46 protein-coding genes and 1 pseudogene (2 of these 47 cut by a window edge) are annotated in these 57,671 nt (G+C 69.6%); 20 read left to right on the forward strand and 27 right to left on the reverse strand.

The window, feature by feature from the left end; all coding sequences use genetic code 11:
- The 3 genes in view from DSC45_RS12450 to DSC45_RS12460 are tightly spaced (each overlapping or abutting the next) and all read right to left on the reverse strand, a layout consistent with a single transcriptional unit that may run on beyond the window.
- Nucleotides 1-59, reverse strand: partial view of a DUF6262 family protein gene (locus DSC45_RS12450; RefSeq protein WP_240434598.1) — the 5' end (the start) only. Its footprint begins 586 nt before the window's first position; 59 of the gene's 645 nt are visible here — the first part of the coding sequence; it begins with the start codon at nucleotides 57-59; its stop codon lies off the left edge, out of view.
- Entirely contained in the window at nucleotides 56-2,509 is a 2,454-nt protein-coding gene (locus DSC45_RS12455; protein ID WP_119290165.1) for a tyrosine-type recombinase/integrase, read from the reverse strand. Before DSC45_RS12455 ends, DSC45_RS12450 begins: the two co-directional genes overlap by 4 nt.
- Nucleotides 2,506-3,633 (reverse strand): tyrosine-type recombinase/integrase, encoded by a 1,128-nt coding sequence (locus tag DSC45_RS12460; protein ID WP_119290167.1) that lies wholly within the window; start codon nucleotides 3,631-3,633, stop codon nucleotides 2,506-2,508. Before DSC45_RS12460 ends, DSC45_RS12455 begins: the two co-directional genes overlap by 4 nt.
- A 162-nt stretch (nucleotides 3,634-3,795) precedes the next feature.
- Here DSC45_RS12460 and DSC45_RS12465 point away from each other — a divergent pair.
- Nucleotides 3,796-3,978 (forward strand): annotated as a pseudogene (locus DSC45_RS12465) (DUF4440 domain-containing protein); the annotation flags it as partial.
- A gap of 392 nt (nucleotides 3,979-4,370) precedes the next feature.
- Here DSC45_RS12465 and DSC45_RS12475 read toward each other — a convergent pair.
- From DSC45_RS12475 to DSC45_RS12500, 6 genes are all read right to left on the reverse strand, one after another.
- Entirely contained in the window at nucleotides 4,371-4,598 is a 228-nt protein-coding gene (locus DSC45_RS12475) for a peptide-methionine (R)-S-oxide reductase (protein ID WP_205571313.1), read from the reverse strand.
- Between the two features lie 81 nt (nucleotides 4,599-4,679).
- A complete protein-coding gene (locus tag DSC45_RS12480; protein ID WP_162929201.1) occupies nucleotides 4,680-8,102 on the reverse strand; it encodes a DEAD/DEAH box helicase in 3,423 nt (1,140 codons plus the stop codon).
- A gap of 661 nt (nucleotides 8,103-8,763) precedes the next feature.
- Nucleotides 8,764-9,171, reverse strand: a complete 408-nt coding sequence (gene msrB / locus DSC45_RS12485) for a peptide-methionine (R)-S-oxide reductase MsrB (protein WP_119290176.1) — start codon at nucleotides 9,169-9,171, stop codon at nucleotides 8,764-8,766.
- 49 nt (nucleotides 9,172-9,220) lie between these two features.
- Complete coding sequence (murC, locus tag DSC45_RS12490; RefSeq protein ID WP_119290178.1) at nucleotides 9,221-10,615, reverse strand: UDP-N-acetylmuramate--L-alanine ligase; 1,395 nt, start codon at nucleotides 10,613-10,615, stop codon at nucleotides 9,221-9,223.
- A gap of 138 nt (nucleotides 10,616-10,753) precedes the next feature.
- Nucleotides 10,754-11,221 carry an indole-3-glycerol phosphate synthase gene (locus DSC45_RS12495; RefSeq protein WP_119290180.1) on the reverse strand — a complete coding sequence of 156 codons (468 nt, stop codon included), beginning with the start codon at nucleotides 11,219-11,221 and terminating at the stop codon, nucleotides 10,754-10,756.
- 129 nt (nucleotides 11,222-11,350) lie between these two features.
- Nucleotides 11,351-12,289 carry a dihydrofolate reductase family protein gene (locus tag DSC45_RS12500; protein WP_119290547.1) on the reverse strand — a complete coding sequence of 313 codons (939 nt, stop codon included), beginning with the start codon at nucleotides 12,287-12,289 and terminating at the stop codon, nucleotides 11,351-11,353.
- A 55-nt stretch (nucleotides 12,290-12,344) separates the two neighbouring features.
- Between DSC45_RS12500 and zapE the strand changes: the two genes are divergently transcribed.
- Complete coding sequence (gene zapE, locus DSC45_RS12505; RefSeq protein WP_240434600.1) at nucleotides 12,345-13,445, forward strand: cell division protein ZapE; 1,101 nt, start codon at nucleotides 12,345-12,347, stop codon at nucleotides 13,443-13,445.
- A gap of 17 nt (nucleotides 13,446-13,462) precedes the next feature.
- Here zapE and DSC45_RS12510 read toward each other — a convergent pair whose 3' ends face one another.
- Nucleotides 13,463-14,749 carry an MFS transporter gene (locus DSC45_RS12510; protein ID WP_119290549.1) on the reverse strand — a complete coding sequence of 429 codons (1,287 nt, stop codon included), beginning with the start codon at nucleotides 14,747-14,749 and terminating at the stop codon, nucleotides 13,463-13,465.
- A gap of 117 nt (nucleotides 14,750-14,866) precedes the next feature.
- Nucleotides 14,867-15,463: a TetR/AcrR family transcriptional regulator gene (locus tag DSC45_RS12515; protein ID WP_119290184.1), complete on the reverse strand. Its 597-nt coding sequence runs from the start codon at nucleotides 15,461-15,463 to the stop codon at nucleotides 14,867-14,869.
- A gap of 193 nt (nucleotides 15,464-15,656) precedes the next feature.
- Here DSC45_RS12515 and DSC45_RS12520 point away from each other — a divergent pair, with 193 nt between their 5' ends.
- The 4 genes from DSC45_RS12520 (at nucleotide 15,657) to DSC45_RS12535 (ending at nucleotide 19,957) form a co-directional block, all read left to right on the forward strand.
- Complete coding sequence (locus DSC45_RS12520) at nucleotides 15,657-17,036, forward strand: alkaline phosphatase PhoX (protein ID WP_119290186.1); 1,380 nt, start codon at nucleotides 15,657-15,659, stop codon at nucleotides 17,034-17,036.
- A 161-nt stretch (nucleotides 17,037-17,197) separates the two neighbouring features.
- Nucleotides 17,198-17,998 carry a DeoR/GlpR family DNA-binding transcription regulator gene (locus DSC45_RS12525; protein ID WP_119290188.1) on the forward strand — a complete coding sequence of 267 codons (801 nt, stop codon included), beginning with the start codon at nucleotides 17,198-17,200 and terminating at the stop codon, nucleotides 17,996-17,998.
- 186 nt (nucleotides 17,999-18,184) lie between these two features.
- Nucleotides 18,185-19,018, forward strand: coding sequence for a PPK2 family polyphosphate kinase (locus DSC45_RS12530; RefSeq protein ID WP_240434621.1), 834 nt, complete (start codon nucleotides 18,185-18,187; stop codon nucleotides 19,016-19,018).
- A gap of 66 nt (nucleotides 19,019-19,084) precedes the next feature.
- Nucleotides 19,085-19,957: a polysaccharide deacetylase family protein gene (locus tag DSC45_RS12535; protein WP_119290192.1), complete on the forward strand. Its 873-nt coding sequence runs from the start codon at nucleotides 19,085-19,087 to the stop codon at nucleotides 19,955-19,957.
- A 23-nt stretch (nucleotides 19,958-19,980) separates the two neighbouring features.
- On the opposite strand, the gene DSC45_RS12540 is transcribed toward DSC45_RS12535, so the two are convergent.
- A complete protein-coding gene (locus DSC45_RS12540) occupies nucleotides 19,981-20,658 on the reverse strand; it encodes an AIM24 family protein (protein WP_119290194.1) in 678 nt (225 codons plus the stop codon).
- 91 nt (nucleotides 20,659-20,749) lie between these two features.
- Between DSC45_RS12540 and DSC45_RS12545 the strand changes: the two genes are divergently transcribed.
- The 5 genes from DSC45_RS12545 (at nucleotide 20,750) to DSC45_RS12565 (ending at nucleotide 26,683) form a co-directional block, all read left to right on the forward strand.
- A complete protein-coding gene (locus DSC45_RS12545; protein WP_240434601.1) occupies nucleotides 20,750-21,496 on the forward strand; it encodes a peptidyl-tRNA hydrolase in 747 nt (248 codons plus the stop codon).
- A gap of 149 nt (nucleotides 21,497-21,645) precedes the next feature.
- Nucleotides 21,646-22,422, forward strand: a complete 777-nt coding sequence (locus DSC45_RS12550) for a DUF4142 domain-containing protein (protein WP_205571324.1) — start codon at nucleotides 21,646-21,648, stop codon at nucleotides 22,420-22,422.
- Nucleotides 22,423-22,581: 159 nt separating this feature from the next.
- Nucleotides 22,582-24,009, forward strand: coding sequence for an MbnB/TglH/ChrH family RiPP precursor modification enzyme (locus DSC45_RS12555; protein WP_119290200.1), 1,428 nt, complete (start codon nucleotides 22,582-22,584; stop codon nucleotides 24,007-24,009).
- A 135-nt stretch (nucleotides 24,010-24,144) separates the two neighbouring features.
- Nucleotides 24,145-24,912 (forward strand): TIGR04222 domain-containing membrane protein, encoded by a 768-nt coding sequence (locus tag DSC45_RS12560; protein WP_119290201.1) that lies wholly within the window; start codon nucleotides 24,145-24,147, stop codon nucleotides 24,910-24,912.
- A gap of 181 nt (nucleotides 24,913-25,093) precedes the next feature.
- Nucleotides 25,094-26,683 carry an alpha/beta hydrolase gene (locus DSC45_RS12565; RefSeq protein ID WP_119290203.1) on the forward strand — a complete coding sequence of 530 codons (1,590 nt, stop codon included), beginning with the start codon at nucleotides 25,094-25,096 and terminating at the stop codon, nucleotides 26,681-26,683.
- Nucleotides 26,684-26,739: 56 nt separating this feature from the next.
- Here the strand turns inward: DSC45_RS12565 and hemQ are convergent, their stop codons facing one another.
- Together hemQ and hemG are read right to left on the reverse strand one after the other, a co-directional pair.
- Complete coding sequence (gene hemQ, locus DSC45_RS12570; RefSeq protein WP_119290205.1) at nucleotides 26,740-27,459, reverse strand: hydrogen peroxide-dependent heme synthase; 720 nt, start codon at nucleotides 27,457-27,459, stop codon at nucleotides 26,740-26,742.
- Between the two features lie 4 nt (nucleotides 27,460-27,463).
- On the reverse strand, nucleotides 27,464-28,921 hold the full coding sequence (gene hemG / locus DSC45_RS12575) for a protoporphyrinogen oxidase (RefSeq protein WP_119290207.1): 1,458 nt from the start codon (nucleotides 28,919-28,921) through the stop codon (nucleotides 27,464-27,466).
- Nucleotides 28,922-29,197: 276 nt separating this feature from the next.
- Here hemG and DSC45_RS12580 point away from each other — a divergent pair, with 276 nt between their 5' ends.
- Nucleotides 29,198-30,214 carry a DUF4349 domain-containing protein gene (locus DSC45_RS12580; RefSeq protein WP_119290208.1) on the forward strand — a complete coding sequence of 339 codons (1,017 nt, stop codon included), beginning with the start codon at nucleotides 29,198-29,200 and terminating at the stop codon, nucleotides 30,212-30,214.
- 69 nt (nucleotides 30,215-30,283) lie between these two features.
- Nucleotides 30,284-31,657 carry an FAD-dependent oxidoreductase gene (locus DSC45_RS12585; protein ID WP_119290210.1) on the forward strand — a complete coding sequence of 458 codons (1,374 nt, stop codon included), beginning with the start codon at nucleotides 30,284-30,286 and terminating at the stop codon, nucleotides 31,655-31,657.
- Between the two features lie 109 nt (nucleotides 31,658-31,766).
- On the opposite strand, the gene hemE is transcribed toward DSC45_RS12585, so the two are convergent.
- On the reverse strand, nucleotides 31,767-32,843 hold the full coding sequence (hemE, locus tag DSC45_RS12590) for a uroporphyrinogen decarboxylase (RefSeq protein WP_119290212.1): 1,077 nt from the start codon (nucleotides 32,841-32,843) through the stop codon (nucleotides 31,767-31,769).
- A gap of 90 nt (nucleotides 32,844-32,933) precedes the next feature.
- Here hemE and DSC45_RS12595 point away from each other — a divergent pair, with 90 nt between their 5' ends.
- The 6 genes from DSC45_RS12595 to DSC45_RS12620 all read left to right on the forward strand — a co-directional run bounded on the left by DSC45_RS12595 (nucleotide 32,934) and on the right by DSC45_RS12620 (nucleotide 40,321).
- On the forward strand, nucleotides 32,934-33,593 hold the full coding sequence (locus DSC45_RS12595; protein ID WP_119290214.1) for a DUF3000 domain-containing protein: 660 nt from the start codon (nucleotides 32,934-32,936) through the stop codon (nucleotides 33,591-33,593).
- Between the two features lie 547 nt (nucleotides 33,594-34,140).
- Nucleotides 34,141-34,803 carry a response regulator transcription factor gene (locus tag DSC45_RS12600; protein WP_119290216.1) on the forward strand — a complete coding sequence of 221 codons (663 nt, stop codon included), beginning with the start codon at nucleotides 34,141-34,143 and terminating at the stop codon, nucleotides 34,801-34,803.
- A gap of 78 nt (nucleotides 34,804-34,881) precedes the next feature.
- Nucleotides 34,882-36,162 (forward strand): HRDC domain-containing protein, encoded by a 1,281-nt coding sequence (locus DSC45_RS12605; protein WP_119290218.1) that lies wholly within the window; start codon nucleotides 34,882-34,884, stop codon nucleotides 36,160-36,162.
- Nucleotides 36,163-36,452: 290 nt separating this feature from the next.
- On the forward strand, nucleotides 36,453-37,667 hold the full coding sequence (locus tag DSC45_RS12610; protein ID WP_119290220.1) for a thiolase family protein: 1,215 nt from the start codon (nucleotides 36,453-36,455) through the stop codon (nucleotides 37,665-37,667).
- Complete coding sequence (locus tag DSC45_RS12615) at nucleotides 37,664-39,793, forward strand: 3-hydroxyacyl-CoA dehydrogenase NAD-binding domain-containing protein (protein WP_119290222.1); 2,130 nt, start codon at nucleotides 37,664-37,666, stop codon at nucleotides 39,791-39,793. The genes DSC45_RS12610 and DSC45_RS12615 overlap by 4 nt, the downstream gene beginning before the upstream one ends.
- A gap of 144 nt (nucleotides 39,794-39,937) precedes the next feature.
- A complete protein-coding gene (locus DSC45_RS12620) occupies nucleotides 39,938-40,321 on the forward strand; it encodes a PIN domain-containing protein (RefSeq protein ID WP_119290223.1) in 384 nt (127 codons plus the stop codon).
- A 46-nt stretch (nucleotides 40,322-40,367) separates the two neighbouring features.
- On the opposite strand, the gene DSC45_RS12625 is transcribed toward DSC45_RS12620, so the two are convergent.
- From DSC45_RS12625 to ngcE, 12 genes are all read right to left on the reverse strand, one after another.
- Nucleotides 40,368-41,867: an amino acid permease gene (locus tag DSC45_RS12625; RefSeq protein ID WP_119290225.1), complete on the reverse strand. Its 1,500-nt coding sequence runs from the start codon at nucleotides 41,865-41,867 to the stop codon at nucleotides 40,368-40,370.
- A gap of 158 nt (nucleotides 41,868-42,025) precedes the next feature.
- Nucleotides 42,026-43,942 (reverse strand): 1-deoxy-D-xylulose-5-phosphate synthase, encoded by a 1,917-nt coding sequence (gene dxs, locus DSC45_RS12630; protein WP_119290227.1) that lies wholly within the window; start codon nucleotides 43,940-43,942, stop codon nucleotides 42,026-42,028.
- A 273-nt stretch (nucleotides 43,943-44,215) separates the two neighbouring features.
- Complete coding sequence (locus DSC45_RS12635; RefSeq protein WP_119290229.1) at nucleotides 44,216-45,523, reverse strand: sugar ABC transporter permease; 1,308 nt, start codon at nucleotides 45,521-45,523, stop codon at nucleotides 44,216-44,218.
- Nucleotides 45,520-46,335: an ATP-binding cassette domain-containing protein gene (locus DSC45_RS12640; RefSeq protein WP_119290231.1), complete on the reverse strand. Its 816-nt coding sequence runs from the start codon at nucleotides 46,333-46,335 to the stop codon at nucleotides 45,520-45,522. Before DSC45_RS12640 ends, DSC45_RS12635 begins: the two co-directional genes overlap by 4 nt.
- Nucleotides 46,336-46,550: 215 nt before the next feature.
- Complete coding sequence (locus DSC45_RS12645) at nucleotides 46,551-47,645, reverse strand: substrate-binding domain-containing protein (protein WP_240434602.1); 1,095 nt, start codon at nucleotides 47,643-47,645, stop codon at nucleotides 46,551-46,553.
- Between the two features lie 120 nt (nucleotides 47,646-47,765).
- The gene (locus DSC45_RS12650) at nucleotides 47,766-48,965 is read right to left on the reverse strand and encodes an ROK family transcriptional regulator (protein WP_119290233.1); all 1,200 of its coding nucleotides are present in this window, start codon (nucleotides 48,963-48,965) and stop codon (nucleotides 47,766-47,768) included.
- Nucleotides 48,966-49,129: 164 nt separating this feature from the next.
- On the reverse strand, nucleotides 49,130-50,014 hold the full coding sequence (locus tag DSC45_RS12655; RefSeq protein ID WP_119290235.1) for a carbohydrate ABC transporter permease: 885 nt from the start codon (nucleotides 50,012-50,014) through the stop codon (nucleotides 49,130-49,132).
- Nucleotides 50,014-50,961, reverse strand: a complete 948-nt coding sequence (locus DSC45_RS12660) for a carbohydrate ABC transporter permease (protein WP_205571314.1) — start codon at nucleotides 50,959-50,961, stop codon at nucleotides 50,014-50,016. The genes DSC45_RS12655 and DSC45_RS12660 overlap by 1 nt, the downstream gene beginning before the upstream one ends.
- A gap of 42 nt (nucleotides 50,962-51,003) precedes the next feature.
- Complete coding sequence (locus DSC45_RS12665; protein WP_240434603.1) at nucleotides 51,004-52,269, reverse strand: extracellular solute-binding protein; 1,266 nt, start codon at nucleotides 52,267-52,269, stop codon at nucleotides 51,004-51,006.
- Between the two features lie 165 nt (nucleotides 52,270-52,434).
- Nucleotides 52,435-53,337, reverse strand: coding sequence for a carbohydrate ABC transporter permease (locus tag DSC45_RS12670; protein WP_119290237.1), 903 nt, complete (start codon nucleotides 53,335-53,337; stop codon nucleotides 52,435-52,437).
- A gap of 22 nt (nucleotides 53,338-53,359) precedes the next feature.
- Nucleotides 53,360-54,301: a carbohydrate ABC transporter permease gene (locus DSC45_RS12675; protein WP_240434622.1), complete on the reverse strand. Its 942-nt coding sequence runs from the start codon at nucleotides 54,299-54,301 to the stop codon at nucleotides 53,360-53,362.
- A gap of 112 nt (nucleotides 54,302-54,413) precedes the next feature.
- A complete protein-coding gene (gene ngcE / locus DSC45_RS12680) occupies nucleotides 54,414-55,844 on the reverse strand; it encodes an N-acetylglucosamine/diacetylchitobiose ABC transporter substrate-binding protein (protein WP_119290239.1) in 1,431 nt (476 codons plus the stop codon).
- A gap of 411 nt (nucleotides 55,845-56,255) precedes the next feature.
- Between ngcE and DSC45_RS12685 the strand changes: the two genes are divergently transcribed.
- A protein-coding gene (locus tag DSC45_RS12685) for a GH92 family glycosyl hydrolase (RefSeq protein WP_119290241.1) crosses the window boundary here: on the forward strand, nucleotides 56,256-57,671 show its start. It continues 2,400 nt past the right edge of the window; only the first 1,416 of its 3,816 coding nucleotides appear in the window; the start codon lies at nucleotides 56,256-56,258; its stop codon lies beyond the right edge, outside the window.

Raw genomic sequence — 57,671 nt, forward strand, 5'->3', positions numbered from 1 at the left:
CGACGGCGTTCGGAGTCCGCAGCCCGCGCCTTGGCCAGCTGGTCCGGTGATGTGGTCATGCGTCGCGCTCCAGCCGCAGGTTCGGCTCAGGTGCCCGGACTCCGGGCATGCCGAGGGAGACCGTGCGGGTCTTGCGCAGGGTCCGGGTGGCTTCCTTGATCTGTTCGCGTTCGTCGTCGGTGAGTTCTTCGAGGTCGGTCTCGACGCGGCGGATCAGGGTGCGGATGCGCTTGATCTCCTCCTCGGACGGGGTCGATTCGGTGCGGGCCCAACCGTCCAGTTCGGTCGCTGCGGCGAGGCGTTCGCGGTCCCGCAGGAGCATGTCGAGGTAGGCCTTGAGCTCCGGCAAATACGAAGGGTCGGTGCGGAAGTGATCGCAACCGACGCAGCGGAACCGGAACGGGCAACCATGGCCGCCAGCCTTGACGTTGCTCGGCTCGACGCAGATCCCGTAAGGGACGGAGACCTGACCGATCCGCAGGCGGGCGTGCTCGTGCTCCAGGAGCTGGCGAGCTTCGGTCCAGATCCGGTTGCCATGCCGGTCGAACTGGTGCGAGACGAGCTTGTCGACTGCGGACCGGGTCCGCTTCTCGGTCACCCGATAGTAGGTTTGTGTAGTTTGCAACGATCTGTGACCCATGAGCTCACGGAGCACGTCGGGCAGGGTTCCGGCGTCGGCGTGACGTTGCGCGTAGGAGTGCCGGTAGGAGTAGGGAACAACTTCCAGCTTGGGGAACTCGGTGCCATCGGCCAGCAGCAAGGGTGGCATGGCGTTGACCCAACGGCGGTGGACGTTGCCGATGTGCTGCATCCGGAACGGCTGGGTGCCCTCGGAGTTCTGCCGGGGACGGGGGAAGAGGACCAGCTTGGACAGTTCGGTGTCCGGGAAGCGAGCGCGGATGGCCTTCTTCTGCCGGACGATGATCTCTGCGGTGGAGTCCGGGATCGGCAGGCGGCAGCCGACGCGGTTGTTCTTGAAGTCGGTGTAGACGAGCACGGACTTGCCGTGCTCGTCGGTCTCCAGGCAGTCCCAGGGCAGGCACCCGATCTCGTCGGGGCGCCGACCGGTGTCGACGAGGACCTCGATTGCGGTGCGTGCGTCGTCGCTGCCGTCACGGATCTGGTCGAGGGTGGGCAGCCGTTCGCAGAGCTGGCTGAGGATCTCCTTCGGCAGGGCTCTGCCCGGTCCTTCCTCAGTGATGACCGGCGGCATGTCATGCCTGCGCAGCGCGAAGTCGTCCGGCAGGTCGGCGAGGATCTCGCCGGGCCGGGTCAGTCCCATGTCACGGATTTCGCGCAGGAACCGGCCGGTGAAGCGGGAGACCGTCGTGCGGCGGAAGGCGCTGATCTCGCCGGTGTGTTCCAGATGAGCCACGTACTGCGTGAACGCCTCGATGTCGCGTCGGCCGAGCGCGGCCATGTCCTGTCCGCCGTCCTCGCGCGAGCGGATCAGGCTCTGCGAGAGGTAGCGGACGCAGAGGATCATCTCGGAGAGGCCGTTGGGGATGTTCTTGCCGTAGCGGCGGGGGATCTCGTCCAGCACCCACGTCTTGCAGGCACGCCGCATCCACTCCTGCTGCAACGGCGTGAAGTCCATCTTCCGCCACTGGCCCAGTCCGAAGGCGCCCATGTTCCAGACGTCCTTGATCTGCTCCAGCTCCGGGGTGGAGACGGCGGCCGCAAGTGTGCGGCGCATGCGGTTGGCCATACCCGCGAGATGGGTGTTGCGGGAGACCACGACGTCGTCGAACTGCTCGACGCGTTGCTCGCGCAGGTGCCGGACGACGCCGCGCAGCAGGACGGGCGGAGTCTTGACCTCGGCGTCCGTGCGGGCCTGGAGGACGTAGAGGATCTCGGCGGTCACCAGGGCTGGCAGACCGCGCAGGCTCAGCGCGGTGGACTCGGCCGTGCCGGGCTCGGTGCGGCACCACGTCTCGAAGTCAGCGTCGGGGACCTGTGCCTCCTGCCACCTCACCCAGTGGGGAGGGCAGAACGCGTTCGAGCTGTTCGCCTGGTGCCGGTGGCAGGCGTCCACCGAGCACAGGCCGAAGCCCGGCAGCGGGCGAACGCGCGGGTCGGCGAAGAACTCTTCCAGCGGCGGACGTCCCAGCTTCGTGAACAACTCGCGGTGCCGCATGCACATCTGCGTGCGGGACGACGTCCAGGGGCGCCGGCACTTCGGGACCGCGCACCCGCCCGAGATGTTGCTGATCTGTTTTGGCTCGGTGGCCAGGAAGTCCTCCGGCGTTTTGCCGCTCCTCTTCCAGACGCTGCGGCAGGCCGAGCACAACCCCAGTTCCGTCTTCCGGGCTGCTGCCCAGCAGCCGGAACGGGCGCAGACATGCATGCCGAGGAAAGGGTGGTCCGGTGAGGGCCGAAGGATCCGGGACTTCTCGTCCCAGTTCAGAACGTCCAGCGTCTCCGGTCGGATCAGAGCGCGCAGCCGTTTGGCGCGGGCAGGCAGCAGGTCCGATGCAGGAGCGGGCACCAGTTTCAGGGCCGTGGTCATCCGTTCCTCCTGGGAGCGAGAGCGCCGACCCGTTCGACAGCGGACCGCAGGCGTTGCGGATCGGGGTGCAGGTAGACCTCGGAGCTGGAGGCGTTCGCGTGGCCGAGCAGATCGGCGATCTCGTCCAGGACGGCGCCGGCGTCGGCGGCGTTGCTGGCGAATCCGTGCCGCAGGGCGTGGGGGTGGACGCCGTCGGCCAGCCCGGCCCTGCGCGAGAGCCGGCTGAACAGGTCGTTCAGGGCGCCGGGCGGCATGGGTGCCCCCAGCGGCGCTCGGAACAGATTCACCAGCACGAAGTCGCTCTTGCGGGCTTCGCGGCAGGCGTCTCGTTCGACGACGTACTGGTCGTAAGCCTGCACCAGCAGGAAGTCGACCGGGACGGCGCGCGAGCGCTTCGACTTTGCCCAGGCTCCGTTGTCGTTGTCCCGGCGCACGATGTGCAGGTGAGAGCCGGGAATCCGGCAGCCAAGCATGCTGGCGTCCAGGACGAAGTGGATGTCCTCGCGCCGAAGGCCCACGGCCTCGCTCCGACGCAACCCGGCCCTGGCCAGCAGAAGGACGATGAACCGGTCACGGGCCGAGCGGCAGACCCGCAGCAGGGCAAGGACGTCCTCGTCGCTTGCGCGGCCGACCGGTTCGTCCGGCTCGGCGGCCCGGTGCCGGGCTTTGGCGTAGTAGCGCAGCCCGCTGCCCTCGCCGCGGGCCTGCATCGGCAGGTCGCGGTCGTCGGCGACCTCGTAGAGCTGGGACAGCACGAACGTTGGCACCGTGCCCAGCGTCGTGGCGTGCGCGAGGAATTCGCGGACGCCGGCGAGCACGGTGTTGATCCGGCGTGGTCCGCGGACCGATTCGCTCCCAGGCCCGGCCACCACCGGAGTACCGTCGCCGGGCGAGTACCGCAGCCAGAACATGAAGCTGCCCAGGCGACCCGCCGCCGTCGTCCAGTCCCTCCCGGTGCACCCGCACCACGTCAGGTAGAGCGCGACCGCCCCGGCGTATGTACGCGTCGTCGACTCGGCCTGATCACGACCAAAGCGCACATGCCGCAAGAACTCGTCCGCCGCCGGTACGGGCGCCAGCCGGTTCTCATCCAGCACGGTCCAGTACCGCTGCCCCGACGGCATGCGTACAGGGAAAGCGCGGAGTCTTCCGGAGACCGTCTGATGAGCCACGAGCCTTCAACGACAACTCCGACGTGCACGACACGGCGACGCGAACCGTCGTACACAGCAACCCTCTTGCGGGTGACGCGACAGTGCACGACGCACCTACAAACCAGAGAGAACGACGACACCTACATCGCCGACGGCGAGCGCGTCGTGGTCCTCGCCCGCTACAGCGCGACCCACAAGGGCACGGGCAAGGCGATGGAGGCGCGCGTCGCGCACAGCTTCGTCGTCCGCCTCGGTCGCATCGTCCGCATGGAACAGATCGTGGACTCCACCACCGTCCGTGCCGCCATGCAGTAGTCCCACAAGCTCCGCTCGGAGCTCCCGAGCAGGCCGGTCGGCCCCTCGCCGACCGGCCTGCGCACCGCCTCGCCACTTCAGGCTCAGAAAGATCATGCGTATCGACTTCTGGGCGGACCTCGCATGCCCCTGGTGCCACCTCGGGCACAACCGCCTACGCCCCGCACTCGGGCGCTTCCCGCACCAGGACCAAGTGACGCTCGCCCACCGCGCCTTCGAGCTGGATCCACTGCGGGAGAAGGGCTTCACCTGTTCACAAACGGGCACGACGAGACTCCTTCGAAGAGGACCGGAACGGGAGATCCTCACGCCGGCAGCCAGCACATCGGCGACTCAGCGGCAAGCGCGGCCAATGGCCTCCTGGTCGTTCAGGGGCCGTGGAGGCCGTAAGCTCACCCCTCGCTGGACCGCAGGGTCAGCGAGATCGAGTTGATGCAGTACCACTCATCCGTCGGCGTTGCATAACCCTCTCCCTCGAAGACATGCCCCAAGTGCGAGCCGCACCTCGGTCCGCACTGTCCCGTGTGACGTGTCGGACACAAGTTCCACGGCATCCGATTGCGTGCATAGTCGAAGTTCGGCCAGCCGCAGCGGCGCCACACCAGCTGCCGTTCGAGCACCTCACAGCTCTGTTGGACACAGGACGCGAATCTGCCAGCTGCCCTCGTGACCGCGCCGTCCGCGGGCAACCCACGGGCACATCACCAGCTGTAGTACGGCAGTTGACGGGCGAGGGCGGAGAAGTGACGTTGCCCCTGCCATGCATCGCGATTCCCGATCACGATCAGGCGCCTCTTGGCGCGGCTCACCGCCACGTTCAGGAGATTGGGCTTGGCGGCGGCCCACCGGCGCGAACCTGCTGCATCAGGATGCGTCCCCAGGACGAGTATCACCACGTCGGCTTCCTTGCCCTGCGCAGTGTGAACCGTACCCACACGGTCGTGTGGCACCAGCCCGCGCAGGCGCTCCCCGGCGCGACGTGCAACGTCTCGAAAAGGGCTGATGACGTACAGCTCGTTCGATGGCAGTTCCTTGTCGAGGAGTCTGTTCACAGCATCGACCAGAGCTTGGCCTTCGGTCGGCACCCACTTCCCGGTGGCCTCCTGTGACCGGACATCCCACCAGAAACTTCCTTCCGGCGGACCGAAGGGAGCGCGGTCGCCGACACCGTGCACCATCAAGCCGTCGTACGCGATCGTGTTGCTGATCGTGAACATGGGGTCGTCACAGCGCCGGTGCACCCGCAGCGGTGAGCCGACCCACACCTCGGTGGAACCGTCCGGCAAATCCGCAGGCAGGGTCGTGCCCCACTGCCCAAGTCGGTCCGCCACCTGTTGAGCAGATGTCCAGGCTGGTGCCCATTCCTGCGCGACCTCATGATGCGTGCGAAGCTTCTGCTGGGCCGTCCACGGCAGCACGACCACAGGTTCGAGCTGCAATGGATCGCCGACGAGTACCGCACGGCGACTTCGCCACAACGCTCCCACCGGCATCTGCGGTGCGGCCTGCCCCGCCTCGTCGACGAACAGCCAGCCGAGATCTTCCTTGCCCAGGCCGGCGAACAGCCGGTCGTAGGAGGCGAACGTGGTCGAGACGACGGGCACGGCCAAGAAGAGGTTCTGCCAGGCGGCGCGTACAGCGTCCTGCTTCAGGTCCCTCGGGGCGTTCCCACCTACTACTTCCATGGTGGCCTGGAGGTTCTTCAACATCACGTCGCCTGACGCACTGAGGAAGGCGCGGTGGAGTCGGAGCGCCTCGATGAACAGCCGTGTTCGAGCGGCAGCAAACTCCTCGTCGGCCCACGGAGCTGACCGCTCTCGACGCTCCAAGGTCGCACGGTCGGAGAACGGATCGAAGTCCGCAGGATCCGGAACATGGTCGCCCCATTTCCGACGGGCGGTTGCCACTGTCCGTTCCAATGACTCTAGGCGACCACGCACGGCCCGCGCGTTCGCTGCTGTCTGCTCGGCCGCGGCCAGGTCTCCGCGGAGCGCTTCGAGCTTGGTGCGGGACTCTGTCACGTCATCGATGGCCCGGTCTACACGGCGGGTGAGGCGTTCGTACTCGTCCTGCCACGTACGGTTCGCTCGGCCGAAGGTGAACAGGCTCTGGAGCAAGCCTGGTTGGGCCGACTGATGGTCGCGGCGGCGCTCCCTGCATCCCCTCTCGACATCTTCAAGTCGTGTCAGCTCCTGCGCAGCTTCCGCGGCCCGTTGCCGGAAGTCCGGCAGGTCTCCGGCGATCGTCGCGGCCTCCCGATCGGCAGCGACCGCCTCGCTTTTGGCCGAAGCCAAGCCGTCCAGAGCCTGTGCCGCCTTGCGCCGTTCGTCTCGCAGTCGCTCGACCAGCGCTCGTGCGGCCTTGAAGTCACGTACCGCAGCGCTCCAGTCGACGGGCTCTACGGACGGATCACTCTTCCCACTGAGCACATCCCGCAGCCCCTGATGCGTGCGCGTTCGTCTCACGCCCCCGTGCACGCCTCGCTCGCGCACATTGCCCCACCAGAAGCTGTCCGTGAATTCACCACGATTCTTCCGATTGCCGAGACGGGCAGCTACGGCGCCCCATGCGTCAGCACCGTTCAGCATCAGGCTCGCCTGCTCCGGGAGATACCGGGCCTCGTCACGCCACTGCTCGGCGACGGCGGCCAGGGTCGGAATCTCGTCGCTGATGTTCTGCACCGCACCGTTGTTGGCGGAAGCCACCACCATCTCGTAGCCCTGCAGATGCGGCTTCAGCTCTCGTACCGTCCTGGCGTAACCCTCGGTGCGCCAGGTGTAGGCCTTACCGAACGCTTGCTGTGGGCTGCGTAGTTCGGCCAGTGCACAGGCTCTCTGGGTGACCAGTGCGGCGATCACATCACGCAGCATCGTGGTCTTGCCCGTCCCCGGAGGTCCATTCACGGAGAACACTCCGTGATGCCCGTCCAGCTCGGCCAGTAGGCGGTTCACGGCGAACTGCTGGCTCAGCACCAGCGAACGGTCGGTAGCAGACGGCCATCTGCCCAGTGGGACGAATTCGGGAGAGAGGCCCGCCAGCACCAGCAGCGGCTCCTCACGGACATCGTGCCGGCGTCCCACATCGATGCGGTCGGCCCCAGTCAGGTAGTCCTCCAACGCGCGCCCGGTACGCCCGGCCGCGAGCTCGTCAGACACCTTGTCGAGGTCATCGGCGATGAAACTGTTGAGGAAGCCCTGGTCGCCCGACTCGCCCTCTCGGCTCTGGTACACCTGGACGCTCTTGACCCGGGCGGCATCGGGCGTCAGGTCCGCCTCCACCCCAAAGCGGGCTGCCAGCCAGGCGGTGAAGGCCGCAATGTCGTCGAAGGCCAGCGGCCGGCTACCGAGAGCGTCCGGAGGCAGCTGCCCCGAGCCCTCCTCGCCGTCCGTTCCCGCAGTATCGTCCGTGCCGTATGGACGCGCTGTGTCCGCCACTCCCTGCGCCAGGGACTCAGTTGCCTTTCCCGCCGCAGCCTGCGCTGCTTTGCCCACGACTCCGTCCAGGACCTCACCCACCACACCCCGCGCAAGCTCGCCCAGACCGGAGACCACTCCACCGGTCGCCGCGTCGGCCACGAGCCTTCCCGCGACGGCGAGAAGCCCTCCGGGACCCGCGCGGCCGCCCTGCACCCGGAGCTTTCCATCGCCCAGGGCGAGCATCTGCCGCTCACAGGCATCGGCCTCGTCCGAGAAGCCGTCCAGCCACGCGGCCGCGTCCGGTCCTGGTGTCCGTGTGCGCCCGACGGCCCAGGCGCACGCCGAGAAGCACACCGAGTCCTTGAGGAGAAGGCCGTCCTGGTTCACCGTGAAGGACATGAGCGCGCTGTCACCACCGACGCGCCCGTCACGGTCATCGTCCTCGCCTTGAGGGAACACCTCACCCAGCACATCCCGCACCCGCTCAATGGCGAACACCCCGCAGTAAACCGTGTGCTGCCAGGCGTATTTCGGCCTCGGCTGCGGCAATCCAGAGCTGTCCTCCCAGGGCAGCGGCCATCCGGAACTCACGGCGTAGACCTGTTCGGACGGTTTCACCGGCGGGACCCGCTGAGGGCTGAACAGCTCGACCGCCCGCCAGTACCGCACCACATCCGCGCGCAGTCGGCCACCGGTGACCGCCGCCATATTCACCATCTCCCCCGTAGCCAAGCTGAGTTGATCAGCCTAGCTACGACCGGCGACCCGCGAAACCGACAGTTTCCAGACGGTCACGTCACGTGTGCGAAAGTCGAGGTCCCCTGACAGGTGCCGGGCGGATCGCCTCTGTCGGCCCGGGGTGCCCGGCCTGAGCGCCGATTGCGGCTTGAGCAGCCGCTACGCGGGCGTCCGGCCCGCTAAGGCCGGGGCGACGTCGGGGGTGGCGGTGCGCGGTGCGCCCATTCCCCGACCTTCACATGAAAACCCACGCACCAGCAGCCACCACACACACCGTCATTCGCCTCGACCACCGTGGCGAACGCGGGCCAGGTCTGCGTACCCAGCGGCCGGATGACGGGCGGTCCAGAGGATGCGATACCAGTCGCATCTCTACTCACGACACTTCTCTGGCACCCCGACGCTCTGGGCAGAACACGCCGAAACGCCGAACTCAGTGATTCGTGGCCTACTCGTTCTCCTGCTGACAGTCGAGTTGATCACCATCTGCAGCGACGGGGGACATGCGAGCGCAAAAAGCGACGCGGCCCCTCATTTGAGCCGGGTTACCGATCACCATCAGGCCTCTCATGGCGCGATCAGCGCCACACTCAGAAGATCGGCGTCGGCCGCGGAACCGGCTTCGTCGGCGTCAGTCCTCCACCGGATTGAGCGTCAGCGAGATCGAGTTGATGCAGTACCGCTGATCCGTAGGCGTCGCATAGCCCTCGCCCTCGAAGACGTGGCCCAGGTGGGAGCCACAGCGAGCGCAGCGCACCTCCGTTCGCACCATGCCGTGCGACGTGTCGGAGATCAGCTCCACCGCGTCCGAGTCACGCGGGTCGTAGAAGCTCGGCCAGCCGCAGTGGGACTCGAACTTCGTGGTGGAGGTGAAGAGTTCGGCGCCGCAGGCGCGGCAGGCGTAGGTGCCCTCGGTCTTGGTGTCGGTGTACTCCCCGGTGAAGGCGGGTTCCGTGCCGGCCTGGCGCAGGACGGCGTACTCGGCCGGGGAAAGTTCGGCGCGCCACTGCTCGTCGGGCTTGTCGACGTCGTACGACATATGCGTTCTCCTCGGCGTGCGGAAGCTCTGGGTCCGGGCTGCGGACCGGTCAGCGGGACAGGCGGGCGAGGATCTCGGGACCGAGGTCCGTGACGTCGCCCGCGCCCATGGTGAGAACGAGATCACCGGGCTTCGACATTCCCGCGACCACCTCGGGCACCGCTTCCTTGGAGGGTTCGGCCACCACGTCGGCGCCGGCCGCGCGGGCCGCGTCGACGATCAGGGCGCTGGTGATGCCGGGAATAGGGTCCTCGCGGGCCGGATAGATGTCGAGGACCACGGAGGCGTCTGCGAGGGCGAGGGCGTCGCCCATCTCCTTGCCGAGCTCCTGGGTGCGGGAGAAGAGGTGCGGCTGGAAGACGACGAGGAGGCGGGAGTCGCCGGCCGCCGCCCGCATGGCCTCCAGGTCCGCGGTCATCTCGGTCGGGTGGTGGGCGTAGGAGTCGATGACCTGGACGCCGGCGGCCTCGCCCTTGAGCTGCAGGCGGCGCTTGACGCCGGTGTACTTGCCGAGGGCGGAGGCCAGGTTGTGCGCGGGGATGCCGAGGGCGACGCCGGCGGCGAGCGCGGCGACCGCGTTGAGCGCGTAGTGGCGGCCGGGCACGGAGACCGCGAAGGTGAGCAGCTTGCCGTCGAGCAGGACGGTGACCTCGCTGCTCAGGCCGCGCGGGGTGATCTTGTGGACGCGTACGTCGGCGGATTCGGACTCGCCGTAGGTGACGACCTTCAGGGACGACTGGTCGCGCAGCCGGCGGGTCAGTTCGATCGCGCCGGACTGGTCGGCCGAGACGATGAGGGTGCCGCCGGGCACGATGCGGCCCGCGAAGGTCTCGAATGATTCGTAGATCTCGTCCATCGAGGCGTAGTTGGCGTGGTGGTCCAGTTCCACGTTGAGGACGATGGCGACCTCGGGGGCGTACTTGTGGAAGCTGCGGTCCGATTCGTCCGCCTCGGCCACGAAGATCTCGCCCGTGCCGTGCTCGGCGTTGGAGCCGGGGGCGTCGAGGTCACCGCCGATGGCGTACGAGGGCGAGAGGCCGAGCGTGGACAGGGCCACGGCGAGCATCGACGTGGTGGTCGTCTTGCCGTGGGTTCCGGCGACGGCGATCGGCCGCAGGCCGTCCATCAGGGAGGCGAGCGCGTCGGAGCGGTGGACGACGGGGATGCCGCGGGTGTGGGCGGCGGCCAGCTCCGGGTTGTCGTCGCGGATGGCGGAGGAGACGACGACGCTCGTCGCCTCCTCGGCCAGGTGCTCGGCGGCGTGCCCGATGTGGACCGTGGCGCCCTGCGCCCGCAGCGCCTCGGCCGTCGCCGATTCGCGGGAATCGCTGCCCGCCACCGAGGCGCCGCGTCGGGCGAGGATCTTGGCGATGCCCGACATTCCCGCCCCGCCGATGCCGATGAAGTGCGGTCGGTCCATGGCGGGGGGAAGGCCGGCGGTCATCTGCGTCTCCTGGGCACGGGATCAAGGACTGGCACGGTGGTACGGACCGCAAGCGACGGCACCGGTCCGGGCGGAAGCCGGAACAGTGCCGGTACGGGTCTGCGGCTGCCCCGACGCGGTGTCCGGGGCGGCCCCAGCCTATTCGCTGTGCGCGTAGAGCTTGAGCACGGGGACGCCGACCTTGTGGCGCGCCCTCGACGCCCAGTCGCGGTGGAAGAACTCCTCGACGTAGTGCGGCGCGGTCAGCACGATGACCTCGTCGGCCCGGGTCTCTTCGGCGACCGAGGTGAGTACGTCCAAGGGGTGGTCCTCGACCAGTTGTCCGACGGCCTCGCCGCCGGCGTCGCGCAGCACCTTCAATGAGTGCTCCAGCCCCAGGCGGGCAGGGCCGACGGCCTCGTCGCCCTCCGGTACGTCCGCCTCGTGCACGGCCTCCTCGAGTTCGCCGAGAGCCACGTCGTCGACCGCGCGCAGCAGCCGGTCCTGGTCGCCGCGCGGTTGCATGAGGACGACGAAGGAGACCGGGTCGTCGCCGTGCAGGGTGGTGACGAACTCCACGTCCACGGCCGACAGGGCCTTTTCGATCATCAATACGCTCGTGAACACGACGGGCGCCCTTCTCCTTCGGGGGCCGCCTGGCCCCTGCGGAAACCATCCTGCCCCGTGGTCGCACGAGGTCTGCCGGTTCTAGTGTGCCCAGCGGAACACAAACGGAACGATCAATTCCGCTGATTGTCAGGTTCGACGGTAACGGGTGAACAAAAAACCCTCCTCCTCGAGGAGCGAAGCCAAGGAGAACCGTTTCGGCACGGCGATGCGGGGACCGTCCGCGATCCGCTGAGCGTCCCCCGATGTGAGCGTCGGCGACAGGGTCAGACAGAGCTCGTCAAGGACTCCGGCCGCGATGAACTGGCCCAGCATGCGCGGGCCGCCCTCGGTGAGCTGCCGGGTCAGACCGAGTTCGGCCAAGGCCTGTACGGCTCGAGCCGGGTCCACTCCCCTGCCGTCGCCGGCGACGACCACCCGGGCGCCGGCCCGTTCGGCCTCCTCCTTGCGGTCCTTGCGCGCCTTCTCGCCGGTCAGCACGAGGGTCGGGACCAGTGACGACGTGAAGAGCGGGGCCGAGAAATCGAGGTCGAGACCGGCACTGATCACGGCGACGGCCGGAGCCGGGGTCTGGCCCGCCGCCGCACGGCGTTCCGCGAACGCCTCCCGCGCGCGTGCAGGGCGGTATCCCTCCTTGCGTACGGTCTCGGCGCCGACCAGGACCACGTCGGCCAGACCCCGCAGGGTGCCGAAGATCCGCATGTCGGAGGCGCAGGAGATGGGCTGCGAACGGCCGTCGTGCTGGGCCGCGCCGTCGAGGGTCGAGACCATGTTGGCCCGTAGCCAGGGAACGGCGGCGGAAAGAGAAGCGGAAGGGCGGTCGGAACCCGGTACCGAGGCGGAGGAAGCGGAGGGGAAACCAGTGGGTGAGTCGCTCCGAGCGCCGGAAGCGGAATCAGCAGGGGAACCGGAACGGACTCCCCCGCCACCCTCCGCCCGACCCGTACCGGACTCCGCGGACCAGGGCCCCGCCGACGGCTCCACCGGATAGGCGTAACGGTCGGCCAGCTCGTCGAGCGTCCACTCGCGGTCGGCCCCCGGGCCCTGGTCGGCTGTTTCATCGGTCACAGGGAAGAGGCTGCGCATGCCTCGCAGTCTCGCACGGCCCTTAAGGTGGGGAGTTGTGTCGACCTCCGCTCCCGCCACCGGTACTTCGCAGATAGCCGGCGCGGCCCCTCAGTCCCTGTGCGCCCGCGAGCCCCACGTGCCGGCCGATCGTCTGGTCGCCGAGATGGTGCCGCCACCGCGCTTTCGGACCGCGCGCTTCGAGACGTACGTGCCCGACGAGCGCCAGCCCAGTCAGGCCGAAGCGGTGGAGGTGCTCAGCGGCTTCGCGGCCGGGCTCACCGGTGCGCACGCGGCGAGCCCGAAGCGGCGCTTCTTCAGCCGCAAGCCCGCCGCTCCTCAGGGCCCCCGCGGGATCTACCTCGACGGCGGCTACGGCGTCGGCAAGACCCACCTGCTCGCCTCTCTGTGGCACGCCACTCCGGCGGCGCCCGAGCACAAGGCGTTCGGCACGTTCGTGGAGCTGACCAACCTGGTGGGCGCGCTCGGCTTCCAGCAGACCGTACGCACGCTGAGCGGGCACCGGCTGCTGTGCATCGACGAGTTCGAGCTCGACGACCCCGGCGACACCGTCCTCGTCTCCACACTGCTCGGCAAGCTCGTGGAGGCCGGGGTCGCCCTGGCCGCCACGTCGAACACCCTGCCGGGCAAGCTCGGCGAGGGCCGGTTCGCCTCCGCCGACTTCCTGCGCGAGATCCAGGGCCTGTCCGCACACTTCCGCGCACTGCGCATCGACGGCGACGACTACCGCCACCGCGGTCTGCCGGACGCCCCCGAGCCGTACTCCGACGGGCAGGTCACCAAGGCGGCGTACGCCACCGAGGGCGCGTCCCTCGACGACTTCCCGCGCCTCGTCGAGCACCTGGCGAAGGTGCACCCCAGCCGGTACGGCGCACTGACCGACGGGCTCACCGCGGTGTGCCTGACCGGCGCCGAGCCGGTGCCGGACCAGTCCACGGCGCTGCGCCTGGTGGTTCTCGCGGACCGGCTCTACGACCGCGAGGTGCCGGTGCTGGCCTCCGGAGTACCGTTCGACCAGCTGTTCAGCGAGGAGATGCTGAAGGGCGGCTACCGGAAGAAGTACTTCCGCGCCATCTCCCGTCTCACCGCCCTGGCCCGCGACGCGGCCCCACTGGTGAAGGAACAGCAGGGCAACTGAGGCCCTCCGGGCCGCACTCACCAGGCGCTCCGTCCGGCCGCCTCCTCCGTGCCGGACGGCGTCGGCACGTCCCCCGATGCGGTGGGCACGTCCCCCGATGCGGTGGGCACGTCCTCCGATGCGGCGGGTGCATCCCCGGCGCTCACGGCGAGTGGCGCAACCGCCCTGCGCCGCCAGGCCAGTTCGGGCGCCAGTGACAGCAGCCCCAGTACGGCCAGGCCGGCCCCCAGCCACAACGGCGAGCGCAGACCGAAGTGTCCGACGAAGACTCCGCCCACGGACGATCCGACGATGACCCCGAGCGTGATGAACGACGCGTGCACGGTGTTGACCAACGGCCCCGCGTTACCGGTGCGCTGAACGCGGACGGCCATGGCCGGGTTCATCGTGACACCGACGAGCCCGATGCCCGTCATCAGCACGACGGCGGCGGTCCCCACGTCGGCCAGCAACGCGAATCCCGCGAGGAATACGGCGTTCAGCGCCAACCCGGCGACCTGGACGCCGACGTTCCGGCGGTCGGCGAGACGTCCGACGACGGTGTTGCCGACGACGGTCGCGGCGCCGTAGCCGATGAGCAGCACGGGGACGGTGTCCGCATCGAAGCCGCTGACCCCGGTGAGGATCGGGTTGAAGTACGTGAAGGCGGCGAAGGTCGCCCCGATGATGAGTGTGCTCGTCGACAGCACCAGCCACAGGCGTGGACGGCGGAAGACCTGCATCTCGTCGCGGAGGCCGCTGCCGCCCGCCCCGGGCCGTTCCAGTCGCGGAACGGCCACCGCGGTGACTGCCGCCGCGATCAGGGTCAGCACGGTGATCGCCCAGAAGGCGGCTCGCCAGCCCAGGTGTCCGCCGATGAAGGTGGCCATCGGCAGGCCGAGGAGCGTGCCCAGCATGAGACCGTTCATGGCCACCGCGATCGCACGGCCCCTGACGTTTTCGCGCGTCACGGCGGAACTCACTGAGATCGCGACGCCGAAGAACGCCTGCGCGGCGACGCCGGTGACCACGCGCGCCGCCAGCATGACGCCATAGCCGGTGGCCGTCGCGGCCAGTACGTTTCCGGCAAGGAAGACGGCGAAGACCATGAGCAGCGCGGGCCTGGGAGGCAGGCGCATCACGGCCACGGTCAGGAACGGGCCGCCGACCGCCATGGCGACGGCGAACGCCGTGACCAGATAGCCGATCTGAGGGATGGTCACATCAAGGGAGTCGGCCATCTGCGGCATGAGACCGGCGACGACGAATTCACTGGTCACCATGGCGAAGATGCCCAGGGCCAGCACGTATACGGCACGCGGCACGTGGGTCACGTCCTCTCGTCAGTTTTAGATGATTCAGTTCAAAACTGGGGCGTGCCTCGAGACGGACGAGACACACGGGGCACGACGCCGACCGCTCCCCGTCAGCGGGTCAGCGGGTCAGCGGGTCAGGGAGTCCATGGCACACGCGGTGACACTCTCGAGCGTGGGGCGATCGGCGCCGTTCTGCGCGGACACCCGCAGGCCGGCGATCACCGCATTGAGGAACCGCGCCAGTTCGGCCGGATTCCGAGCGTCGGAGATCTCCCCGGCACGCTGCCCCTGCGCGATGACGTCTCCCAGGTCGGCGAGGCGCCTGGCCAGGTCACGCTCGAGGAGTCGGGACACCTCGGGGTCGCGCCCCGCCAGTTCCGTACTGCTGTTCACGCCGAAGCAGCCGATACCCCGCCCCCGAAGGCGATTGCCCTCCTCCGTATCGATGACTGAGGCGAACACCGACCGGAGCCGCTCGACGGCAGAGAGATCCACATCCTCGAGGAGGGCGAGCTGTCCGGCCGTCGTCCGGTCGAGATAGCGGGCGAGCGCGCGCACGAACAGCGCGTGCTTACTGGAGAACGTGTTGTAGACACTGCTGCGCCCCAGCCCGGTGGCCTCGCACAAGTCCTGGGTCGAGGCGGCCTCGTACCCCTTCTCCCAGAACAGGCGCATGGCCGCGTCCAGGGCGCGCTCCTCGTCGAACATCCTCGGTCGCGCCATGCCGGCACACTACCAGTTTTTGAACTGAGCGATCCAATATTTCTGCGGCACGCGTCCACCGACCGCTCACCGGCCGACCGGCCGACCGGCCGAACACACCCCATGCGTTTCTACGCGCGTGGTTCCCGGCGGCCTGACCGCGTGATACACACGTGCGGGTCACATTCCTGTCCGCCAGCAGGGAGTTGCCCACATGTCCGAAGCACCACTGTCCGCAACACGACGTCAAGTCCTCGCCCGTTCGGGCGCCTTGGGAGCGGGCATCGCTTTCACCGGTGCGCTCACCGAACTCTTCGCGGGCACCGCCGCCGCCCACGGCAGAACGGGCTACGGCCCGCTCGTGCCGGACCCCGATGGCATGCTGGACCTGCCCGAGGGCTTCCGCTACAAGGTGCTCTCCCGCGAGGGCGACAAACTGCTCTCCGGCGAGGGCGACGTACCGAGCAACCACGACGGCATGGCCGCCTTCCGCGGCAAGCACGGCGGCGTGAACCTCGTGCGCAATCACGAGAACCGCGTCGACGCGAAGATCAGAGTCCCGGCCGTCGAAGGCCTCACCTACGACCCGAACGGCATGGGCGGCTGTACGGCGCTGTCCCTCGACCGTAAGAACGAGGTCCTCGAGGAGCGGGTCGCCATCGCCGGCACCGCTGTCAACTGCGCGGGCGGGCCCACCCCTTGGGGCACCTGGCTGACCTGCGAGGAGACCGAGGACAAGGCCGGCACGAACGGCTACACCAAGGACCACGGTTTCATCTTCGAGGTGGACCCCGTGGATCCACTGCGCAGCGGAGCCCACCCGCTCGAGGACATGGGCCGGTTCCAGCACGAGGCGATCGCCGTCGACCCGCGACGCGGGATCATCTACGAGACGGAGGACGCCTTCGAGCGCCCCTTCGGCCTGTTCTACCGCTTCCTGCCCAACAAGCCGCACGGCGGACTCGGTTCACTGCGCGCGGGTGGCGAACTGCAGGCCATGCGCGTGCCTGGGGTGCCGGACCTCTCGGCGGTCCACGAGACGGGCGCCACCTTCGACGGCATCGAGTGGGTCGACGTACCCGATCCACTGGCCGCCGAGACGCCGATCCGCTTCCAGGACTTCGGCACGAAGGGGATCACTCACGGGCAGAAGCTCGAGGGCTGCTATTGGGGCGGCAAGTCCGTCTATTTCGTGTCCAGTTACGCCCGCAGCAAGGAAGGCTCGGCAGGCGACCACTACGGCCAGATCTGGCGGTACGAGCCCGAGCGCAGCAGGCTGACCCTGGTGATCGTCTTCGGGCCGGACACCGATGTGCAGCTGCCGGGTGAGGAGCCGGACAACATCTGCCTGGCCCCCAGCGGCGGCCTGATGGTCTGCGAGGACGGCGAGGGCGCCCAGCACGTGTTCGGCCTGACCCGGCGCGGCGAGGTCTATCCGATGGCCCGTGGCGCGCAGAACACCGGCACCCCGGAAGAGCCCGAGTGGGGCGAGTTCGCGGGGGTCACCTTCTCTCCGGACGACGACACGATGTATGTGAACTGCTACACCCCCGGCACCACGTTCGCGGTGACGGGACCCTGGCACCACCGGTAACTCCCGGTATTCACCGGGTTGTCGGGAACACTCGCGGGGACGTACGGCCGGCGGTCGTGCGTCCCCGCACCCGTCCCCGGAGATCTGCCAGGAGGCGGCCCGGGGCGGAGGCTGCCGCTATAGCGTGGGCCGTCGAGCCGCCGCCCCCGAGGAGCCGCTGTATGCCCAAGCACGACCGGTGGAGCAGTCTGCTCGAAGTGCTGGCCGCGGAGGGCCGCCTCGACGTCGAGGACGCGGCGGGCCGGCTCGGCGTCTCGGCCGCCACCATCCGCCGGGACTTCGACGAGCTGTCCGAGCGGCGCATGCTGCTGCGCACCCGCGGCGGAGCCCTGGCCCACGGGGTGTCGTACGAACTGCCGTTGCGCTACAGGTCGTCGCGGAACGCCCGGCAGAAGCAGCAGATCGCCGCGGCCGCGGCAGACCTGATCGGGGACGGCGAGGTGGTGGGTCTCAACGGCGGCACCACCACCACCGAGGTGGCCCGCGCGCTCGCGGTGCGGGCGGGCAGCGATCTGCAGGCCGTGCCCGCGTCCGGCGAGCCACCGGTCCTCACCGTCGTCACCAATGCCCTGAACATCGCCGGCGAACTGGCCGTACGCCCACAGATCAAGATCGTCACGACCGGCGGCGTGGCCCGCCCGCAGACGTACGAGCTGGTGGGCCCGCTCACCCGTGGAGTGCTGGACGAGGTGGTCCTCGACGTCGTGGTCCTCGGCGCGGACGCGGTCGATCCGGGGCTCGGGGTGATGACGCGACACGAGGACGAGGCGAGCGTGAGCAGACAGTTCGCCGAACGGGCACGGCGGGTGATCGTGGTGGCGGACTCGACCAAGATGGGCGCCCGGGCCTTCGCCCGCATCTGCGGCATCGCTCGTATCGACGTCCTCGTCACGGACTCCGCGGTGGAGCCGGCCATGGTCGCCGGGCTCACCGAGGCCGGCATCAAGGTTCTCGCGGTGTGACACCCCTGCCGCCGCGCCCGTCACGGGTAGCGCGGGGAGCGGACACGCCGCAGGCTCTACGCAGGGACCGGAAGGGGTGCGTGAACGGTGTCGAAGAAGCACGACAGGAAGTCCGCCGAGAAGCCGGGCAGCAGCTCGGCGAAGAGTCCGGGAAAGCAGCGGGGCAAGGCCGAAGCCCCCGCCCCCCTGAGCGATCTCCTGCGGGTCCCGCCCGGCGAGCCCGTCGACCTCTCCTCGTACGACACCCGGGCCACCCCGGGGGGTCCGGGCGGCAAGGCGGCCGGACGCGAGGCCACCGCCCGTCTCGGCGCCCCCTTGGCTGACCTGCAGGAACGCCTGTACGCGGCGAGCACGGCCGGGGACCGCCGCCGGGTGCTGCTCGTCCTGCAGGGCATGGACACCAGCGGAAAGGGCGGCACGGTCAAGCATGTGATCGGCCTGTTCAACCCGTCCGGCTGCCGCATCAAGGCCTTCAAGTCACCGACCCGCGAGGAGCTGAGCCATCCGTTCCTGTGGCGGGTGCGTCAGGCGCTGCCCCTCGCGGGCGAGATCGGCATCTTCGACCGTTCGCACTACGAGGACGTGCTCATCGCGCGCGTGCGCGGCCTCGTCTCGCCCGCTGTGCTCGGCCGCCGGTACGGCGCGATCAACCGTTTCGAGCAGTCGCTCGCCGACGACGGCGTCACCGTCGTCAAATGCTTCCTGCACCTCGGCTACGAGGAGCAGCGCTCCCGCCTCCTCGAGCGCCTCGACCGCCCGGACAAGCACTGGAAGTTCAGCCCCGTCGACATCGCGGAACGCGCGGTCTGGCCCGCCTACCAGGAGGCGTACGAGATCGCCCTGGCCCGCTGCTCGACGCCCAGGACGCCCTGGTACCTCGTCCCGGCGGACCGCAAGTGGTACCGCAACTGGGCCATCAGCACCTTGCTCCTCGAGCACCTCACGGCTCTCGACCCGCAGTACCCGAAGGCCACGTTCGACGTCGCGGCCAATCGTGAGCAGCTCCTCGCCGCACCCTGAACCCGAACAGGCGCCGCCCACTCCTCAATGCCCGAAATGCGCGGTTTGTAGGGTTATCTTCGCGGAGTGAATCTCTCCTCCCTTCGCACATTGGTGACCGTCTGCGCGCTCGGGGCCCTGGTCTGCGGCTGTGCCGATACGGGCGGGGGCGATCGGCCCGAGGAACGGCGGACGCCCGCGGCCGGGCAGGAGCACCGGCCGCAGTCGGCGCCGAAGAAGCGCCCGCCCACGCTGGCTCCGGGCCCGCAGGGCCTGACCCCGGTGTTCAAGCAGGGGCGGCCGGACGGCGGGAAGACCGTGGCGCTCACCTTCGACGCCGACATGACGGCCGATCAGGGGCCGCGGGCCGCAGCCGGCGAACGCTTCGACAACCCGGAGCTGATCGCCACCCTGCGCCGGCTCAAGGTGCCGTCGACCGTGTTCATGACCGGCCGGTGGGCCGAGGAGTATCCGCAGCAGGCCGGAGCGATCGGCTCGGACCCTCTCTTCGAGGTCGCCAACCACTCGTACAGCCACCACGCGTACACGAACGACTGCTACGGGCTCCCCTCCGTATCGGCCGACCGGATGCGCTCGGACGTGGAGCGCGCCTTCGCCGCCTTCGGCAAGGCCGGCATCACGGACCCAGTGCCGTACTTCCGCTTCCCCGGCGGCTGTTACGACCGCGCGGCGCTCAAGGCGATCGCGCCCGCCGGTGTCACCGCGGTCCAGTGGGACGTGGTGAGCGGCGACGCCTTCGCGCAGGACGCCGATGCGGTTGCCGAGGAAGTGCTGCGCGGCGTGCAGCCCGGATCGGTGGTGGTCATGCACTGCACGCGCAGCGCGGCACCGGTCACCGAGCAGGCGATCCGACGGATCGTCCCCGAACTGCGCAAGCGGGGCTACCGCTTCACCCGCGTCTCGGAACTGATCGGCGGTGCATCGGGGCGCAGCAGCTGAGCGTCCCGAGTCCGGTTGTCCCGTCAGTTCGCCGACGCCTTCTGCTGGGTCAGCTCACTCGGCCGCACGATCACGAAACCCTCGCCCTCCAGCTTCAGTTGGGCGACCTCCCCGGAGCCGCCGCGGATCATCGAGCCGACGCTCTGCGAGCGGTGCAGCGAGGTGGCGAGCTGGGCGCTCCAGCCGACCACGGCGTCGGTGTCGACGAACACCGGGTCGTCAGCGGCGACGGGGATCACCAGGGGTTCGCCGTCACACATCACTCCGAGGCGGCCCTGGCCGGTGAACACGCTGTTGAACAGCCCGCCGCCGGTCATGCCGGCGCCCTTCACCGTGCTGATCGTGTAGGAGAGGGTGGTGTCGAAGCACAGGACGTTCCGGCCGTTGAGGGTGAGGGAGTCGCCGGCTTCGAGGTCCACGATGAAGCAGTTCGCCGCCTCGTGCGCGAACCAGGCCTCCCCCTGGCCGCGGACGGCCATCAGGGGCAGCCCTTCGCCCGTGACGGCGCGTTTGAACATGCCGCCTATGCCCTGCCCCTGGCGCTCGAACTGCAGATTGCCGCGGTAGGCGACCATCGCGCCCTGGCGGGCGTACATCTCGCCCTGCACGACGTAGCGAATCGACTTCGAGTTCTGCAGGCTCATCCCGGGGGTGCCGGCCGGCTGCACCATGTGATCGTGCGAAAACAGGTCGCTCTTCATGTACTGCATCCTCTCGCGCACCACTGACAACCACCAGGAATCGGACCACGCCGCCGGAATCCGGTCCCGGCGCGCCTGGCAGACTGAGCGGGTGACCAGCCACTCCGCCACCCCGGCCGACGACGCACAGCCCGAGAGCCCCTTCCGGCACGCGAGTACGGACCGGGACGAAGCCCCGCAGTTCGTACTGCCCCTGGTGGTCCGTATCGAACGTGCCGCACCACCCGCGCGTACCGACGCGCTCGAGACCGCGGCACGCGCCGTACTGCTGTTGCTGAGCGACGCGCGGTCGGCCGGCGAGGGCGAGTGGGCGCAGGCCGTGCGCGACTGGCAGGACGCCAGGATCCGCAAGGTGGTGCGTCGGGCGCGCGGTGCCGAGTGGCGGCGGGCCGAAGCGCTGCCCGGGATCACGGTGACCGGGAAGTCGGCCGAGGTGCGGGTGTTCCCGCCGGTCCCGCTGGACGGATGGCCGAAGGACCTGGCGCGGCTGCAGGTATCCGGTACGGAACTCGACGACCCCGAGGCGCCGGGCCAACCGGACGCCGGGACACCGGTGTTGTGGCTGAATCCGCACGTCGACATGTCGGCAGGCAAGGAGATGGCGCAGGCCGGCCACGGCGCCCAGCTGGCCTGGTGGGAACTCTCCGATGCCGAGCGCGAGGGGTGGCGCGCGGCCGGTTTCCCGCTGTCCGTACGCAGGCCCGGTGCGGCGCGGTGGCGGGAGCTCGTCGCCTCGGGGCTCCCGGTGGTGCGCGACGCCGGCTACACCGAGATCGCACCCGGCTCCTGCACGGTGGTCGCCGAGCATCCGGCGCTGCCCGGGGCCGCCGGGCGCTGAGCCGACAGCCGTCGCGGCCGTGCCCCGGCTGAACACCAGGACCCTCCCGTACGTATCCCTCGGCACCGCCACGTGCGCCGTGCCGCCCCAGAAGCCGACGGTGGGCGCCCGCCGGCGGGACCGTAGGTCCTAGCTCTGGAGGCACCTTGCTGCGGCGTATCAACGGGACCGCTCTGATCATCGCGGCCCTGGTGGCGACACTCGGCGCACTCGCCTTTCCCGTCTGGTCGTACGCGGACCGCTCGGGCACCGGGGAGGCGAACCTGGACGCCGGAACCGTCGCCACACAGTGGGGCCCTCTGTCGGCCACCGACCGGGACTTCCTGGTCAAGGTCAGGCTGGCCGGCCTGTGGGAGATCCCGGCCGGCCAGCAGGCGCTGGAGCGGGCGCCGACGGCGGCGATCGAGTCGGCCGGTGACCATCTGGTGGTCGGTCACACGGACCTGGACCGGCGCACCCGTTCCGTGGCCGCGCAGCTCGGCGTGGAACTGCCGAACCAGCCGAGCGACGAACAACAGGGCTGGCTGCGGGAGCTGACCGAGGCGGACGGCGAGACGTACCGGCGGAAGTTCGCGAATCTGCTGCGGAACTCGCACGGCAAGGTCTTCGCACTGATCGCCGAGGTCCGCCACACCACCCGGAACTCGCTGGTCAGGCAGCTCGCCACGGACACCAACCAGACCGTGCTCGACCACATCACCATGCTCGAGAACACCGGCGGAGTGGACTTCGACTCGCTGGCCAGGGAGGCGGCCGGGCAGGCCACCGCGAGCCCGACGGGCCCGCCGCCACCGAACGGTTCGCTCCCGCCGGCCGCGGGCCCCGCCGAGCCGACCGGCGACCCCGCGCTGACCTCCGCCCCCTCCGCGCAGCCGCCCGACGACGAGGGCAGGGTGATCAACACGGACCGTCCGGAACCCTCGTGAGCCGTGGCGCGGACGGTCCGCCCGCAGCGGGCGGAACCTCAAATGAAGCTCTGAACGTCCCTGTGTCAGGGTTCGTTCAAGTCCGCCGGGGCGAGAACACCAGCACGCACGCGACGAGGGGTGCGGACGGCGAGGTGGCTACGGCGAGGGAGGGTGAGCATGAGGAGCAGGGTGGACACGGGGAGCCCGGCGCGGCTGGGCACGGGGATCGGCTGGCGTCCGGAGATCGCGGAGGCCGTCGAGCGGATGCCCGGCATCGACTGGGTCGAGGCCGTCGCCGAGAACGTGTGTCCCGGACATCTGCCGCCGTCCCTGACCCGGCTCAGGGAGCGGGGCGTGACCGTGGTCCCGCACGGAGTGGCGCTCGGTCTCGGTGGCGCGGAGCGTCCCGATCCGGCACGTCTCGCAGGGCTCGCGGAGCGGGCCGAGGCACTCGGTTCGCCGCTGGTCACCGAGCACATCGCGTTCGTACGGGCGGGCGGCGCGCTGACCGCGTCGCAGCGCCTCGAGGCCGGCCATCTGCTGCCCGTGCCCCGCACCCGGGACGCACTCGACGTGCTCTGCGAGAACGTCAGGATCGCCCAGGACGCGCTGCCCGTGCCGCTCGCCGTGGAGAACATCGCGGCGCTGATCTCCTGGCCGGGCGAGGAGATGACGGAGGGCCAGTTCCTCTACGACCTCGTGGACCGCACCGGGGTCCGGCTCCTGATCGACGTGGCGAACCTGCACACCAACCACGTCAACCGCGGCGAGGACCCCTGCCGTGCACTTGACGAGCTACCCGTCGAGGCCATCGCGTACGTCCACGTGGCGGGCGGTTTCGAGCGGGACGGCGTCTGGCACGACAGCCACGCCCACCCGGTCACGCAGCCGGTCCTCGACGTACTCGCCGAACTCGCCTCACGGGTGCGCCCGCCGGGGGTGCTCCTCGAGCGGGACGAGAACTTTCCCGAGCCGGCCGAGCTCGAGGGCGAGTTGGAGGCGATCCGTACGACGCTGGAGGCGGGGGCGGCGCGGGAGACGGCAGACGTGGGGGCCACCGCCGGGACCACCCACGCGGACGCTCCTGCCACCGAAGTTGCCCGGCAGCGCGTCGCCCTCGCGCAGGCCGCTCTGCTGTCCTCCCTGGTGGCGGGCACCCCGGCACCTGAGGGCTTCGACCACCGCCGCCTCGCGGTGCAGTCGCGGGCGTTGACCGGCAAGCGTGCCGATGTGGTCGCCAAGGTCGCCCCGGAGCTCCCGCAGATACTCGGCGACGGATACCGTCCGGCGTTCTTCTCGTACGCCGCCGGCCGGCCGATGACGGACGGCTACCGCTACGACGCCCTCGATTTCGCCGCCCACCTGCTGGACGCCGGGCTCCCGCACGACGCGGAGGCGCGCCGTGCTCTGGACGCCTGGTGGCGCGAGCGCGCCGGCCGCCCGTTCCTGTCCTGGCCGCCGGTCGTACGCATCGCACGCCGGATGCGCAAGGTGCTGACTCCGCGCGCGGGACACCGTGCGGACGGTTCGGCCGGAGGTGTGCACGGCGCCGGCCGGCACGGGCCGCCGTCCCCCGTCGACGCGGGCGCTCAGCACCGGAGTTGACGCCTCGGGGGACGTCGGCGGAGGAGCGCGGAACGTCCGCCGAAGGTGCCGCACGGACGGACGGTGACTCCACCTCACCGTCCGAATCGTGAACATGCCATGGTCATGCGGATCGCCTTCGCGTAGAACATCGCCATGCTCTGGCTGCTCTTCCTGCTCCCCGCCTGGATCCTGGCGGGCCTCGCGGTCGCCCGCCTCTGCCTCGCCGCGGTGCGGTCGGCGGCGCCGGCACCTGCGCCGTCCGGGTCCGGGCACCGACCGAGCCTGTACGAGGTCGCGTTCCTCGCGGGCGGTCCGTACCGGGTCGCTGAGCTGGCCATGGTGTCCATGGCGAGGGCCGGCCGGGTGCTGCTCGCCCACACCGGCTGGGTGACGGTCGCCGTGCCCGAGGGCCGGGACCCGGTGGAGCGTTCCGTGCTCGATGCGATCGGGCCGTCCGGGCAGGAGCGGATCCGTCCGGTCCGCTCGGCCGTCGCCGTCGCGGATCCGGTGCGCGAACTCGGCGCCCGGCTCGTGGATTCGGGACTCGCCGCGGAGGACGGCGGGCAGGTGCCGGACGCGGTGCGGCAGGTGCGGACGGCGGCGGTGGCGGTGCTCCTGCTCGGGGCCGTGGCGTTGTGGATGTTTCCCGCGGAGGTGAGCCCGGGGCCGGCGGCGGCGTGGTTCGCACTGCCGCTCGGTGTGGTGCTCGGCTGCCTGGTGATAGCGCGATACGAGGTGCGGTCGGGTCCCGAGTGGGCATCGCCCACCGGCCGGGCGATGCTCAACTCGCTGTCGCCGGAGGCGGATTCGGGTGAGCGCGGATATCTGACCGCGGTCGCCGCCCACGGGGTGGCGGCGGTGCGCGATCCGTCCCTGAACGCCGCATTCGCGTCCGGCGGTTCCGTGCGCCGGGACCGCTGAGGATCGGGAAGGGCCCGTAACCGCTGGATCCGCCTCCGCACGAGGCCGCACCGGACAGGTTCCCGACACCCTCCGCCAGGTCCTTTACTTTCTCAACAGACGCCCGAATTATCCCTTTTGTCGTACCGAATGCGGCCGTCCGTGGCACCGCGTCGGCGACCGACCGAAGGGATGCACCCGCGTGACGAGAGCACCACTGCTGTACGGGATCGCCGGGTCCGTGGCCCTGACCGCCCTTGCCTCCGCACCGGCCGACAGCCTCTCCCGGCCCACCGCGCCAGAGACCGCCGGCACCGCCGCGGCCGCCGCACGGGCCGCCGCGGCGGGCATCGACTTCGGCGACTGTCCGCAGGCGGAAGAGCTGCCTCCGTCGGTCGAGTGCGGAACGGTCCGCGTACCGCTCGACTACGCGAAGCCGGACGGCCGGCAGATCGAACTGACCGTCAGCCGCGGACGAGCCACCGGCGATCCGTCCGACCGCCAGGGCGCGCTGGTCTACAACCCCGGCGGCCCCGGCGGCTCCGGCATGTACTTCCCCGCGCTCGCCGACTCCCCCGAGTGGAAGCGCGTGGCGGCGGCCTACGACCTGGTGGGATACGCCCCGCGCGGGGTCGGCCGCTCGGCGCCACTGTCCTGCCAGGACCCCGGGGAGTTCGCGAAGGCCCCGACCACCGCTCCGACGCATCCGGACAAGGCGTACAAACAGCAGCGCGTGGCGCGGGCCAAGGCATACGCGCAGGGGTGTGCGCGCAACGCGGGCGACGCGCTGCGCCACTACACCACCCTCGACAACGCCCGGGACCTCGACGTCCTGCGCGCCGCACTCGGCGAGCGCCGGCTGACCTTCATGGGGGCGTCCTACGGCACCTACTTCGGCGCGGTCTACGCGACGCTGTTCCCCGACCATGTCCGCCGCATGGTCTTCGACTCCGCGGTCGACCCGGATCCGCAGCAGGTCTGGTACCGCAACAACCTGGACCAGTCCGTCGCCTTCGAGCGCCGCTGGGCGGACTTCCGCGCCTGGATCGCCCGCCACCACACCACGTACGCACTCGGGCGCACACCTGCCCAGGTGCAGCGCAGCTACGACAAGGCGCGCGACGAGTTGGCCCGCGAGCCCGCCGGAGGCAAGGTCGGCCCGGGCGAGCTGCAGGCGGCGTTCCTGCGTGCCGGGTACTACGACGACTACTGGCCGGGGCGGGCGAACGCGCTCGCGGAGTACCTGCGCGGGCGCCCGCAGGAACTGGTGGACATCGCCGCACGTCCCGAGGCGAGCGCCGCGGCGGACGAGAACAGCCAGGCGGTGTACACGGCGGTGGAGTGCAACGACGCGTCCTGGCCGACCAGGTTCGAGACCTGGGACCGCGACAGCACACTGCTCTCGGGGATCGCGCCGTTCGCCACCTGGGACAACGCCTGGATGAATCTGCCCTGTGCGTTCTGGCCCGCGCCCAGACAGCGGCCGGTCGATGTGCGGGTACCGGAAGGGAAGCTGCCGCCGACCCTGATCCTCTCGGCGGAACGGGACGCCGCGACGCCGCACCGGGGCGCGGTGGAGCTGCACCGTCGGCTGTCCGGTTCGACGCTGGTCACGGAGCGGGACGCGGGTACGCACGGCATCGCGTTCGGCTCCAACGACTGCGTCAACGGCCATGTGGAGGCGTACCTGCTCGACGGCAAGCTGCCGGGGCGGAGCGCGGAGTGCGAGGCCCACGAGGGGCCGGAGCCCTCGCCAGGGGGCGGGAGTTCGACCGGTCCGCAGGAGCCCTGACGGACTCCCGCACGAGACGGCCCGGTGCGGCGCTGCCCCACCGGGCCGTCCGGCGCTCAGGCCAGTGAGGCGACCAGGTCGGCGACGCTCTTGCGGCGGCCGGTGTAGAACGGCACCTCTTCACGGACGTGCATCCGCGCCTCCGAGGCACGCAGGTGACGCATCAGGTCGACGATGCGGTACAGCTCGTCGGCCTCGAACGCCAGCATCCACTCGTAGTCGCCGAGCGAGAACGCGGGGACGGTGTTGGCGCGGACGTCCGGGAAGCCGCGGGCCATCTTGCCGTGGTCGGCGAGCATCCGGCGACGGTCCTCGTCGGGCAGCAGGTACCAGTCGTAGGAGCGCACGAACGGGTACACGCTGACGTAGTTCCGCGGGGACTCGTCGGCCAGGAACGCCGGGATGTGCGACTTGTTGAACTCGGCGGGGCGGTGCAGCGCCATGTTCGACCAGACCGGCTCCAGAGCGCGGCCGAGACGCGTGCGGCGGAAGCGGTTGTAGGCGTCCTGCAGCGCGTCGGAGGTCTCGGCGTGCCACCAGATCATGACGTCGGCGTCGGCCCGCAGGCCGGAGACGTCGTACGTGCCGCGGACGGTGACGTCCTCGGCCTCGAGCTGGTCGAACAGCTCCTGCACCTCGTCGGCGTAGCCGGAGCGGTCCTCGGGCAGCACGTCGCGCAGCTTGAAGACGGACCACAGGGTGTAGCGGATGACCTCGTTGAGGTCCTTGGCCTTCTTGCCCGCGTTGGGGGCCTTGGCGGGGGCGTCGTCACTCATGGGGTTATTCTCCCGCGCCGCCGTGCAGGCTCTGCACCGGGTGGGCGGTGAGCTCCTCGGCCGCCGCCGTATCGCCTTGCAGCAGGTCGACGGCCGCCTGGGCACTGGCGATGCAGGCGGGGATACCGACGCCGTCGTAGGCAGCCCCGCAGACCGCGATCCCAGGCAGTCCGGAGACCTGGCGGCGGATGCGCTCCACGCGCGCGTGGTGCCCGACGGGGTACTGGGGCAGGCCGTCCTGCCAGCGGGTCACCCGTGCGGCGACGGGTTCGGCCGTGAGGCCGGTCGCGACGTGCAGGTCGGCGCGGGCGATGTCGAGGAGTTCGGCGTCGTCGCGCTTCAGGTCCTCGGTGTCGCCGTGCCGGCCGACGGAGGTGCGGGCGACGAGCAGGTCCGGGTCCTCGTCTGCGATCCAGCCCCATTTGCGGCTGGCGAAGGTCGCCGCCTTGATGGTCCGGCCGTCGACCGGCGGTACGAGAAAGCCACTGCCCGGGGGCAGTTCGGTCTCGGCACGGCGGAAGGCGAACGTCATCAAGGCCATGGAGGCGTACTCCACGGTGCGCAGCTCTGCGGCGGCCGCAGGCGCCTCGGCCTCGAGCAGCTCGGCGGCCCGCGGCGCGGGGACGGCGATGACCACCGCGTCCGCCTCGAGGCTCTCGTCCCCTGCGATCACCTGCCAGGCGCCGGCGGTACGACGCAGCGCGGTCGCGGACGTGCCGGTGCGGATGTCGCCGCCGCGCGCGCGTACCGACTCGGCCACGGCGAGCGGCAGCCGGCCGACACCGCCCTCGATCCCCATGAACACCGGGTCCGTGCGCGGCTTCTCGGCGGTGCGGCGCTGGATGTCACGTACGGCGTGCAGCAGCGAGCTGCCGGAACGGGCCACCTCGTAGAGCTGCGGTACGGCCATCCGAAGCGAGATCCGGTACGCGTTGCCGGCGTAGACCCCGCCGAGCAGCGGTTCGACGAGACGGTCGACGACCTCGCGGCCCATCCGCTCGGCCACGTAACTGCCGACGGCGATGTCGTCGCCGACCTCGGTGGGCGGCAGGCCGGGTTCCTGGGCGATGCGGTCCAGGCCTTCGGGGCTCAGGACGTCCGCCAGGACCTCGGGATCGCCCGGTACGCCCATCACGTGCCCCTTGGGCATGGGCCGCAGGGCGCCACGGGTCCACAGGGACGCGGAGGCGGTGGCGGGCGCCTGGAGGGCGTCCGCGAGGCCCACCTCACGGGCGAGGCCGACGGCTTCCGGGCGGCGGGCGAGCATCGACTCGGCACCCAGGTCGATGCGGACACCGGCGATGCGGTCCGCGTGCAGCTTGCCGCCGAGACGGTCGGAAGCCTCCAGGACGGTCACCCGGGCTCCGGTGTCGAGCAGCCGGTGGGCCGCGGCGAGACCGGCGATGCCCCCGCCGACGACGACTACGTGGCGCGGTGCTGTGGGGGCGTCCGAAGCGTGCATGTCTCAAGGGTCTCAGAGCCATGTGTGGGGGCGTTCGTGCGGGTCTGGGTCGGGGTCCCGTCGAGGGTGCGCGGAGATGCGGCTCCGGGACGAAGCTCCACGCGCGCGTGGACCCGCATCGACGGCCCCCTGTCGTGTGTCGCCGGCTGCCCGGCGTCCGCCACGGAGGTGCTCGTTCCGCGTCCGGGCCGTGACCGCTTCGGGACCACCCGGCGCGAACGTTCCGCCTCACCCCCGCGTCGTCGGACCACACACCGAGGCAACGGGGGTACGCCCATGGACACCCACATCCGGAGCACGAAGCCCACGAGCAGGCGCCACCGCGGCTCACTCGCCGCGCTGCTGCTCGCCGCGGCGCTCGCCATGACGGCCTGCACGGCGGACGGCGACGGATCCGAATCGGCAGCGGGCAAGGCCGACAGGCCCGCGAGGAGCGACCCGGACACCGGCGGTGACGCCTCCGCACGCCGCAAGGGTGCGGGCAACTCCGGCGCGGACACGGCCCGCCAGGCCCCCGACCCGGCCGGCACCCACATCATCCGCACGGCGAAGCTCACGGTGCGGGTGAAGGACGTACCGACCGCTCTCGGCACCGCCCGCGCGGCTGCCGACGACGCGGGCGGTGTCGTCGCCGACGAGTCCACGGACCGCGACGCATCGGGCCACGAACGCTCCCGGGTCACCCTCAGGGTCCCGCAGGACCGGTACGAGGACGTGACTGCCGAACTGTCCGGCACCGGCAAACTCCTGACCCGCAAGGCGGTGGCGAAGGACGTCACCGACCAAGTGGTGGACGTCGAGAGCCGGGTGAAATCGCAGCGCGCCAGCGTCACCCGGGTCCGCGACCTCATGGACGACGCGACCGAGCTCGACGACGTGGTCACCCTCGAGGACGAACTGAGTACTCGTCAGGCCGAGTTGGAATCCCTCCTCGCCCGCCGCGCGAGCCTCGAGGACCGGACCGCGCTGGCCACCATCACCCTGACCCGGTCCGAGACCAGCACGCCGGCGAAGGAGCAGCCGGACGAGGGCCCCGGCTTCGCGGACGCCGTGTCGGGCGGGTGGGGCGCCTTCGTGACGGTCCTGCACCGGGTCGCCGTGGTCCTCGGCGCGGCGTTCCCCTTCCTCGCGCTCCTCGCCCTGCTGCTCGTGCTGTGGCGGCTGCTGAGGTCCCGCCTCCCCGGCGCCGACCGCCGCCGGGCGCCGCTCCCCGCGGCACCCGACCGCGCCTCGGCCCCCGCGACCGGCGGGAGCGCCTGCACCGACTCCGGCGAGACACCCAAGACTTCCTGATCCCCGGGCAGTTCCCCGGCACGCGGGCGGTCCGGGCCCGCTCCCCCGGCGGCACGTAGCGTGTGCCGCATGAGTGAACGACTGGTGGTCATCGGCGCGGACGCGGCGGGCATGTCCGCCGCGTCCCAGGCACGCAGGCTCAAGGACCGGGCGGCTCTGGAGATCGTCGCCTTCGAACGCGGCGGCTTCTCGTCGTACTCGGCCTGCGGCATCCCGTACTGGGTGGGCGGACAAGTGGCCGAGCGCGACGAACTGATCGCCCGCACTCCCGAGGAGCACCGCGAACGCGACATCGATCTGCGGATGCGCACCGAGGTCACCGAGCTCGACGTCCCGGGCAAACGGGTCCACGCCCGCGACCTGGTCTCGGGCGAGACCTACTGGACGGCGTACGACAAGCTCGTGATCGCCACCGGCGCGCGGCCGGTACGCCCCGACCTGCCCGGCATCGACACACCGGGCGTCCACGGAGTGCAGACCCTCGACGACGGCCAGGCCCTGCTCGACACCCTCGCCGCCACCGAGGGGCACCGCGCGGTCGTGGTGGGCGCCGGCTACATCGGCGTCGAGATGGCGGAGGCGCTGGTGCAGCGCGGCTACCGGGTGACCGTGGTCAATCGCGGCCAGGAGCCGATGTCGACCCTCGACCCGGACATGGGCCGCCTCGTCCACGAGGCGATGTCCGGCCTGGGCATCGAGATGGTCGACGACGCCGAGGTCACCGGCGTCGTCGAAGGCGACGACAAACGCGTCCGGGCGGTGGTCACGGCGGACGCCGAGTACCCCGCGGACGTCGTCGTCCTCGGCATGGGCGTCCGGCCGGCGACGGACCTCGCACGCGCGGCCGGACTGCCGCTCGGCACCAGTGGCGGGCTGCTCACCGACGTGTCCATGCGGGTCAGGGGCCACGACGACATCTGGGCCGGCGGCGACTGCGTCGAGGTCCGTGATCTGGTCGCGGGCCGCGAGCGGCACATCGCACTCGGCACGCACGCCAACAAGCACGGCCAGGTGATCGGTTCGAACGTGGGCGGCGACTACGCGACCTTCCCCGGCGTCGTCGGCACCGCCGTCAGCAAGGTCTGCGACCTGGAGATCGCCCGTACCGGACTGCGTGAGAAGGACGCCACGGCCGCCGGACTGCAGTACGTCACGGCCACCATCGAGTCGACCAGCCGCGCGGGCTACTTCCCGGGGGCGGCCACGATGACCGTGAAGATGCTCGCGGAGCGCCGTACCGGACGTCTGCTCGGCGTGCAGATCGTCGGCCGTGAGGGCGCGGCGAAGCGCGTCGATGTCGCGGCCGTCGCTCTCACCGCCCGGATGACGGTCGATCAGCTCACGGCACTCGACCTGGGGTACGCGCCGCCCTTCTCACCGGTGTGGGACCCCGTCCTGGTGGCGGCCCGCAAGGCCGTCACCGCGGTCCGCAAGGCGGGCTGAGAGAAAGCCGAAGCGGGGGCACGGCGTGCACCACGTGGGTGCCCGCCGTGCCACGACACTCATTTCCAGCCAAAGATCGGGCGCCCCGGCGCGGTCTTCCGCCCGTCGCTCAGTGCGCGGTGCGCGTGTGCACGTGCTCCACAAGGCGGGTCAGCGCGTCCGGGTCCGTGGTCGGCGGGACGCCGTGCCCGAGGTTGAAGACGTGCCCTTCGAGGTGCTGCGCGGCGGCGAGCACCTCGTCGGCCTTGACCGCGACCGCTTCCGGAGTCGAGAAGAGAACGGCCGGGTCGATGTTTCCCTGCAGCGCCTTGCCGGGGCCGACACGGCGGGCCGCCTCGTCCAGCGGGACCCGCCAGTCGACGCCGACGACGTCCGCGCCCGCCTCACCCAGCAGATTGAGCAGCTCGCCGGTCCCGACACCGAAGTGGATCCGCGGCACTCCCCGGCCGGCCACCCGCTCGAAGACCTTCGCCGAGGCAGGCAGCACTGCGGCCCGGTAGTCGGCCGGCGCGAGGGCACCCACCCAGGAGTCGAAGAGCTGTACGGCGCTCGCACCAGCGTCGATCTGCACCTGCAGGAAGGTGCCGGTGATGTCCGCGAGGCGGTCGAGCAGATCGGCCCACAGCTGCGGGTCGCCGTACATCATGGCCTTGGTGTTCTCGTGATTGCGGGAGGGCCCGCCCTCGATGAGATAGCTGGCCAGCGTGAAGGGCGCGCCGGCGAAGCCGATCAGCGGGGTGCTGCCGAGTTCACGGGTGAGCAGCCCCATCGCCTCGGTGACGTACCAGACGTCGTCGGGGGTGAGATCCCGCAGCCTGTCGAGGTCCGCGCGGGTGCGGAACGGCTGCTCGACCACGGGCCCGACACCGGGCTTGATGTCGAGATCGATACCGATGGCCTTGAGCGGTACGACGATGTCGCTGAAGTAGATCGCGGCATCGACGTGGTGGCGGCGCACCGGCTGCAGGGTGATCTCGGCGACCAGATCGGGGCGCATGCAGGAGTCGAGCATCGCGATGCCCTCACGCACCTTGCGGTACTCCGGCAGCGAGCGCCCGGCCTGTCGCATGAACCACACGGGGGTGTGCGGCACGGGCTCTCGGCGGCACGCCTTGAGGAAGGCGGAATCCGCGACGGCGGGCGACGGGTTCGACTGCTGGCCCTGCGGGCGGTCGTTGGCACTCACGCCGAAAGTCTCCCATGTGCCGTGAAGTGCCTGGCTCGGGGCGGGTGTCCCTCCCTGCGCCGGAGCTCGCTTCCGCTTAATCTTCCCCGCATGGCTGCGGCGCAGGGACAACTGTCGGAGGGTTCTGAGGGGATGGACGGTACGGAGGGGAAAGCGGCGCCCGAAGCCCCGCCCCCGTTCCGCACGGCCGTCGAGGCGTTGCGGGCGGCCCGGCTGCGGCCGGAGATCGAGGTGGAACCGACGCGCGCGCCCAGGCGGCTCGCGCCGTACGCGCACGCGCTCGAGGCGGCTGTGGTGGACGGCGAGGAGGATCTGGCCGACGGACGGCTCGTCCTGCTGCACGACCCCGCGGGACACGACGCCTGGCAGGGGGCGTTCCGGCTGGTGACGCTGGTCCGTGCCGACCTGGAGCCGGAGATGGCGGCCGATCCGCTGCTCCCTGAGGTCTGCTGGTCCTGGCTGACGGGCGCACTGCAGGGCCGCGGACTGTTCTACGGGGAGCCGAGCGGCACCGTGACGCGTGCGGGTTCGCACTACTTCGGCGGTCTCGCCGAGCGCAGGCCGGCCTCGCAGATCGAGATCCGCGCTTCCTGGACGCCACGCGAGGGGCCCAGCGGGGCGCCCGACACGGCGGCTCATCTCGCCGCCTGGTGCGACCTGCTGTGCCAGATCGCGGGGCTGCCACCCCAGGGGCCGTCGGACGCCGCTGTGGTCTCGCTGCCGCAGCGCCGCGGGCCACACCGCACCTGACCCGAGGGCGGCGCACGACCCCCTCGGGGGCGTACGCGGGCGCGGCTCACACGAGGACATGCATCAGCCGACGCGGTCGGCGCGGACACGGTTCGCGCCGACCGCGTCGCGCTGTCCGAAGCATCCCCCGCCTGTTTTCACGACACCGGACGCTCCACGCACCTCCGGCGATCACACGCGGACAGCAGTCGCCGTCCACGCGCGCGTGAAGCAGCCCGAAACGGTCGACGACGGACCGACGTTGTCCGCCGCCGAACGCGGGACGTCCACGCGCTGTCCCGCAGCCTCCTGTCCCGACCTGGCGACGGCGCCCTATTCCCCCTCGCGCCCTCAAGTAGTCCCCCGCTCGCTCGTGAGCGTGGTGTGTTCGGTTCGTTCTTGGGATGATCGATAGCGTGTCCTAATTGCCCGAATTGCAGGTCACCAAATCGTGATCATTCGCTAAAGGCGGGCGGAGATGCTGCCGAAGACGTTTGTGACCTTGAAAGCAGGATCCCGGCTCTTCCCCCAGCCGGCCCCGTCCCCGCCGCCATCCCCAGGAGGCCTGGTGTCCGTTCTCCTCGAGCAGCCCGCAAGCCTGGTCGCCTACCGCCCGAACAAGCCGACCGCCATGGTCGTCGTGGCTGACCCGCGCGTCCGATCCACCGTCACCCGTCACCTCTGGGCCCTCGGAGTCCGCGACGTCATCGAGGCGTCCTCCATCGCCGAGGCCCGCCCCCGCATCGGCAACCCGCGCGACATCTGCGTCGCCGATGTCCACCTGCCCGACGGCTCCGGCCTGACGCTGCTGTCCGAGACCCGCGCCGCGGGCTGGCCGAACGGCCTCGCCCTCTCCGCGGCCGACGACATCGGCGCCGTACGCAACGCCCTCGCGGGCGGAGTGAAGGGCTACGTCGTCACCGGCACCCGTACCAACGTGGGTCTGCCCACCCGTCCCGGTGCCGCCCCCATCGGCGCCGCTGCGGCCCGTATGCACCGCCGCCCCCCGGGTACCCCGAGCCACCCGGGCGGCTACCGGGAGCTGTCGGGCCGCGAGGTGGAGGTGCTCCGGCTCGTCGCGGAGGGGCAGTCCAACAAGGCCATCGGCGTCTCGATGGGCCTGTCCGCCCTCACCGTCAAGAGCCACCTCGCCCGGATCGCGCGGAAGCTCGGCACGGGTGACCGCGCCGGAATGGTCGCGGTCGCCCTGCGCACCGGAATCATCCACTGACCGGTTTACATCGCTGTCACGCCCGTCGACGGAACGTTCCGTCGACGGGCGTGCTGCATACACCGATACGCTGGGCCGGTGACCGACGCCCAAGAGACTGCAGCAGACAGTGCACTGCACACCACCGGAGGCGGCCCTCCGGACGACGTCGAAACGGCGCCGACCCCGTTGCTCGAACCCCGCGAGGGTGTGCCCGAAGTGATCGCCGACGCCGACGCGCTCGCGGAGGTGATCTCCGCCTTCGCCGCCGGCAGCGGCCCCGTGGCCGTCGACGCCGAGCGCGCCTCCGGGTACCGGTACGGCCAGCGCGCCTATCTGGTGCAGCTGCGCCGTCAGGGCGCAGGCAGCGCCCTCATCGATCCGATCGCCTGCCCGGACCTGTCCGGTCTCGGGGCCGCGATCGGCGACGCCGAGTGGGTGCTCCACGCCGCGACGCAGGACCTGCCGTGTCTGCGCGAAATAGGAATGATCCCGTCGCGCATCTTCGACACGGAGCTGGCCGGACGCCTCGCCGGGTTCCCTCGCGTCGGACTCGGCGCGATGGTCGAGTCGGTGCTCGGCTTCGTCCTGGAGAAGGGGCACTCGGCTGTCGATTGGTCGACCCGCCCGCTCCCCGAGCCCTGGCTGCGGTACGCCGCCCTGGACGTGGAGCTCCTGGTCGACCTCAGGGATGCGCTGGAGAAGGACCTCGACCGGCAGGGCAAGCTCGGCTGGGCCCTCGAGGAGTTCGACGCGATCGCCTCGGCGCCGCCCGCGCCTCCGCGCAAGGATCCCTGGCGGCGTACCTCCGGGATGCACAAGGTGCGCCGGCGTCGCCAGATGGCCGTCGTACGCGAGCTGTGGAACACCCGGGACCACATCGCCCGACGCCGTGACGTCTCGCCGGGGAAGGTGATCGGCGACGCGGCGATCGTCGAGGCGGCCCTCGCCATGCCGGCCAACGTCCAGGCGCTGTCCGCCCTGCACGGCTTCGGGAACCGGCTGCGGCCCCGCCAGCTCGAGCAGTGGCAGACCGCGGTCGACCGCGCGAAGGCGCTGCCGGACAGCGAACTGCCGCAGCCCGGACAGCAGGTCCCGGGTCCTCCCCCGCCGCGATCCTGGGCCGACCGCGATCCGGACGCCGCCGCGCGGCTCACCGCCGCGAAGGCCGCGGTGTCGGAGATCGCGGAGGGCCTGAACATGCCGCAGGAGAACCTGATCACCCCGGACACCGTGCGCCGGTTGTGCTGGGAGCCGCCGCGAGAGGCGACTCCCGAGACGGTCGCCGCGGCGCTCACCGCGCACGGTGCGCGGCGCTGGCAGGTGGAGCAGGTGACGTCGGCCCTGGTCACCGCTCTCGCCGCGACCCCGGAAGACTGAACACGCCCGTACCGGCGTGCCGCCGACGAACCCCCCGCTGCTCTCATGGCCGGGGGGTTCGGCATGTCTGGGGTCCCGCGCCGGCTCCTCCACCACGTCCCGAACGTGCCCGCGGGAGCAAGTACCCGTCCGTACTGGTGACTTGAGGCTCCCGGGCCTCCGGTGGCCGTCCCGCCCCGAGGTCCGATTGTGAGATGGGACGCACCCCGGTTGAGCAAAAGATACTCACGAGTAGCATGTGACGTGGAAGCGCGCCGGCAGGCGCACCCGCACCCTGGAGGAGAGCCATCGTGCCTCGTACCGTCAGGGACGTCGTCTTCGTGGATGGCGTCCGCACCCCGTTCGGCAAGGCGGGACCGAAGGGCATCTACAACGAGACCCGAGCCGACGATCTCGTCGTCAATGCCATCCGGGAGCTGCTGCGCCGCAACCCGGACCTCGACCCCGCCAAGATCGACGAGGTCGCGATCGCGGCGACCACGCAGATCGGTGACCAGGGTCTGACCATCGGGCGCACCGCGGGCATCCTGGCCGGGCTGCCGCAGTCGGTGCCCGGTTACTCCATCGACCGCATGTGTGCGGGCGCGCTGACCGCGGTGACCACCACCGCGGGCTCCATCGCGTTCGGCGCGTACGACGCCGTCATCGCCGGTGGCGTGGAGCACATGGGCCGCCACCCGATGGGCGAGGGCGTGGACCCGAACCCGCGCTTCGTGAGCGAGAAGCTGGTCGACGAGGCCGCCCTGTTCATGGGCATGACCGCCGAGAACCTGCACGACCGCTATCCCACGATCACCAAGCAGCGCGCCGACGAGTACGCGGTGCGCTCGCAGGAGAAGGCCGCGAAGGCGTACGCCGACGGCAAGATCCAGCAGGACCTGGTGCCGGTGTCGATCCGCCGCACCACTCCCGAGGGCGGCGAGACGGGCTGGGGCCTGGCCACCGAGGACGAGCCGATGCGCCCGGGCACCACGCTCGAGTCGCTCGCGGGCCTCAAGACGCCGTTCCGTACGCACGGACGCGTCACGGCCGGCAACGCCGCGGGCCTCAACGACGGCGCCACCGCGTCGATCATCGCCTCCGAGGACTTCGCGCGCGAGAACGGCCTGCCGGTCAGGATGCGCCTGGTCGCCTACTCCTTCGCCGGTGTCGAGCCCGAGGTGATGGGCTACGGCCCGATCCCGGCGACCGAGAAGGCGCTGGCGCAGGCCGGTCTGTCGATCTCCGACATCGACCTGTTCGAGATCAACGAGGCGTTCGCCGTCCAGGTGCTCGCCTTCCTCGAGCACTACGGCATCGCCGACGACGACGCGCGCGTCAACCAGTACGGCGGCGCGATCGCCTACGGCCACCCGCTGGCCTCCTCCGGCGTGCGTCTGATGACGCAGCTGGCGCGGCAGTTCGAGGAGCAGCCGCACGTCCGCTACGGCCTGACCACCATGTGCGTCGGCTTCGGCATGGGCGCCACGGTCATCTGGGAGAACCCCCACTGGGAGGGCAAGTGAGCACCACCACCGAACTGCTCAAGGGTGCAGCCGAGCTGTTCCCCGACGAGGTCGTGACCGAGGCGCACGTACGTCACCTCGAACTGCCGGCCGGCGCGGGACGCTTCGCGCTGATCACGCTCGACAACGGCCTGGACCACACCAAGCCGACCACCTTCGGGCCGCAGTCCCTCGCGAACCTGAACTCCGCGATCGACCAGGTCGAGAAGGAGTCCGCCGCCGGTGAGATCGTCGGTGTCGGCATCACCGGCAAGCCGTTCATCTTCGCGGTCGGCGCCGACCTCAAGGGTGTCGAGATCCTCACCCGCCACGAGGACGCGCTGGCCATCGGCAAGGGCGGCCACGACGTCTTCAAGCGGCTGCACACTCTCGCCGTACCGACTTTCGCGTACTACAACGGCGCGGCCATGGGCGGCGGCGTCGAGGTCGGTCTGCACTGCAGCTACCGCACGGTGTCGAAGGCGCTGCCGGCCTTCTCGCTGCCCGAGGTCTTCCTCGGTCTGGTGCCCGGCTGGGGCGGCTGCGTACTGCTTCCGAACCTGATCGGCGCGGACCGCGCGGTCTCGGTGATCATCGAGAACTCGCTGAACCAGAACCGTCAGCTCAAGGGCAAGCAGGTCTACGAACTCGGCATCGCCGACGCCCTGTTCGACGGCGCCGACTTCCTGTCGCAGTCCCTGGTGTGGACCGCTTCCGTCCTCAACGGCGACATCACCGTGGAGCGCCCGGAGCTCGACCGCGGCGAGCCGTGGGACGCGGCCGTGGCCCGCGGTCGCGAGATCGCCGACTCCAAGGTGCACGGCGCCGCCCCGGCCGCGTACCGCGCCCTGGACATCATCGCCGCCGCCAAGAACGGTGACCGGCAGCAGGGCTTCGACGCCGAGGACACCGCGCTGGCGGACCTCATCATGGGCGGTGAACTGCGGTCCGGCCTCTACGCGTTCAACCTGGTCAACAAGCGCGCCAAGCGCCCCGCCGGTGCGCCCTCGAAGGACCTGGCGCGCCCGGTCAGCAAGGTCGGCGTCGTCGGCGCGGGTCTGATGGCCTCGCAGTTGGCGCTGCTCTTCCTGCGCCGCCTCGAGGTGCCGGTGGTCCTCACCGACATCGACCAGGCCCGTATCGACAAGGGCGTGGGCTACGTGCACGCCGAGATCGACAAGCTGCTCGCCAAGGGCCGCGTCAACCAGGACAAGGCGAACCGCCTCAAGGGCCTGGTCACCGGCGTGCTCGACAAGGCCGAGGGCTTCGCGGACGCGGACTTCGTCATCGAGGCCGTCTTCGAGGAGATGTCGGTCAAGCAGCAGGTGTTCGCCGAGGTCGAGGCGGTCGCCCCGGCGCACGCCATCCTCGCCACGAACACCTCCTCGCTCTCGGTCTCCGAGATGGCGTCGAAGCTGCAGCACCCCGAGCGGGTCGTCGGCTTCCACTTCTTCAATCCGGTCGCCGTGCTGCCGCTGCTCGAGATCGTCCGCGGTGAGCAGACCGACGAGGCCTCGCTCGCGACGGCCTTCGGTGTCGCCAAGAAGCTGAAGAAGACCGCGGTCCTGGTGAAGGACGCCCCGGCGTTCGTCGTGAACCGCATCCTGACCCGCTTCATGGGCGAGATCCAGAACGTCATCGACGAGGGCACCCCGGTACCGGTCGCCGAGAAGGCGGTCGAGCCGCTCGGTCTGCCGATGTCGCCCCTGGTCCTGCTCGAACTGGTCGGCCCGGCCATCGGTCTGCACGTCTCCGAGACCCTGAACCGGTCCTTCCCGGACCGCTTCACCGTCTCGCCGAACCTGAAGGCGGTCGTCGAGGCCGGCAAGCGCGGCTTCTACGTGTACGACTCCGGCAAGCCGGAGCTCGACCCCGAGGTGGCCGCGCTGCTCAAGCAGGGCGACTCGGTGCTCACCGAGGAGCAGGTCCGCGACAGGGTGCTCGACGCGGTGGCGCAGGAGATCGGCCTGATGCTCGACGAGGGTGTCGTGGCCGAGGCGCAGGACATCGACCTGTGCCTGATCACCGGTGCCGGCTGGCCCTTCCACCTGGGCGGCGTCACGCCGTACCTGGACCGGGCGGGCGTCAGCGAGCGGGTCAACGGCAAGCCGTTCCTCGCCCCCGGTGTGGCGAGCGTGCCCGCGTAACACCGCTGCACAGCAGAAGGGCCGTACGGACTCGTGGTCCGTACGGCCCTTTGCCGTGCTCCACGCGCGCGTGGAGGTGCGTCAGGGGTCGGCGGGAGGCGTCGTGCGGTGCTTCTCCACGCGCGCGTGGCTCATGATGGGCGCATGGGGACCCTGTTGATCGTGGACGCCGCCAATGTCGTGGGCTCGGTGCCGGACGGCTGGTGGCGCGACCGCCGGGGCGCGGCGGAGCGGCTGCGGGACGGACTGCCGGCCTACGCCGACGACGGTGTCGCCGGGCAGCCCGGCCCGCTGGAGATCGTGCTCGTGGTGGAGGGCGCGGCCCGCGGCGTCGAGTCGGTGCCGGGCGTACGGGTCGAGTCGGCGGCCGGCAGCGGCGACGACCACATCGTCGGACTCGCCGCGGCGGCGCACGAGGCCGGGCAGGACTGCCTGGTCGTCACGGCCGACCGCGGCCTGCGCCGCCGGGTGGAGGAGCTCGGAGCGCGCTGCACGGGACCACGCACGGTGTACGGCGGTTCGCGCTGACCCAGGGCCTGTGGTCCGGATCAGCGCGCCCGGCGAGCTCCTCGGATCAGGCCTTGCCGGCGCCGTCGAGCCCGCGCTGCTCGCGGCCGAGACGGCTGGAGCGCCGCCCGTACGCCGCGTAGACCACGACGCCGATCAGCATCCAGACGCCGAAACGGAACCAGGTCTCGCCCGGCAGGTTCAGCATCAGCCAGACCGAGGCGGCCACCGAGAGGATCGGCACCACGGGCACCCACGGCGTGCGGAAGGCGCGCGGCAGGTCGGGCCGGGTGCGCCGCAGGATGACCACGCCGAGCGCGACGACGACGAACGCGAAGAGCGTGCCGATGTTCACCAGGGTGGCCAGTTCGTTGATGCTGGTGAAGCCGGCGACGATGGCGATCAGCACACCGAGGAGGACGGTCGGCCGGTACGGGGTGCGGAACTTCGGGTGGGTCTTCGAGAAGAAGGTCGGCAGCAGACCGTCCCGGCTCATCGCGAAGAACACCCGGGTCTGACCGAGCAGCAGGATCATGCACACCGTGGTCAGTCCGACCGCGGCGCCGAAACTGATCACGCCGCCGAAGAAGGGGGCGTCGACGGCTTTGAAGGCGTCGGCGAGTGGCGCGCTGACGGAGAGCTCGCTGTAGTGCTGCATGCCGGTGACGACGATCGACACCCCGACGTAGAGCACGGTGCAGATGAGCAGCGAGCCGAGGATGCCGCGGGGCATGTCGCGCTGCGGGAGCTTGGTCTCCTCCGCGGCGGTGGCGACCACGTCGAAGCCGATGAAGGCGAAGAAGACGATGGAGGCCGCCGTGAAGATGCCCATCACGCCGAAGTTGGTGGGCGCGTAACCGAAGAGCGTCTGGACGAGCGGCGCGTCCCAGCCGGAGCCCGCTGCCTGTTCCTGGGCCTTGGGGATGAACGGCTTGTAGTTGTCGGCCTTGATGAAGAAGGCGCCGGCGACGATGACGATCAGCACCACGGCGACCTTGATGGCGACGACGATGGCGGTGATCCGCGCGGAGAGCTTCATGCCCACGACGAGGATCGCGGTGAGGACCAGGATGAGCGCGAAGGCCAGGATGTCGAAGGTGCCGCCCGGCACGTCGGGTCCCTGCAGTGCGTCGGGCAGGTGCCAGCCCACGTTGTCCATCAGGGAGCGCACGTAGCCGGACCAGCCGACGGCCACCACCGCCGTGCCGAGGGCGAATTCGAGGACCAGGTCCCAGCCGATGATCCAGGCCGGCAGTTCACCGAGCGAGGCGTACGAGAAGGTGTACGCCGATCCGGCCACCGGGAGGCTGGAGGCGAACTCGGCGTAGCACAGGGCCGCGAGCGCGCAGACGACACCGGCGACGACGAAGGACAGGGCGGTCGCCGGACCCGCGGTCTCCTTGGCGACCTTGCCGGTCAGGACGAAGATGCCGGTCCCGATGACGACACCCACACCGAACACGGTGAGGTCGAGCGCGGAGAGCGACTTTCTGAGTCCGTGCTCCGGCTCTTCGGTGTCCCTGATCGACTGTTCGACGGACTTGGTCCGAAAGAGCGAGCTGCTCACGGCCTACCTCCCACGCTGGTCGTGGTCGACATGGTCTGTATGACGCCTTCACGTGTGCCCCGCGCCACGTGGGTTTCATACGAAAGAACCGGCCGGTACACCCGCAATGGTGTACCGACCGGCTCAGTCGGCTCTTCAGGATGCGCCCGCGGCGCGGATCAGTCCCTGGCAGGCTCCACCGCATCGGCCTCCGGGCGCTCGAAGCGGCCGTCGAGGCGGGAGACCAGGCCGGTGACCTGGCGGGCGATGTCCGGGGCGGTCAGGCCGATCTCGGCGAGGATCTCCTTGCGCGAGGCGTGGTCGAGGAAGCGCGGCGGGATGCCGAAGTCCCGCAGCGGTACGTCGACGCCGGCGTCGCGCAGGGCCTGCGCGACGGCCGAACCGACGCCGCCCGCACGGCCGTTGTCCTCGACGGTGACGACCACGCGGTGCTGCTCGGCGAGCGGGGCGAGGGCCTCGTCGACGGGCTTGACCCAGCGCGGGTCGACCACGGTGGTGGAGATGCCCTGCTTGTCGAGGAGCGAGGCGATCTCCAGGCACATCGGGGCGAGCGCGCCGACGGAGACGAGCAGTACGTCCGGGGTGTCGGTGCCTGCGCGGCGCAGCACGTCCATGCCGCCCGCGGTGCCGACGGCCGGTACCGCGGGGCCGACGACGCCCTTGGAGTAGCGGACCACGGTCGGGGCGTCGTCCACCTCGACGGCCTCGCGCAGCTGCAGGCGGACCTGTTCGGCGTCGCGCGGGGCGGCGAGCCGCAGGCCGGGGACGCACTGCAGGATCGACATGTCCCACATGCCGTTGTGCGAGGCGCCGTCGTCGCCGGTGACGCCCGCCCGGTCCAGTACGAAGGTGACGCCGCACTTGTGCAGGGCCACGTCCATCAGGAGCTGGTCGAAGGCGCGGTTGAGGAAGGTGGCGTACACCGCGAAGACCGGGTGCAGGCCGCCGGTGGCCAGGCCCGCCGCGGTCACCGCGGCGTGCTGCTCGGCGATGCCGACGTCGTAGACCCGTTTCGGGAAGGCCTCGGCGAACTTCTTCAGGCCGACCGGCTGCAGCATGGCCGCCGTGATGGCGACGATGTCCTTCCGCTCCTCGCCGAGCTTGACCATCTCGTCGCCGAAGACCGACGTCCAGGAGGCTGCGGACGCCTTGATGGGCAGACCGGTGTCGGGGTGGATCGGGCCGATGCCGTGGAAGCGGTCGGCCTCGTCCTGCTCGGCCGGCTGGTAACCGCGGCCCTTCTCGGTGAGGCAGTGCACGATGACCGGCCCGCCGAAGCGCTTGGCGCGGGTGAGCGCGGACTCCAGGGCCTCGATGTCGTGGCCGTCGATCGGGCCGACGTACTTCAGGCCGAGGTCCTCGAACATGCCCTGGGGGGCGATGAAGTCCTTCAGGCCCTTCTTCGCGCCGTGCAGGGTCTCGTAGAGCGGGCGGCCGACGACCGGGGTGCGCTCCAGGACCTCCTTGGTACGGCTCAGGAAGCGCTCGTAGCCGTCGGTGGTGCGCAGGGTCGCCAGGTGGTTCGCGAGGCCGCCGATGGTCGGTGCGTAGGAACGCTCGTTGTCGTTGACGACGAGGACCAGGGGGCGGTCCTTGGCGGCGGCGATGTTGTTCAGCGCCTCCCAGGCCATGCCGCCGGTCAGGGCGCCGTCGCCGATGACGGCGACCACGTGGTCGTCCCGCTCGAGCACCTCGTTGGCCTTGGCGAGTCCGTCGGCCCAGCCGAGCACCGTCGAGGCGTGGCTGTTCTCGATCACGTCGTGCTCGGACTCGGCGCGGGACGGGTAGCCGGAGAGGCCGCCCTTGGCACGCAGGCGGTCGAAGTCCTGGCGGCCGGTGAGCAGCTTGTGGACATAGGACTGGTGTCCGGTGTCGAGGAGTACCCGGTCCTTCGGGGAGTCGAAGACGCGGTGCAGCGCGATGGTGAGCTCGACGACGCCCAGGTTGGGGCCGAGGTGGCCGCCGGTCTTGGAGACCGCGCCGACCAGGAAGGTGCGGATCTCGGCCGCCAGCTCCTCGAGCTGTTCGTGGCTGAGCCCGTCCAGGTCACGCGGCCCCTTGATACGGGTCAGCATGCCCGGCTTTCGCCCACCACCCGGGACGGACGCGCTTTGCGCGGCTGCCATACGCCGTGCCTCCTTGCAGTAGAGCCGTAGAGCTGTTCGAGCTGCTCCGGGTCTGTCGAGTCTAATGTTCCGCCACGCACGCGCCGCGTGGGGTACGCCACCTGTACGGCCGGGCGGACGGGTGCCCCGGAACATGACGCAGGCGTGCCCGGCACCGGTTGCTCCGGTGCCGGGCACGCCCGGTGACGCAAGGGGCTCGGTGACGAGCCCCAGCGGTCCGCGTCAGGTGCGGCCCGCGCTCTTCTGGGTCCTGCGGGACAGCGAGTCGATCACGACAGCGGCGAGCAGCACCGCACCGGTGATCATGAACTGGATCTCGCTCGCCATGCCGAGCAGGTTGAGTCCCTGCTGGATGGCCTGCAGGACGAGCATGCCGAGCAGGGCCGACCAGACCTTGCCGCGGCCACCGAAGAGACTGGTGCCGCCGATCACCGCGGCGGCGATCACCAGCATCAGGGTGTTGCCGGCGCCCAGGTTCTTCGTCGCACCGCCGGAGAGCGAGGCGATGAAGAGGCCGCCGAAGGCCGCGAGCATGCCGGAGATCGCGAAGACCGTGATGCGGATCCGGTCGACGTTGATACCGGCACGACGGGCGGCCTCGGCGTTGCCGCCCACCGCGAAGACCTGGCGGCCGAAGGTGGTGCGGCGGGCCACGAAGTCCGCGATCAGCACGACCGCGAGGAACAGCACCAGGGCCAGCGGCAGACCGCGGGAGCCCTCGAGCTCGTTCAGGACGTAGGCGGTGGCGAGCACCAGGACCGCGACGACGCCGGTGCGCAGCGCGATCTCGCTGGTCGGCCGGGACGGCAGGTTGGCCGCCTTGCGGCGCCGGGTGTCGATGAACAGCGACCCGGCGTACAGGACGATCGCGACGATGGCCAGGGCGTACGCGACGGCCTTGTCCTCGAAGAAGTAGCCGGTCAGGTTCTCGACGACGCCGCCGGTGGGCGCATTGATGCTGCCCTCCTTGCCCATCAGCCAGATCTGCAGACCGCTCCAGCCGAGGAAGCCCGCGAGGGTGACCACGAAGGCGGGTACGCCGATCTTGGCGAAGAAGAAGCCGTGCAGCGCGCCGATGGCCGTACCGGCGAGCACGGCGACGATGACCGAGGGCCAGTCGCCCCAGCCGTTGGAGACGTTGAGGACGGCCCAGACCGCGGCGCCCGTGCCCGCGACCGAGCCGACCGACAGGTCGATCTCGCCGAGCAGCAGTACGAACACGATGCCGACGGCCATGATGCCGAGGCCGGAGGTGAAGACGGCGATGTTGGTCAGGCTGCTCGCCGACAGGAACTTGTCGTTCTGTGCCTGGAAGACGATCGCGATGACGATCAGGCCGATGACGACGGGCAGCGAGCCCAGCTCGCCGCCGCGGATGCGGCGGGTGAACTCGGTGAGGTAGCCCTTGAACCCCTCCTCGCGCACGAGGAGTCGGGGGTCGACGGCGGCGGGTGCGGGTGCCGCGGAGCCCTCGTCGGCCGCGGGGGCGGCCTCGTCGGCGTCCGCTGCGTTCTTCTTGAGGTCGCTCACTTCGCGTCCTCCTTCGTGACCGTGCTGTCGGTGGCGCCACTGGTGCGTGCCCTGCGGCGGGTCACGGCATTGTCGGAGGCTCCGGTGATCGCCGCGATGATCTCTTCGTGGCTGGTGTTCTCTACGTCGTAGACACCGTTGTTGCGGCCGAGGCGCAGCACCGCGACGCGGTCCGCGACGGCCTGTACGTCGGCCATGTTGTGGCTGACGAGGATGACGCCGTGGCCTCGTTCACGCAGCCGCTCGACCAGGTCGAGGACCTGTGCGGTCTGCTCGACGCCGAGGGCGGCGGTCGGCTCGTCGAGGATGACCACCTTCGGGTCGCCGACGAGCGCGCGGGCGATGGCGACGACCTGGCGCTGGCCGCCGGAGAGCGAGGCGACCGGGATGCGGACGCTGGGGATGCGGATGGAGAGCGTCTCGAGCAGCTCCTTGGCCCGCTTCTCCATGGCGATCTCGTCCAGGATCGTGCTCTTGCGGACCTCGCTGCCGAGGAACAGGTTGGCGACGACGTCGAGGTTGTCGCAGAGCGCGAGGTCCTGGTAGACGGTGGCGACGCCGAGTCCCTGGGCGTCGTGCGGCCGCTGAATGCGGACCGACTTGCCTTCCCACTCGATGGTGCCGTCGTCGATCGGGTGGACCCCCGAGATGGTCTTGACGAGGGTGGACTTGCCGGCGCCGTTGTCGCCCACAAGGGCGACCACCTCACCGGCGCGGATCTCCAGGTCGACGTCGGTCAGCGCCTGGACGGCACCGAACCGCTTGGAGACTCCGCGCAACGCCAGCACGGGCGATGCGGACACGTGAATCAGCTCCTTCGCCGCCGTTGTTCGGCGGGGAACGGGTGCGCTCGTACCGGCGACGGCCGGTACGGCGCGGAAGGCTAGGGCGCGGAACGCGGCGCCCGGGGCCCGCCCGCCGACAGCGGGGTGGAGGTCGGCGGGCAGGCGCCCGGGTCGCCGCGCGGCGGCGGGGAGACGGGCCGGGTGACCCGGGGCCTCCCCGCCGCGCGTGCCGCGGACGGGAGTTACTTGATACCGGCCGCTGCGCAGGCCTTCTTGAACTCCGCGGTGCAGATCTCGCTGGTCTTGTAGACCTTGTCCTTGACGACCGTGTCCTTGAGCTCGTCCTTGGTCACGACCTGGGCGTCGTAGAGCTTCGCGGGCGTGCCCTTGAACTCACCGCTGATCGAGTTGACCTTGGTGGGCGTGAGGTCCTTGATGTCCTTGTCCTCGAGCAGACGGACCGCGATCTCGGCGGTGGTCTCGGCCTCCGGCTTGATCTGCTTGTAGATCGTGAAGGCCTGCTTGCCGGACAGGACCCGCTGGACACCGGCGAGTTCGGCGTCCTGACCGCCGACCGGGACCTTCACGCCGCGCTTGTCGAGCGCGGTGATGATGCCGCCGGCCATGCCGTCGTTGGCGGAGTAGACGCCCTCGAAGCCGTCCTTGCCGAGGGAGTCGATGGCCGCGGCCATCTTCTTGTTCGCCTCGTCCGGCGACCAGTCCGGGATGTCCTGCTCGTAGACGACCTTGCCGACCTGCTTGTCCAGGACGGTGTGCGCGCCCTTCTTGAACAGCGGGGCGTTCGGGTCGGTCGGCGAGCCGTTGATCATGACGACGTTGGCTTTCTTGGCCTTGTCGCCGAGCGCCTTGACCAGGCCCTCGCCCTGCAGGCGGCCGATCTTCTCGTTGTCGTAGCTCACGTAGGCGTCCAGCGGACCCTCGGCGAGACGGTCGTACGCGACGACCTTGACGCCCTGGTCCTTGGCCTTCTTCACCCAGGACTTGGTGGCCTTGAAGTCCACCGAGTCCAGGATGATCACCTTGACACCCTCGGTGAGCAGTGCCTCGAACTGCTTCTTCTGGGTCTCGGTGTCCTGCGCGGCGTTGTTGTACTTGACATCGCAGTCGTCGCAGAGCTCGGCGATCTTCTTCTCGATGATCGGCCGGTCGAAGGTCTCGTAGCGCGTGGTCTTGTTCTCCGGCAGCAGCAGACCGATGGTCTTGTTGTCGCCGTCGCCGCCCGAGTCCTTGTCGCCGGCCTTGCCACAGGCGGTCATGGCGAGGGCCATGGAGACCGTCGCGGTACCGATGACGACGCGGCGCGTCATTGCGTTCATTGGGGTGCCTCCCTGACGTGGCCGCGTCCTTGCGACCGAGGTGACCGGAAGTCAACTCGGCCGCGAGGGCAGCGTCAAGGAGTAAATCCTTAACGAGATGACAACGGTGCCATGCGTTATCTAAGTGAAGGCAGGTACGGAGGCACCGATCGTGCCGTCCAAAAGGGTCGAATCGCCCATCTCGTTGAGCGCCAGAGCCAGCGCGCCCAGCACCTCGGCCCGCCCGCCGAGCGCCCCTGGAAGCACCGAGAGCTGCCGCGCCGCACTGGGGATCGCGTACCGCCCCACCGACTCCCGGATGGGCCCGAGGACCAGCTCACCGGACTCGGCGAGGTCGCCGCCGAGCACCACTCGGGAGGGGTTGAGCAGATTGCACAGGTTGGCCACTCCGCTGCCGATGTGGCGTCCGACGTCGGCGATCACCCGCCGGCAGCCCGGATCGCCCTCACGGGCCATGCGGACGACCTTCTCCATGCTCAGGTCCGTACCGTGGCTCGACTCCAGGAGCGGCAGCACGTACCGGGCGGCGGTGAAGGTCTCCAGACAGCCGCGGTTGCCGCACCGGCACACCGGTCCCGCCTCGTCGAGCGTGATGTGCCCGATCTCGCCCGCGGTGCCGCCGGGGCCGCGGTAGATCTCGCCGTTGATCACCAGACCGGATCCGACGCCGCTGGCGACCTTGATGTACGCCAGGTCCTTCACGCCGCGTCCGCTGCCCCAGACGAGCTCGCCGAGCGCGCCCAGGTTCGCGTCGTTGTCGACGGCCACCGGGACGCCCAGACGGGCGCGCAGCTCCTCGGCGGGGTTGGTGCCCGTCCAGCCCGGCAGGATGGATGTGGAGCCGAGCGTGCCGGACTCCACGTCGATCGGACCGGGGACACCGAGGCCCACACCCGCCACCTTGGCGCGGTCCATGCCGGTGCCGTCGATCAAGCGGCCGACGAGTTCGTGGGCCCGGTCGAGGCCCTGGGCGGCCGAGGCGTCCACGTCCAGCGGCTCGGCCTCCTCGGCGAGCACCTGGTGGGCCAGATTGCCCACCGCCACCCGCAGGTGGGTATGGCCGAAGTCGACGCCGACCACCAGGCCGGCGTCGCCGCTGAGCGAGACGCTGCGGGCTCTGCGGCCGCCCGCCGAGGTGGGGGTCACCTCGACCGTTCCGCCGTCCTTCAGCTCGCGCACGATGTTGGACACGGTCGCCGCCGACAGGCCCGTCGACCTGGCGATCTCGGCCTGAGTGAGCGATCCCGCCCTGCGGACGGCACGGACCACGCGCTCGAGATTCGCCCGGTGCAACGACGTCTGCGATCCCGGAGTCTCCATTGACTCAACTGCTCCCGCTCTTGAATCCAACATGTGAACTCTAAATAGAGACTTTGCCGCCACGTCCCGTCAAGTACTTGAGCAGAACGCGGAAAGCGCCCGGCGGCGGTCGGGCCGACAGGCGCTTCGATGCCGGTACGTGGGCACGTACCGGCGGTACCGCGCTACTTCACGGATCCGGCCGTGAGCCCGGAGACCACGTGCCGCTCGATGAACGCGAACAACACGATGACCGGCACGATCGCCACCACCGAAGCGGCGAACAGGTAGTTCCACTCCACCGTGTAGGCACCGATGAAGTTGTTGATGCCGACGGTGAGGGGCTGCTTGTCGGGCTCCGTGGTGAGTGTGAGGCCCATCACGAACTCGTTCCAGGAGGTGATGAAAGTGAAGATGACCGCGGTCACCACTCCGGGCAGCGCGAGCGGCAGCGTCACCTTCACCATCGCGCCGAACCGGCTCGCGCCGTCCACCATCGCCGCCTCCTCCAGTTCGGGCGGGATGGAGCTGATGTAGGCGGTCAGGATCCAGACGGCGAACGCGAGGTTGAACGCCGCGTTCGTGAGGATCAGCGTCCACACCGAGTTGAGCATCTCCAGCTGGTGGAACTCGCGGTAGAGACCGACGAGCAGCGCGGTCGGCTGGAACATCTGCGTGACGAGCACGAGGAGCAGGAAGATCTTGCGCCCGCGGAAGCGCACCCGCGCCGTGTAGTACGCGGCCGGCAGCGACACCAGCAGGACGAGCAATGTGGCGCCGCCCGCGACGAGCAGCGTGACCTGAAGGTTCTGCCCGAGCTCCGATTCCTTCCAGACCTCGATGAAGTTCGACCACTCGAGGTTCTGCGGCAGGTAAGTCCGGTCCCTGAGCTCGCTCTTGGGCCGCAGTGCGGTGACGACCATCTCCAGGTACGGCGCGAGGAACAGCGCCGCGAGCAGCCAGGCGACGGCCGTGACGACCAGCGTGCGGGGCCGGAAGGTGCGCTTCTTGGGCGGTCGGGGTTCGGGCGTGGGCGTCGTACTGCCCCGGGTCGCCGTGGCGGTGGCCATCAGTCCTCCTCGTTCCACCGGCTGACCTTCAGGAAGATCAGCACGAGCACCACGACCATCGCGAAGTTGACCACGGACATCGCGGCGGACTCCCCGATGTCGGTCTCCTTCAGCTTGTACATGAACACCATGGTCGTGGAGGTGTCATGGCCCGGGCCGCCCTGCGTCATGGCCCAGATGATCGGGAAGGAGTTGAAGACGTTGATGAGGTTGATGACCACGCCGACCAGGAAGGCGGGCCGCAGCATCGGCAGCGTGACATGGCGGTACGTCTGCCAGGGCCCCGATCCGTCGAGTCGCGCCGCCTCGTAGACGTCGGACGGGATGGTCTGCAGTCCCGCGAGCAGCGTGTACGTGGTGAACGGCAGCGAGACGAAGACCGCGACCGCCATCATCCACGGCCAGGCCGTCGACGAACTACCCAGCCAGTCCTTGGAGTTGTCGATGATTCCGAGGTCGAGCATCAGGGTGTTCAGGACGCCCGCGGTGCGGTTGAGCATCCACTTGAAGCCGATCGCGGTCATCAGGACGGATGCGGCCCACGGGGCGATGAGCGCCCAGCGGGTGATGCGCCGGCCGGGGAACTTCTGGTTGAACAGCTGGGCGAGGGCCAGTGAGAGCAGCATCGTCACGGACACCACGACGACGGTCCAGACGACCGTCCACACCAGCACCGAGGCGAAGTCGGTCTCCTCGAAGAGCTTCTTGTACTTGTCCGTGCCGGCGCTGCCGCGGACGATGCCGGCGATGGAGATGTTCAGGAACGAGGTGCGGACCAGCTCGAAGATCGGCCAGATGACCACCACGAGGATCAGCAGGATGACGGGCGCAATCCAGGGCAGCGGGCCGAGCCGGGCGATGCCGCTGCGGCGGCTCTTCGGCCTGGGTGCGCGCCCGCCCCGTCCCCGGCCTGGCTCGACCGGGGACGGAGGGGCCTTCAGTGACACGAGCTCTCCTTGTGAAGAGGGTGAACGCAGCGCGGGAGCCGCCTACTTGACGTCGGCGGCCGCGGTCTCGGCCTTCTTCTGCAGGTCACCGAGGACGCTCTTCGGATTGTCCGTGACGGCCTTGCCGCCGGTCTTCTTGATCTCGGCGGAGACGACGTCCCAGGCCGGGTCGCCCAGCGGGTAGAACTTGGCGTCCGGCAGCACCTCGAAGAGCGGCTCCAGGTCCTTGTGCTTGCCGCTGGACTGCATCTGCTCGAGCGCGTCCTGAGTGACAGGCATCAGGTTGTACATCTCGTCGAAGGTGAGCATCTTCTTCTGGTACGTGAAGTCCAGGAGCTTCTTCACGCCCTCCTTCTCGGCGCCGCCGTCCTTGAACGCCATCATCCAGTCGGCCACACCGAGGGTGCTCTCGAGCGGGCCCTCCTTGCCGGGAATCGGCACGACGCCGTAGTCGACCTTGCCGTCCTTGGCCATCTGGATGAGGCTCGGGTGGCCGTTGAGCATGCCGACCTTGCCCGCCGCGAAGTCGGCGAAGGCTGTCTTGCGGTCGGTGGAGGCGGGGTTGGGGTACGTCAGGCCCGGCTTGACGAGGTTCTTCGACAGCCACTGGAAGGTCTCGACGTTCTTCGCGCTGTCGATGGTGTACTTGCCCGACTCGTCGGTGTAACCGCCGCCGTTGCCGAGCTCCCACATCATCGTCTCGCCCTGGGTCTCCTCGGGGCCGAGCGGGAGGGCGTACGGGGTGTCGGCGGCCTTCTTGTCCTTGATCTTCCCTGCGGCGTCGGCGAGTTCGTCCCAGGTGGTGGGCGGGTCCTTCACGCCGGCCTTCTCGAGGATCTCCTTGTTGTAGAAGAGCACGCGGCTCGAGGAGACCCACGGGATGCCGTACTGGGTGCCGTCCACCTCTCCGGCCTCGGCGAAGGACGGTATGAGGAGGTCCTTCGTCTTGGGTGAGAGCACGTCGTCGGCCTTGTAGAGCAGGTCGTCGGCGACCTTGTCCGCGTAGCCGCCGGTCTGCAGCAGGTCGGGCATGTCGCCCGCCTGGATCATGTTCTTGACGGACTTGTCGATCTCGTTCCAGTTGATGACCTGGACCTCGACCTTGTAGCCGTCGTTGGCCTTCTCGAAGTCCTTGGCCACGTCCTGCCAGTACAGCTTGGAGGCGTTGGAGGCCTTGTCGCCGTAGTCCGCCGCGACCACCTTGATGGTCTTGCCGTCCCCGTCACTGCCGCTGTCGCCGCCGCAGGCGCTCAGTCCCAGAGCCATCGCGAGCGTCGCCGCCCCGGTGGCCATAACCCGATTCCTCATGCTGCTCACCCTTCAACATCGGTATCGACCAAACGCGGGCACTCAGGGGACCGCACACACCCCCTGCCCCCGCCGCGCCGTGGCGCAGACCCTACTCACGGCGATAATGGGCACGACAGGCCTAGACCACTTTCGTGGCCAAGCTGAAATCACCGGTGTCCAGGGTCACTTGAGCGCCCCGGCGGTCAGTCCTGCCTGCACCTGCCGCTGGAAGACGATGTAGACCACGAGCACCGGAAGCATCGCGATCGTCAGTCCCGCGAAGAGCGCTCCCCAGTCGCCGCGATAGCCCTGGTTCACGGCGAGCGCGGCAAGTCCCTGCGGGAGCACGTACTTGCTCTCGTCCTCGTTGTTGAGCAGCAGTGGGAGCAGGTACTGGTTCCACTGCCCGAGGAAGTTGAAGATGCCGATACTCACCAGGCCCGGCTTGGCCATCGGCAGCATGATCTGGAAGAACGTCCGTGTGTGGGACGCCCCGTCGACCATCGCCGCTTCCTGGACGCCGGTGGGCAGCGTCCGGAAGAACGACGTGAGGAAGAACGTCGTGAACGGCAGCGAGTAGGCGATGTACGCGATCATCAGGCCCTGTCTGGTCTCCAGGATCCCGAAGTTGTCCATCACCGCGTACAGCGGCACCAGGGCGAGGATGACCGGGAACATCATGCCGCCGGCGAACAGCATGAAGACGAACCGGTTGCCGGGGAAGGTGAAGCGGGCGATCACGTACGCCGCCATCGAGCCGAGCAGCATGGTGCCGGTCAGCGAACCCGCCAGGATCGTCAGGGAGTTGACGACGTAGAGGCCGATATTGGCCTCGCTCCAGGCGTTGCTGAAGTTCTCCCAGTGCAGGGACGTCGTGAAGCCCATCGGGTCGTTCAGGATGTCGCCCGAGGTACGGAAGGCCGTCATCACCACCCAGATGAGCGGCCCCGCCGCCATCACCACCCACAGGACGAGGAAGGCGTGCGAGAAGACGTTCAACGTGGCGTTCTCCCGGACCGGCTTCGCCTTGTCCGTCGCCTCGCGCGGCGAACCGGCCCTGCGGGAGGTGGTCTTGAGTGTGCTCATGGTCTGCGCGCTCCCGAGGGCTTCAGTATTCGATCCGGTCGCGGCTCCCGACCCGCATGATGATCAGGGAGAACACCACGCTGAGGACGAGGAGCACGACACCGATGGAGGTGGCGTAGCCGTACTGGCCTTCCTGGAAGCGCTCGTAGAGATAGACCGGAGTGACCTTCAGGACATGCTTCGGCATCATCACCAGGACGATGGCGAAGGAGTCGAGGGCCTGGATGCCCATGTAGATCCAGCCGGTGCGCACGGTGTCCCAGATCAGCGGCAGGGTCACATTGAAGAACGTCCGGGAGCGGCCCGCGCCGTCGAGCAGCGCCGCCTCGTAGATGTCCCTCGGGATCGCCCCCATGGCCGCGGAGAACAGCACCACGTAGAAGCCGACGAAGCTCCAGGACAGGACGGTGAGCATGGCGATCAGGGCCCAGCTGTACTCACCGCCGAGCCAGGCCGGTCCGTCGACGCCGAAGACGTCCAACGAGCCGTTGATCAGGCCGCTGTTGGTGTTGAACACGCGGCCCCAGATCACCGCGATGATCGCCACGGACAGGACCTGCGGGAAGAAGTAGACGACCTTGTACAGCGCCGATCCCGCGACGCCGGACACCGCCTGTCCCTTCCGGTGCCGGCCGCCCGCCGTGATCATGTAGGCGAAGAACATGCCGAGTACGAGGGTGGTGACCGGCGCGACGACGAGCAGCGTGATGCTGGTGGCCGTGGAGTCCCAGAACCGCTCGTCGTTCCACATCTTCACGTAGTTGTCGAACCCGATGAAGTTCGCCACCGGGCCGCCGGACCAGTCCGTGAAGGAGTAGTAGATCGCCTGCAGGAACGGCGAGATCACGAACAGCGCGTAGAACGCCAGCGGGATCGCCAGGAAGCCCACGATGAAGCGGTACTTGTCCAGCGTGCGGTACCGGCGGTCGTACCGTACGCGTTGCGGGGTGAACCGCGGCGGCAGCAGCACCGCCGCGGCGAACAGCAGCCGGCCGGGCGGCTTTTCGGCGACCGCCCCACCGGATTTCGTTTCCTTCGGCGGCCGTTCGTCCGCCCGTATGTCCGTGCTCACGCCTTCAGGCCTTCTTGACCTTGGTGACGTCGGGGTCCTTGACGATGCGGTCGCAGGCCTTCTGCATCGTGTCCATGGCCTCCTTCACCGACATGTCGCCGAGCATGAACTTGCCCATGACTGCGTTGAAGTCCTCGTCGAAGAGCTCGCCGTACCACTCCTTGAAGAAGGGGATGACGATGTTGTCGCCGGCGGCCGAGATGGCCTTCTGCGCGCTGTCCACACCGGGCGGCAGCTTCATGCCGTCGATCGCGCCCTTGAGGACGGGGATCGAGGAGACCTCCCTGAAGAGGTTCTGCGAGGCCTTCTTGCTGTACATCTGCCGCAGCCACTCCATGCCGCCCTGCACGTTGCGCGCCTTCTCCGGGATGAGGAAGGGCTCGCCGGGGGGTGAGTAGAGCGTGCCGAACGGCATGGCGTCGCCCTTGTCGAGCGACGGCGTGGCACCGACGGCCATCCGGAAGTCCTTGGGGGTGGTGTCCTTGGCCTCGTTCTCCACCCAGGATCCGTCGGGGACGAAGACGCACTTGCCCTTCGTCCAGGCGGTCTGCATCTCGGTGTGCGCCTCGGTGCCGTCGAATCCGGTGAGGACGTACTTCTTGGCCACCAGCTCCTCGAAGGCCTCGAACACGGACTTGACCGCGTCGTGCTTCCAGGCGTTCGGCTCCAAGTAGTCCATGGCTTCGATGACTTCGCGCCCGCCGACCTGAGCGAACATGGCGTACATGCTGAAGAGCATGTAGCGCGGGTGCCCGCCGGGGTAGCTCCAGCCGTGGATGCCCTTGGCCTTCGCCTTGCGGCAGACGGCGAGCATGTCGTCCCAGGTCTCGGGGTATTCGGAGTCGAGCTCGTCGTTGAGGACGCGCTGCGAGTACCAGTTGCCGTAGACGGTCACGGCGATGTTGAGCTGGTAACACCCCTTGGTGCCGAAGGCGCCCATCTCCCGCATGCCGGGGACGAGTGACTCCTCCACGGTGATGCTCGGGTCGTCGTAGGAGGGCGCCTTGAGCAGCTCGTCGAGGTCGGCCAACTGGCCGTTCTTGACCAGGGTTCCGGGGTTCATGTCGTCCGCGCCGGAGTTGTTGATCACGTCCGCGGAGGGCTTGCCCCGGATGATCTTCGTCTGCAGCTGCTGGGAGATCTTGGTGGTGGCCTTCTGGGTGGCCTTCGCCTTCGGGTACTGCTTCCCGTACATGTCGGTGACGAACTGGGCGTACTTGTCGCCGTATCCGCCGTCGAAGATGTACACCGTGAGCGGAGCGTTGTCCTTGACCCCGAGCGGGTTCTTCTTGGACTTGGTGCCCTTCTCGGCCTTGTCCTCGCTGCCGCCACCACTGGCGCAGGAGCTGAGGGCGCCGACTGCCGGCACGGTGAGCAGGCTCGCTGCTGCCGCCCTCTTCATCACATCACGACGGTTCACGCCTGTGGATCGCATGCTCACGACGTCTCCAGGACTCGGGCGGAGAAGCCGGTCCCGCGACTCGCCGGGTGGCGAACGGACCGGTACCGCAGGTCGGTTGAAGCTGGTCTGTTGTGCACGTACGACGGCTGCATGGCAAGAACTGGTAACCCGCCACTCAGGGTGCCGACAGGTATAGTCCACTCCTCGCCCGTAGAGCAAGATCGAATACAGCTTCCATCGGCGTCTTTTTCGAGTTGAGACCTGTTATGAGGGTCAGTCATTCCGCTTCCGGCCCGGACGCTTCCGTCACCCGCTCGGACGCCTCGACGACATTGATCCCGGCAACCTCTCCAACAGCCTTGACACCACCGGCCACTTGACGCCCTACTAGACCCTGCGCAGAGAACTGACAACGTTGTCGCTTTCGCAGGAAGGATCTCGGGGATGAGACCCAGACCTCGGTTCGGACATCACCGCTGGCGGCGCAAAGCGGTCGTTCTCGGCACCGCCTCGCTCGTGCTCGCCGCTGCGGCGCAGGCCCCGGCACTCGCCGAGCCCGACCAACCCGCCCGCGCCGGCACGGAGTTCACCTCCTCCTTCGAGGAGGACGACCCGGCACCGGACTGGGGCAGCACTCCCGAGGACGGCCCCGACGGCAAGAAGACCTCTGGCGTCGGCAGCGGATTCGAGAACGGCATCCCCGGCACCGTGAACGACCGGGTCTCCGCGGTCCGCGCCAGCGACGAGAACACGGACGGCGGCGAGGTCAAGGACAACCTGGTCGACGGCGACAGCGACACCAAGTGGCTGGCCCAGGAGCCGACCGCCTGGGTCGGTTACGACCTGGACTCCCCCGCCGAGGTCGTCACCTACGCCCTGACCTCCGCGGACGACCACGACGAGCGCGACCCCAAGTCCTGGAAGCTGCAGGGCTCGAAGGACGGCAAGGACTGGACGACGCTGGACAGCCGCGACGACGAGTCCTTCTCCGAGCGAAAGCAGACCAAGACCTACGAGTTCGACAACACGACGGCGTACCCGCACTACCGCCTGCAGGTCACCGCGAACAACGGCTCGGACGACGCCGTCCAGCTCGCCGACCTCCAGCTGTCCGACGGCAGTGACCGCAAGCCGCCGAAGAACATGCTCACCCTGGTCGACCGCGGCCCGTCCAGCTCGCCGACCGCCAAGACCGGCGCGGGCTTCACCGGCAGGAAGGCGCTGCGCTACTCCGGCACGCACACCGCCGGCGACCGGGCGTACTCGTACGACAAGGTCTACGACGTCGACGTGGCCATCGAGAAGGACACCCAGCTGTCCTACAAGGTGTTCCCGTCGATGCCGGAGCCCGCGGAGGACCTGTCGTACGCGTCCACCCATGTGTCGCTCGACCTGGCCTTCACCGACGGGACCTACCTGAGCGATCTGAACGCCGTCGACGCGCACGGCGGGAAGCTCACCCCGCAGGGCCAGGCCGCGGCCAAGCGGCTCTACGCCAACCAGTGGAACAACGTCGCTTCCCGGATCGGCCAGGTCGCCGAGGGCAAGACCGTGGACCGCATCCTGGTCGCGTACGACTCCCCGAAGGGCAAGTCCCCGTTCCGCGGCTGGGTCGACGACGTCTCCCTCAAGGAGGTCGCGCCGGCCGAGCCGAAGGCGCGCCTGTCGGAGTACGCCTCGACGATCCGCGGCACCAATTCCAGCGGCGGCTTCTCGCGCGGCAACAACATCCCCGCGACGGCTGTCCCGCACGGCTTCAACTTCTGGTCGCCGGTGACCAACGCCGGTTCCACGAGCTGGATCTACGACTACGCGAGCGGCAACAACGAGGACAACCTGCCGACCATGCAGGCCCTCGCC

It is taken from the genome of Streptomyces sp. YIM 130001 (assembly GCF_003574445.1).
In the GTDB taxonomy this organism is placed as follows: Bacteria; Actinomycetota; Actinomycetes; order Streptomycetales; family Streptomycetaceae; genus Streptomyces.

Coding starts and splice junctions, on each gene's coding strand:
- DSC45_RS12645 (WP_240434602.1), bottom strand. CDS start 47,645: ATGAACGCAATGACGCGCCGCGTCGTCATCGGTACCGCGACGGTCTCC.
- ngcE (WP_119290239.1), bottom strand. CDS start 55,844: ATGCGATCCACAGGCGTGAACCGTCGTGATGTGATGAAGAGGGCGGCA.
- DSC45_RS12670 (WP_119290237.1), bottom strand. CDS start 53,337: ATGAGCACACTCAAGACCACCTCCCGCAGGGCCGGTTCGCCGCGCGAG.
- DSC45_RS12555 (WP_119290200.1), top strand. CDS start 22,582: ATGAGGAGCAGGGTGGACACGGGGAGCCCGGCGCGGCTGGGCACGGGG.
- DSC45_RS12665 (WP_240434603.1), bottom strand. CDS start 52,269: ATGAGGAATCGGGTTATGGCCACCGGGGCGGCGACGCTCGCGATGGCT.
- DSC45_RS12455 (WP_119290165.1), bottom strand. CDS start 2,509: ATGACCACGGCCCTGAAACTGGTGCCCGCTCCTGCATCGGACCTGCTG.
- DSC45_RS12650 (WP_119290233.1), bottom strand. CDS start 48,965: ATGGAGACTCCGGGATCGCAGACGTCGTTGCACCGGGCGAATCTCGAG.
- murC (WP_119290178.1), bottom strand. CDS start 10,615: ATGACCGCCGGCCTTCCCCCCGCCATGGACCGACCGCACTTCATCGGC.
- DSC45_RS12655 (WP_119290235.1), bottom strand. CDS start 50,014: ATGGCCACCGCCACGGCGACCCGGGGCAGTACGACGCCCACGCCCGAA.
- DSC45_RS12595 (WP_119290214.1), top strand. CDS start 32,934: ATGGCTGCGGCGCAGGGACAACTGTCGGAGGGTTCTGAGGGGATGGAC.
- DSC45_RS12515 (WP_119290184.1), bottom strand. CDS start 15,463: ATGGCGCGACCGAGGATGTTCGACGAGGAGCGCGCCCTGGACGCGGCC.
- DSC45_RS12540 (WP_119290194.1), bottom strand. CDS start 20,658: ATGAAGAGCGACCTGTTTTCGCACGATCACATGGTGCAGCCGGCCGGC.
- DSC45_RS12560 (WP_119290201.1), top strand. CDS start 24,145: ATGCTCTGGCTGCTCTTCCTGCTCCCCGCCTGGATCCTGGCGGGCCTC.
- DSC45_RS12460 (WP_119290167.1), bottom strand. CDS start 3,633: ATGCCGTCGGGGCAGCGGTACTGGACCGTGCTGGATGAGAACCGGCTG.
- DSC45_RS12520 (WP_119290186.1), top strand. CDS start 15,657: ATGTCCGAAGCACCACTGTCCGCAACACGACGTCAAGTCCTCGCCCGT.
- DSC45_RS12620 (WP_119290223.1), top strand. CDS start 39,938: ATGGGGACCCTGTTGATCGTGGACGCCGCCAATGTCGTGGGCTCGGTG.
- DSC45_RS12525 (WP_119290188.1), top strand. CDS start 17,198: ATGCCCAAGCACGACCGGTGGAGCAGTCTGCTCGAAGTGCTGGCCGCG.
- DSC45_RS12580 (WP_119290208.1), top strand. CDS start 29,198: ATGGACACCCACATCCGGAGCACGAAGCCCACGAGCAGGCGCCACCGC.
- hemG (WP_119290207.1), bottom strand. CDS start 28,921: ATGCACGCTTCGGACGCCCCCACAGCACCGCGCCACGTAGTCGTCGTC.
- hemQ (WP_119290205.1), bottom strand. CDS start 27,459: ATGAGTGACGACGCCCCCGCCAAGGCCCCCAACGCGGGCAAGAAGGCC.
- msrB (WP_119290176.1), bottom strand. CDS start 9,171: ATGTCGTACGACGTCGACAAGCCCGACGAGCAGTGGCGCGCCGAACTT.
- dxs (WP_119290227.1), bottom strand. CDS start 43,942: ATGCTGACCCGTATCAAGGGGCCGCGTGACCTGGACGGGCTCAGCCAC.
- DSC45_RS12585 (WP_119290210.1), top strand. CDS start 30,284: ATGAGTGAACGACTGGTGGTCATCGGCGCGGACGCGGCGGGCATGTCC.
- DSC45_RS12480 (WP_162929201.1), bottom strand. CDS start 8,102: ATGGCGGCGGTCACCGGTGGCCGACTGCGCGCGGATGTGGTGCGGTAC.